Genomic DNA, 49,471 nt, shown 5'->3' with positions numbered 1-49,471 from the left:
AGGCCCGTCCGCAAGGACGGGCCTTCTTCTTTGTACGTGCGGCACCACCCACCCCGGCCCGCGTGCCTGCGAGAGTAGGTCATCGCCAGGGCCTTTATCCAAAACCCCGTAGCTCACGCTGCAGGGTTTTCTTTGGGCTAAACTAAATGGTCGACTTAATAAACGACTAAATAATCTGACCCAGTGTCCGGATAGTCGCAGGCAAAATCATTCTTTGCCAGAGGCCTGTTTGCGCGCAGGTTTGCAGCCAAGGTGCGCCCGCGGCCTATGGGATTCCCGTGGGAACTGTGGTCCGTATGCCGGGTCGCAGACCGAAGAATCAACCCACGGCGCGTAGTGTCACGACAAGTACATCCCGATACGCCGGTCGCGTTGGATCCAGCGGCGTAACGGCGGTGACACCGTGGAACACCCGGTTGTCGTCGACCAGGGCGGCGTCGAGTGGTGCGGCCAGCGTGAAGCTGCCAAGCAAGGAGCCGTCGGCGGCATGGATGGTGGTGGTACCGCTGGCGATGTTCTGACGGTCGATCAGCAGGACCAGCACGTAATCGACGCCATCGCGGTGGATGCCTTCTGGCGTCGGCTCGCCAGGTTGTCCGGCGCGGGCTTCGATGCGGAACTGATGGACTTCGATACGCCATTGGTCCACGCCCGGCGCGAGTTCGCCGAAGAAGTCGCGAGTGAAGGCAAGGATGGTCCGCAAACTGACGCTGGCGGCGACATCCGGCGTCAGTGGCTCGAACCAGCGCTCGATGTCGCCCTGCAGTGGGTTGTAGTCGAGGCTCTGGTAATGCGGCTGGTGCGGTTCGTGCCGGATTGGCCCGCTGGCCGCTGCAGCGAACACGCCATGGCGTCGGCGTCGATGACGGCCGGTTTGCGCGAGGTACGTGTCTGGCGCCAACGTATCCCAGCTTGCGGCGAAGGCGGGCCAATCGCCGAGCGCGCCGGGTGCGAACAGCGAACGCATCGTCGCCGCCTCGGCAAAGCAGAAACCGTCGCGACCTAATGCCGCGACTAGCGGCGCGATGCCAACCGGTTCGCTCATGTTGTTTGCCGACTGCTTCGTGTCACGCAGTGGCCCCGATGCGTAGCGCGGCCTGTACCAACAGCAGCAGCACGCAGACGAAGGCGCCGAACCAAGCCAGGCTGCGCAACGGTGGCTTGTTGCCGATGTAGAGGAGGCCATGCAGCACGCGGAGCACGACGAAGATGATCGCCAGAAGCGCGATGCGCTCGGCGTTCACCCCGGCAAGTTGTGCAAGCACCACGCCTGCCGCGAACGGTGCAAACGCCTCGAATGCATTGAGCTGCGCGCCATTGGCGAAGTGCACCCGCGGGTTTTCCTGACGTGCGATCCAGCCGCGCGGGTCGCGATTGCTGTAGCGCTCGCCGCTGCTCTTGGCGATCATGACCCAGGCATACGGCAGCAGTGCGGCGATCAACACGCACCAGTAGGCGGTGGACAACGTCAGCATGATGCTTCCCCAATGATTGGCGGCGACAGCCTAGCCGGAAAATACGAACGGCGCCTGCGGACGCCGTTCCTTGTGCAATGACGAAGCAGGTTACGGTTTGGCGGTTGCCTTGAGGGAGGCTTCACGCGCAGCGCGGAACGGGTTGCCCTGATACCAGTTTGGCCACTGTTCGCCATCGGCAAGCGTCAGGCCGACGCTGTAAAGCGTCTCCAGATCCTGCAGCACGCCTTCGAGATTCCAGTTCGGATCGAATTCATCGGCCGGCTTGTGATAGCGGTTGGCGGTGTACTCCTCGCTGGCCTTGCGACCGGCTTCGACGCCGCCAACGGCCAAGTCTTCGCCGCCTTCGGCGTACAGCGCTGGCACGCCGGCCTTGGCGAAATTGAAATGATCGGAGCGAAAGTAGAAGCCGCTCTCCGGCGTGGCCTCCGCGTGCAGTACGCGGCCTTGTCCGTCGGTGATCGCCTTGAGGATGTCTTCCAGCTCGGAACTGCCGAGGCCTGTCACGACCATGTCTTTCGACTTGCCATAAGTCGACATCGCATCGATGTTGATCACAGCGACAGTCTTGTTCAGTGGCACGCTCGGATGGGCGACATAGTACTTGGAGCCAAGCAGTCCGGACTCCTCAAGCGTCACGGCAAGGAACAGCACCGAACGCATCGGCTGCGCGGACTTCACGAACTTCTCAGCGATCTCGAGGATGCCGGCGACGCCGGTCGCGTTGTCGATCGCGCCGTTGTAGATGTTGTCGCCTGGCTCGCCATCGTGCTTGCCCAGGTGGTCCCAGTGGGCCATGTACACGATCGCCTCATCCGGTTTTGCACTACCCGGTAGCAATGCCATCACGTTGCGCGACGACTTCTCGGCGATCTTGCTGTTGAGCGTGGTCGTGGCCTTGGCCTTGAGCGGCACCGGCTTGAAACCGCGCTGGTTGGCGGCCTTGCGCAGTGCATCGAGATCGAGCCCGGCGTCGGCAAACAACGCGTTCGCAGCTTCCCCGGTGATCCAGCCCTGGATCGGCAAGCGGGGCGCGGGGTCATCGGCGGCGCGCAGGTCGAACTGCTCGCCCGACCAGGAGTTCTTCACTACATCCCAGCCGTAGGACGCGCCTTCGGTGTCATGGATGATCAGCGCGGCAGCCGCACCCTTACGCGCGGCCTCCTCGAACTTGTAGGTCCAGCGGCCGTAATAGGTCATGCGACGGCCTTCGAACAGCGACTCGTCCTTGGCGTGGAAGCCAGGATCGTTGACCAGCATCACCACCGTCTTGCCCTTGACGTTGAGGCCAGCGTAATCGTTCCACTGCTGCTCCGGCGCATCGACGCCATAACCGACGAACACCAGCTCGCTGTCCTTGATACCGACGCTCGGCTGGCCGGTCCGCGTGCCGATCACCATGTCGGTGCCGAACTTCAACGCGTGCGACTTGCCGGCGACATCGAGGTCAAGCACGGTGGATGCGTCCGCCGTGGTCTGGGTCATCGGCACCGTCTGGAAATAGCTGTCGCCGTTGCCCGGCTTCAAGCCGAGGCGCTTGAACTGCGCTTCGAGGTAGGCGACGGTTTTTTCTTCACCGGCACTGCCGGGAGCACGGCCTTCGAACTCATCCGACGCGAGTGTCTTGACGTGTGCGGCGAAATCGGCGGCGGCGATTTCGGGTGCGAAATCGTGGGTGGAAGCCGGCGCAATCGCAGGTGCTGGCGTCGTCACGGCCGGTGCTTCCACCGGGGCGCGGTTGCAGGCGGCTAATGCAATGACGCCAGCGAAGCAGAGCAAGGGTCGGAGCGACATCCGGAGTTCCTCGGTTCAGGAACCCCGGATTCTAAACAAGTGCGATCCAGGACGAATACGCAATCAATCCTTCGGCGCGCGATCGCCGTCGTAGCGCACCGCGGTGGCGCCGCTGACCTTGCCGATCTTCGCCGTGCGATGCACGTACAGGGTGACTTCGCGTTCGAACACCAACGGACCGTCGACCTGCGCGTTCGCGCCGATCACGATGCGCGGCGGCTTGCGTTTGCCGATCTGGATCCACTGCGTGCCCGGCTTTTCGACGTGGATGCCGCCCTGGACGTGCGAACCGGCGCCGACGGTGATGTCGCCGTTGACGGTTTCGATGCCGCCGCCGAGATCGCTGTCGACCAGGCCGATCGCGCCGTTGACGGTTTCGACGTTACGGGCAATGCGACTGCCCCGATCGACGAAGACACTGCCATTGACGGTTTCAACGCCACCATCGATCTGTGCCTGGGTGCCGACACGGATGCTGCCGTTGACCGTGCTCAGCGACTGCGCTTGCACGTTGTCGGCAGCATGAATGCTGCCGTTCACGGTTTCGGCGTTTTCGATGCGGGCATTGGCCTCGACGCGGATGCTGCCGTTGACCGTTTCCAGGTCGCCGTAAGTCTGACTGGCTTCGGCGGTGATGCTGCCGTTGATCTTGTCGATGTCCTGGCCAGCGAAAGCCGGTGCGATGGCGAAGGCGACAGCAGTGGCTAGAACGAGGCGAATGCGCGACATGGCGAGGTTCCTATTGGGATCGAACGATGGGCTCGATGGATGGATGCCTTGCGGGCGACGAAGGTTTAGTTCCTGATAAACCGGGCCGACAAACCCAGTTTCCGCCCCTTCGCTACAATCCACACCTGTCCGAAGTCACTAGTGCATATTGCCAAGGAGCCCTCGTCGTGCCAGCAGCCAGTTCGCGTACCAAGCCGGTGGTATTGCTGATCCTTGATGGCTGGGGCCATCGCGACGATCCCGCCGACAACGCGCTGGCGCAGGCGCGGATTCCGAACTGGCACCGGCTGTGGACCGATGCGCCGCATACGCTGATCCACACCGAAGGCCGCCACGTCGGCTTGCCGGACGGGCAGATGGGCAATTCCGAGGTCGGCCACATGAACCTCGGCGCCGGCCGCATCGTCTACCAGGACCTGACCCGCATCGATGCGGCGATCGAAGACGGCAGTTTTTTCGCCAACGCCGAATTGCGTGCGGCCTGTGCCGCGGCGAAAGCGAACAACGGCACGCTGCACGTGATGGGGCTGCTATCGCCGGGCGGCGTGCACAGCCACGAGACGCATATCTTCGCCATGCTGGAGCTGGCGCAGCGCGAAGGGGTGGCGAAGGTGGCGGTGCATGCCTTCCTCGATGGTCGCGATATGCCGCCACGTTCGGCCGAACCCAGCCTCGCCGCGTTGCAGGCGAAATGTGCCGAGCTTGGCAACGCCCGCATCGCGAGTGTCAGCGGGCGCTACTATGCAATGGATCGTGACAACCGCTGGGATCGCCAGCAGCGCGCCTGGGACGCGATCGTCGAGGCGCGCAGTACGCAGGCCAGCGAAGATGCATTGAGCGCGTTGCACGAAGCTTACGCACGCGGCGAGAACGATGAATTCGTTGCCCCGACCGTCCTTGCCGGCAGCATCCCGATGCGCGATGGCGATGCGGCGGTGTTCATGAACTTCCGCGCCGATCGCGCACGCCAGTTGACCGCGGCGTTCGTCGCTCCGGACTTTTCCGGCTTCGCTGCGCGGCGACCGCAGCTGTCACGCTTCGTCTGCCTGACCGAATACGACGCCAAGCTGCCGGCACCGGTTGCGTTCGCACCGGACGACCTGCGCCACACCATCGGCGAATTGCTCGCCGAACAGGGCCTGACGCAGCTGCGCATCGCCGAGACCGAGAAGTACGCGCACGTCACCTTCTTCTTCAGCGGCGGGCGCGAGGATCCGTATCCAGGCGAACAACGCATCCTCGTGCCGAGCCCGAAGGTCGCGACCTACGATCTGCAGCCGGAAATGAGCTGTCCGGAAGTGACCGCGAAGCTGGTCGATGCGATCGGCAGCGGCGCGTTCGACGTGGTGGTGTGCAATATCGCCAATCCCGACATGGTCGGGCATACCGGCAACATTGCCGCCGCGATCCAGGCCGCGGAAGCGGTCGACATCGCGATCGGCGCGATCGAGTCCGCGGTGCGACATGCAGGCGGCGCGTTGTTGATCACCGCCGACCACGGCAACCTGGAACTGATGCGTGATGCCGTCACCGGCCAGCCGCATACCGCGCACACCGTGGGACCGGTGCCGTTCGTCTATGTCGGCACGCGGGCCACAACGTTGCGCGCTGGCGGCGCGCTGCGCGATGTCGCGCCGACCATGCTCGACCTGCTCGGCCTGCCGCAACCGGCCGAGATGAGCGGCAGCAGCCTGTTCGCACCGGCTTGATGCGGACCGCCGCCGTACTGCTCGCCTTCTTGTTGCTCGCTGCCGCGGGCACCGTGGGTGCGCAAAGCAGTCGCGAGGCGGAGAAGAAGCTCGAGCGCGTCCGTACCGAGCTGAAGAACGTTGCCGCGGAGAGACGCAGGCTGGAAGGCCAGCGCGGCGAGGCCTCGCGCCAGTTGCGTGAGGCCGACGAGCAAGTCGGTCGCAGTAGCCGTGTCCTGCGCGACACCGCGCGCGCGCTCAGCCGCGAGCAAAAGGCGCTGGCGGAATTGCAGCAGCGCCGCGAAACGTTGCAGTCGAGCCTTGCCGGCAAGCGCGAAGAGCTGGCGAAGCTCCTGCGCGCGGCGTACATGGTCGGCGGCGATGCGCCGTTGAAGGTGCTGCTGGCGCAGGATCGCGTCGCCGATGCGCAACGCATGATCACCTACCATCGGTACCTGCAACGCGACCGTGCGCAGCGCATTCAGGCGCTCAACGCCGAATTGCAGCAGCTCGATACGCTCGAGCAGGAGATCACTGCCAAGCGCAGGGAGCTCGATGTCACCCAGCGCAATCAGCGTGCACAACTGGCCCAGCTCGAACGTGCGCGCCGCGAACGCGTCAGCCTGGTCGCCCAACTCGAGCAACGTTACGAAGACCGCGCCGATCGCGAAAAAGCCCTGGGCCGCGACGCCAAGGCGCTGCAACAGTTGCTCGCGAAACTGCGTGCCGCCGCGGCGAAAGCGGCAGCGCAACGCGCAGCCAGCAAGCCAAAAGCGGGCAGTGCCACATCAAGCACGCCGTTGCGCAAGGCGATCGTATCGGGGCCACCGCTGCAGGTCGGTGGCTTGAGTTGGCCCTTGTCGGGGGCGTTGCTTGCCGGCTACGGCGGCACCCTGCCGGACGGACGCAGCAGTGAAGGCGTACTGATCGGCGCCGCTGCGGGCAGCACGGTCAAAGCCGTCGCCGACGGCCGCGTAGTGTTCTCCGACTGGATGAACGGCTATGGCCTGATCCTGATCGTCGATCACGGCAACGGCTACATGAGCCTGTACGCGCACAACGACGCGCTGTTGCGCGACGCCGGCGATGCGGTCAAGCGTGGCGATCCGGTCGCCAGTGTCGGCAACTCCGGAGGCCAGGGCCGGCCGGCGCTGTATTTCGAACTGCGCCGCAACGGCCAGCCAGTGAATCCCAACAGCTGGCTGCAGAAGAGATGAACCGGTCGCGCGCGCACAACGCGCCGTTAACGCAAGCTCCAACCACGCCCGCATAATCCTTGCGAACCCGCGGCGCCGCACGCGGTCGTATCCCGTCTCGTCTGTCGGAGTTGTCGCATGCGTCTGTTCCCGCTGTTCGCAATCGTCTTGTCGCTGGCCTGCGTTCCGGCGCTCGCGCAGGAGAAGACCAGCACGGTCGCTTCCAGCGACGATCCCGACGCAGCCGAAAGCGCGGCGTCGAAGGTGCCGCTGGATGAAATCCGCCGTTTCGTCATGCTCTACACCGTGGTGAAGGAAGCCTACGTCGATCCGGTCGACGACAAGAAGCTGATGCAGGCAGCCGTGCGCGGCCTGTTGCAGGACCTCGATCCGCACAGCGCCTATCTGGCCAAGCGCGATGCCGAGCAATTCGACGAGCAGATCCGCGGTGCCTACGACGGCGTCGGCATCGAACTGATGCACATGCCGGACGGCACGCTGAAAATCATCGCGCCCATCGACGACACTCCTGCCGCACGCGGCGGGATCAAGGCCGGCGACGTGATCACGGCCATCGACGGCAAACCCATTCGTAACGATGCCAGCGATGTCGAAGCCGGTTCCAGTCCGCTGCGCGGCGCCGCAGGCACCAAGGTGGTGTTGACCATCGTGCGTGAAGGTAAACCCAAGCCATTCGACGTGCCGCTCGTGCGCGAAACCATCCGCGTCGCCAGCGTGCGCTCACGCCTGCTCGAGCCTGGCTACGGCTACGTCCGCATCAGCACCTTCCAGGCCGACACCGCTGCCGACTTCGCCCGCGCGCTCGAGCAACTGCAGGCGAGCGGCAAGTTGCGCGGACTGGTGATCGATCTGCGCAGCAATCCAGGTGGATTGTTGACCACGGCCGTGCAGATCGCCGACGAACTGCTCGATCGCGGCCAGATCGTCAGCATCCGCGGTCGTGTTGCCAGCAGCGATGCCGAATTCGGCGCAACCCCGGGCGATCGCCTCGATGGCGCGCCAGTGGTGTTGCTGGTCGACGCCGGTTCCGCCAGCGCCGCAGAAGTCCTGGCCGGCGCTTTGCACGACAACGGTCGCGCGCGCGTGGTCGGCAGCCGCACCTTCGGCAAGGGCTCGGTGCAGACACCGCTTCCGCTGGACAACGGCGATTCGGTCAAGATCACCACTGCGCGTTATTTCACCCCGAGTGGCAAGTCCATCCAGGCCCGCGGTATCGAGCCGGACGTCGTGCTGCATCCCGAAAAAGATGCCACCAACGGCGGTCGCGCCGACTACACGGAAGCCATGCTGCCAGGCCACCTGCGCGGTGACGATGAGGGCGTGGCCGGCGCCAATGCCGGCGAAGTGCTGGAAGGCGATGCGCCGATTGCCGCGGCACTCGCGGAATTGAAGAAGCCGGTCGCCGTGGCGCCGAAAGTCGTACCGAAAGGCTGAGCACGGTGATCGTCCGCACCTGGCACGGCTGGACTGCGCCGCAGGACGCCGATGCCTACCAACGCCTGTTGCTGGAAGAAATCTTCGCCGGCATCGCGGCGCGCAAGATCGCCGGCTATCGCGGCATCGAGTTGCTGCGGCGCGACGCTGGCGATGAGGTCGAATTCGTCACGGTGATGCGTTTCGACGGCTTGGAGGCCGTGCGTGCGTTCGCCGGCGCGGATCATGAAGCCGCGGTGGTACCGCCTGCGGCGCGGGCCTTGCTCAAGCGATTCGACGCGCGATCAACGCATTACCAACAGATTGCCGATGCGTAGGGTGGGCTTCAGCCCACCACCGTCTTCATCGACAGGTGCCGGCATAGTGGGCTGAAGCCCACCCTACGATCGCGGCTTCGCCGGCAACGGGAATGGCGTCACCACTTTCTCGCCCGTTTCGGCATCGCGGATCGCCGACTGGCCTTTCTTCTCGACCTCCTCGATGCGGAGGATGCTCTGCATCGGCAGGTGCAGTACACGGGTGTTGCCGAACTCGTCGCGCAAGCGTTCCTCGGTAGGATCGACCACGACGCCGGCGTGCACGTCGAAGACCAGTTCGCCGACTTCGGTAAACCCCCACAACGAGCTGCTGGCGATGTGCCGGGCATACAGCTCGTAGACCTTGCCGTGGTTGAGGAAGGTGACTTTGTAGAGCGTCTTGGCCATGGCGCGATTATAGGAGCAGGGTCGTAGTCGTACTTGGTGGCTGGAATGAAAAACCTCAAGCCGCGTCCGTTACCCACCATGAACCGCCGGTCGACTCAAAATCCGCGCTTCCGTCGCATCCGTCGCGCGATGGCTGCCCGCGCGAGCAAGGCATAGGCGCCGCCAAAGGCAAAGCCGGCCAGGTGCGCCGACCAGGCCACCGCGCCGAAGGCGGGGCCGATGAACGCGAACACGACTTGCAACAGTGCCCAGATGCCGATGAGCAACGATGCCGGTGCACGTACGAATTCGAGGAACAGGCCCAGCGGCAACACCACGCCCAGCTTCGCGCGCGGGAACAGCGCGAGATACGCACCGATCACCGCCGACACCGCGCCGCTCGCGCCGATGATCACGCGATCCGGCGCGCCGATGCTCAACGCAGCGGCGAGATTGGAGACCGCGCCGCCGAGCACGAACAGCAACAGGAACCGCCACGGTCCCATCGCGCGTTCCGCCGGCAGGCCGAAGATCAGCAGGAAGACGAGGTTGCCGAGCAGATGCGCCCAATCGGCGTGCAGGAACAGCGCGGTGAACAGGCGCAGCGCACGACCATCCTGCAACGCGATCAGCCAGGTATCGGGCGAAGCGAGTCCGCCGGAGACCGCACCCCAGGCCAGCAGCAATTCACGCTGGGTCGCATTCGTGCGCGTCGTGGCCCAGATGAACGCCACCCACAGCAGCGTGAACAACAGCGGCGTCGCCCAGCGCAGGGATGGCTTCTGGCGTGAAGGCAGGGAAACAAACATGCGCCGCATCCTACGACACGCGCACTGTCGCAGCGGATGCGTGCTGGGTATATTGCATACGGTGTCGTACGCCGGGAGGGGCTTGTATCTGCAGGCACCGGCTACCCGCTGGCGCAGGTCGCGCAGAGACGACCATCCCACCGTTACGGAGAAAGTAAGAATGCAGAACGCACACAACCTCACCCGAATTTCCGCACTGGCGCTGGGTATTGCAGGTGCGCTGGCGTTTGGCCAGGTCCAGGCTTCGGGTTTCCAGCTGCGCGAACAGAGCGTCAAGAGCCTCGGCCGCTCGGGTGCAGGCGTCGCAGTCAGCGACAAGGATGCGTCCGTCGTGTCCCTCAATCCCGCTGCCATGGTCAACGTCGACAAGAGCACCATCCAGGCCGACGTCACCGTCATCGATCTGGACGCTGAATTCACCGGCAGCGGCCAGGTACTCCCCGGCACGCCGCTCGCACGTCCGGTCACCGGCGGCAATGGCGGCGATCCGGGCGACAACACCGCCGTCCCGAATATCGCCGCAGTCTTCCCGATGCATGGCGGGCTGGAAGGCATGGTCCTCGGCGCCAGTATCGGCGCGCCGTTCGGCTTGAAGACCGAATACGAGCCGGGCTGGGTGGGTCGCTACAAGGCCTTGACCTCGGACGTGAAGACCGTCGACCTGACCCTGTCGGTCGCCTTCCAGATGTCGGATGGCGTTTCGCTCGGTTTTGGCCTGATCTATGAACGCGCCGAAGCCACGCTCAGCAAGGCGGTCGACTTCGGCCTCGTTGCCTGCAGCAACGCCCCGGGCGGCCCGGCCAATTGTTCTCCACTGGCACCGTTCCCGATCAAACCGCAGAGCGCGGACGGCACGTTCACCGTCGACGGCGACAGTAGCGGCATCGGCTACGTCATCGGCGGGCAGATCGCACCCAACGACAAGCTGGCCATCGGCGTCAGCTACCGGTCGGAGATCGACCATGACATTGAAGGCGACATCAACTTCGAAAAGCCCGCTTTTGTCGCGGCTAGCCCGACGTTGTCGGCGGTCTTCGCCAATGGTCCGGGCGGCGCGCAGCTGACCACCCCGAGCATCACCACCGTCAGCCTGCGTTATGGTTTCACCGACGACTTCCGGGTGCTGGCGACCTACCAGCAGACCGGTTGGGAATCGCTGGACAAGGTCGAGATCACTCGATCGAACGGAACCCTGGTCGGCAGCGAGCCGTTCAACTGGGAAGACACATCGTTCTATTCGATCGGCGTCGAATACGACTTCAGCGATGCCTTCACGGTGCGTGGCGGTTTCGGCCAGGATGAGACGCCGACCAACGACAAGGACCGCACGCCGCGCCTTCCGGACAACGACCGCATGCTGTATTCGTTGGGCATGACGTGGAATGTGTCCGACAGCTTCAGCGTCGACGCCGCCTACCAGCGCATCACCATCGACGATACGACCGTCAATCTCGTGTCGGACGGTTCGAGTCTGCAGGGCACGTACGACGGTTCGGCCGACCTGCTGGGTATCTCGGCGCAGTACCGCTTCTAAGCGACACGCAGTTCGAAGCAATAAAAAAAGCCCCGCATCCGCGGGGCTTTTTTTGATTGAGCGGAGCTTATTCGCCGAGCGTCAGCAGCGAAGCGTTGCCGCCGGCAGCGGTCGTGTTGACCGTGACCGTTTTCTCGGTGGCGAAGCGCGGCAGGTAGTGCGGGCCGCCGGCCTTGGGGCCGGTGCCACTCAAGCCCTGGCCGCCGAATGGTTGCACGCCGACCACAGCGCCGATCTGGTTGCGGTTCACGTAGCAGTTGCCGACGTTCACCCGCGCCACGATGCGGTCGATGGTTTCGTCGATGCGCGAATGGATGCCGAGGGTGAGGCCGTAGCCGGTGGCGTTGATCGCGTCGATCACTTTGTCGAGTTCGTCGCCCTTCCAACGCACCACGTGCAGTGCCGGGCCGAACACTTCCTTGTGCAGGCGATCGATGGAATCGATCTCCCACGCGCGTGGGGGGAAGAAGCTGCCATTCGCGATGCTCGCGTCGCTGCTGGCTTGCGCGATTGGCTGCTTCGCTTCCTTGGCCATGCGCGCGGCGTGGGCTTCCAGCATCTCCAGCGCGTCGTTGTCGATCACCGGGCCGACGTCGGTCGAGAGCAAGCCCGGGTCGCCGACTTTCAACTCGGCCATCGCACCGGCGAGCATTGAGATGGTCTTGTCGGCGATGTCGTCCTGCACGAACAGCACGCGCGCGGCCGAGCAACGCTGTCCGGCGGAAGTAAATGCCGACGACAATGCGTCCTTCACCAGCTGTTCCGGCAATGCCGAAGAATCGGCGATCAGCGCATTCTGGCCGCCGGTCTCGGCGATCAGCACGCCGATCGCCGCGTCGCGCGCGGCGAGCGAACGATTGATCGCACGCGCGGTGTCGGTAGAGCCGGTGAAGGCGACGCCGGCGACGCGCGGATCCTTAGTCAACGCCGCGCCGACGGTCGCACCATCGCCAGGTAGGAACTGCAGCACCGCTTCCGGCACGCCGGCTTCGTGCAGCAGCTTCACCGCGGCGCAGCCGATCAGGTTGGTCTGTTCCGCCGGCTTGGCGATCACGCTGTTGCCGGCAGCGAGGGCAGCGGCGATTTGTCCTGCGAAGATCGCCAGCGGGAAATTCCACGGGCTGATGCAGACGAACACGCCGCGGCCTTGCAGCAGCAGCGTATTGGATTCGCCGGTCGGACCCGGCAGCGTTTCGGGCGCGAACAGCTTGCGTGCCTGCCCGGCGTAGTAGCGCAGGAAATCGACCGCTTCGCGTACTTCGGCGACACCATCGGGGATGGTCTTGCCGGCTTCCTTGGTGCACAGCGCGATGTATTGCGGCATGCGCTGTTCGAGAAGGTTCGCCGCGTGTTCGAGGATCGCGGCGCGCGAGGCGGCCGGGGTGCGATCCCAGCCGGGTTGTGCAGCGACGGCGTTTTTCAGTGCTTGCTCGACCACGGCACTGTCGGCGGCCTGCCACTGACCGACGGTTTCACGGCGGTCGGCGGGATTGGTGACGGCGATGTTCGCACCAGAAATTGTCGCGCCCGGCACCAGCGGCGCGGCGCGCCAGTCGGTGACGGCGGCGTTGACCTGTTGGGCGAGGGCTTGCAGTTGTACGTCGTTGGCGAGGTTGGCGCCCATGGAATTGTCTCGGTCGCGGCTTTGGTCAAGCGTGGATTGGCTGCGGTACAGATCGCGCGGCAGCGGGATGCGGGGATGCGGAATCGAAGCGAATGCGGCGACGGTTTCGACCGGGTCGCGGATCAGGTCGTCGATCGCCACGTTCTCGTCGGTGATGCGGTTGACGAAGCTGGAATTGGCGCCGTTCTCGAGCAGGCGCCGCACCAGGTACGGCAGCAGGTCCTCGTGCGAACCGACCGGCGCGTACACGCGGCACGCCACGTTCAAACGATTGGCCGGGATGACTTCGGCGTACAGGTCGTCACCCATGCCGTGCAGCTTCTGGAACTCAAAATGCTTGTTGTCAGCATGACGATTGCCGGCGAGGCGATGCACCGCGGCGATGGTGTGCGCGTTGTGCGTGGCAAACATCGGGTAGATCGCATCGGTCGCATTGAGCAGGCGTCGTGCATTCGCCAGGTACGACACATCGGTGTTCGGCTTGCGCGTGAACACCGGATAGCCGGCCTGGCCTTCGACCTGCGCGCGCTTGATTTCGCTATCCCAGTACGCGCCCTTGACCAGGCGCACCGGGACCTTGCGACCGAGGCGGCGCGCCATATCGGCGATGAAATCGATCACGAACGGCGCGCGCTTCTGGTAAGCCTGCACGACGATGCCGAAGCCGTTCCAGCCTTGGAGCGTCGGGCTCGAGAGGACTTGTTCGATCAGGTCGAGCGAGAGTTCGAGCCGGTCGGTTTCCTCGGCGTCGATAGTCAGGCCGATGCCGTAGCCCTTCGCGAGTTGCGACAGTTCCAGCAGCCATGGACCGAGTTCGGCGAACACGCGCTCGCGCTTGGCGTGCTCGTAGCGCGGATGCAGTGCCGACAATTTCACCGAGATCGACGGTGCTGCGAACACATCGCTGAAGGGACCGGTCTTGCCGATGGAGTGAATGGCTTGGCGATACGCGTCCAAGTAACGCTGTGCGTCCTTGGTCGTGAGCGCGCCTTCGCCGAGCATGTCGAACGAGTAACGGTAATTCGCGTTGTCGCCCTTGCGGGAACGTGCCAGCGCCTCGTCGATGGTGCGGCCCATGACGAACTGGTGGCCCATGATCCGCATCGCCTGGCGCACCGCGAGCCGGATCACCGGTTCGCCGACGCGGCCGATCAGGCGCTTGAAGGCGTTGTGGACGTCGCGCTTGGTTTCGTCGGCGAGGTTGACCAGGTGGCCGGTCAGCATCAGGCCCCAGGTCGAGGCGTTGACCAGCACCGAGTCGGACTGGCCCATGTGCCGCTTCCAGTCGGCCTCGCCGAGCTTGTCGCGGATCAGCTTGTCGGCGGTGTCCTGGTCGGGGATGCGCAGCAGCGCCTCGGCCACGCACATCAGCAGCACTCCTTCCTCGCTGCCGAGGTCGTACTGGCGCATGAAGGCCTCGATCGCGCCCTGGTCGGCGGCACGGGCGCGCACGCGCTGGACCAGGTCGGCCGCGGTGGCCTGGATCGCCTGGCGGTCGGCGTCGGGTTGGCGCGCATGTTCCAGCAGCTCGCGGACGTGTTCAGTCTCGTCGCGGACCCAGGCGGCGGTGATGGCAGCGCGCAAGGCCGGCGGCGCGGACGGGAGTTCAGGCGAGAGGATGTCGGTCACTGTGTTTGGGTGGCTATTTAGAAACAGGCTGCAGAACCGGCAATTCTAGCCGCAGTGCGGTTTTTGGGCAGGTGGCGGGGGATTCGGGAGCGATTCGGCTTGCCCGAAAAGCACCGCGGAAGCTAACATTCACGGGTTTTCGCGGCCGGTGATCGGGCCCGCGGCTTCTCGAACAATGTCCTTTTCGAATACAGCATGGGCGGTTCGGCCAGACGGTCGAGCCGACACGATGGGGTCCTGGCGACAATGAATCTAGCGCGTGCGAAGCAATGGGCACTGGGCGCGGCGGCTTTGCTGCCGGCGTGGGCATGGGCGCAACCGGCCGATCCCAAGCCGTGGCAGCTCAACATGGGCAAGGGCGTCACCCATTCCTCGCAGATGGCGTGGGAAGCGCACATGGTGGCGCTGTGGGTGTGCGTGGTGATCGGCGTGATCGTGTTCGGCGCGATGGCCTACGCCATGTTCAAGTTCCGCCATTCCAAGGGCGCGGTCGCTGATACCAAGTTCACCCATAGCACCAAGCTCGAGATCGTCTGGACCCTGGTCCCGGTGGTGCTGCTGGTGGCGATGGCATGGCCGGCCACGGCCAAGCTGATCGCGATGTACGACACCCGCAATGCGGCGATGACCGTCAAGGTCACCGGCTACCAGTGGATGTGGAAGTACGAATACCTCGGCGAAGGCGTGAGCTACACCAGCCGTCTCGACCGCAACAGCGACGCGATCCGCCAGAGCCACGAAGTGCCGAGCTACGCCAACGAAGCGCAGCGTCACTACCTGCTTGACGTCGACAACGTGCTGGTCCTGCCGACCGATACCAAGATCCGCTTCGTCATCACCGCCGACGACGTGATCCACGCGTGGTGGGTGCCGGCGCTGGGCTGGAAGCAGGACGCGATCCCGGGCATCGTCAACGAGGCCTGGACCGACATCAAGGAGCCGGGCATCTACCGCGGCCAGTGCGCCGAGCTGTGCGGCAAGGACCACGGCTTCATGCCGATCGTGGTCAAGGCGGTGCCGAAGGCCGAATACCAGCAATGGCTGGCGGCCGAAAAGGCCAAGCGTGCACCGGCGGCTCCGGCTGCTGCGCCGGCGCCTGCCCCCGCCGCGCCGGTGGAAGCTGCGCCGGCGGAAGAAACCGCTCCGGCCAGCACCGAAGCCCCGAACACCGACGCCGCGACCGCACCTGCGGTCGCCGGCTGATCACACGCACTTTCTGAGGTAGGCCATGGCCACGCACCCCGAAGCTTTCGACTCCGCCGGTCACGGCGCGTACGACGCGCATGCGCACGAGCACAAGCAGAGCTTTGTCGATCGTTGGTTCTTCTCGACCAACCACAAGGACATCGGCACGCTGTACCTGATCTTCAGCTTCGTCATGTTCATCATCGGCGCGGCGATGTCGGTGGTCATCCGTGCCGAGTTGATGACCCCTGGTCTGCAGTGGGTCGATCCCGAACACTTCAATCAGATGACCACCATGCATGCGCTGGTGATGATCTTCGGCGGCGTGATGCCGGCCTTCGTCGGCCTCGCCAACTGGATGGTGCCGTTGCAGATCGGCGCGCCGGACATGGCGCTGCCGCGCATGAACAACTGGTCGTTCTGGATCCTGCCGTTCGCCTTCACCCTGCTGCTGTTGACGTTCTTCCTGCCGGGTGGCGCGCCTGCCGGCGGCTGGACGCTGTATCCACCGCTGTCGCTGCAGGGCGGCGCCAACCTGTCCTTCGCGATCTTCGCCATCCACATGATGGGCATCAGCTCGATCATGGGCGCGATCAACATCATCGCCACCATCCTCAACATGCGCGCCCCGGGCGTCGACCTGTTGAAGATGCCGATCTTCTGCTGGACCTGGCTGATCACCGCGTTCCTGCTGATCGCGGTGATGCCGGTGCTGGCCGGTGCGGTGACCATGCTGCTCACCGACAAGTTCTTCATGACCAGCTTCTTCACGGCGGCCGGCGGTGGCGACCCGGTGATGTTCCAGCACATCTTCTGGTTCTTCGGGCATCCCGAGGTCTACATCATGATCCTGCCGGCGTTCGGCGTGGCGTCGGAAATCATCCCGACCTTCAGCCGCAAGCCGCTGTTCGGTTACCAGGCGATGGTGTACGCGACCGCGTCGATCGCGTTCCTGTCGTTCATCGTGTGGGCGCACCACATGTTCACCGTCGGCATGCCGCTCGGTGGCGAGATCTACTTCATGTTCGCGACGATGCTGATCGCGGTGCCGACCGGCGTGAAGGTGTTCAACTGGGTCACCACCATGTGGCGCGGTTCGATCAGCTTCGAGCCGCCGATGCTGTGGGCGATCTCGTTCGTGATCCTGTTCACCATCGGTGGTTTCTCCGGGTTGATGCTCGCCATCGTCCCGGCCGACTTCCAGTACCACGACACCTATTTCGTCGTCGCGCACTTCCACTACGTGCTGGTGACTGGTGCGTTGTTCGGCATCATCGCCGGCGTCTACTACTGGTGGCCGAAGTGGACCGGGCGCATGTACAACCTGGGCTGGGCCACGTTCCATTTCTGGTGGACGATGATCTTCGTCAACCTGCTGTTCTTCCCGCAGCACTTCCTCGGCCTGGCCGGCATGCCGCGCCGCATCCCGGATTACAACGTGGTGTTCGCCGACTGGAACCTGATCAGCTCGATCGGTGCGTTCGGCATGTTCCTCACGCCGTTCATGATGGGCTTCATCCTGTGGCGCTCGCTGAGCAGCGGCGCGAAGGCCGAGGCACGTGCCTGGCCGAGCGCGCGTGGCCTGGAGTGGACGGTGCCGTCGCCGGCCCCGCACCACACCTTCACCACGCCGCCGGTGATCAAGGATGGCGACCTCGCCCACGGGGATTTCGCCCACATGGACTTCGACTGAGCTGCCTGAGCGCCAGTGATGTCTGAGCCGATGACGCCGATGACCGAAGCGCAGATCGCCGCACGCCGCGCGCGTGCGCGTCGCACTGCGTGGATCGTCGGTGCGATCGCGGTCGCGGTCTATGTCGGCTTCATCCTCTCCGGGGTGTTGTCGCGATGAGCGGCAAGGCGCCCACCGCAGGCCTGGGAAAGATGATCGGCGTGGCCCTGGTCGCGTTCGCGTTCACCTTCGCGCTGGTGCCGCTGTACCGGATCGCCTGCGAGAAGGTGTTCGGCGTGCGTCTCGAGCAAGGCGCAGCGGCGACCGTGGCGACTGCCGCGAAGAACGCGCGCACGATCACCGTGCAGTTCGATGGCGGCGTGAATTCCAAGTTGCCGTGGGAATTCGAGCCGCAACAACTGACGCTGCAGGTGCGTCCCGGCGAGCAGTACGAAGCGACCTACTTCGCGCGTAACACCAGCGATCGCGCGATCGTCGGCAGCGCCGTGCCCTCGGTGGCACCGGCGCGCGCGTCGGGTTACTTCAACAAGACCGAATGCTTCTGCTTCACCGCGCAGACGCTCGCCGCCGGCGAAGGCCGGGCGATGCCGGTGCGTTTCATCGTCGATCCGGACCTGCCGGCTGACGTCAAGACCATTACCTTGTCGTACACCTTCTTCAAGAACGAAGCCCAGACCGCGCAGTTGAACGCGCCGAAGGCTTCGTCCGATCTGCCGCGCGCGGCACCCTGATCATCCCGAATTAGCAACAGAAACTGGAAGACCCATCATGGCGCACAGCTCCGACGCTCACGCTTCCCACGACGCCAACGTCTATTACGTGCCGCACGGCAGCCGCTGGCCGGTGTTCGCCTCGGTCGCGCTGTTCACGACCATGGTTGGTTTTGCCAGCTGGCTCAACGAAGTCAGCTGGGGCCGCACCGTGTTCTTCGTCGGCCTGGCCGGGCTCGCGACGATCCTGTTCTGGTGGTTTCGCGACGTGATCCGCGAGTCGCTGCGCGGCTACTACAACAAGCAGGTCGACACCTCGTTCCGCATGGGCATGGTGTGGTTCATCTTCTCCGAGGTGATGTTCTTCGCCGCGTTCTTCGGTGCGCTGTTTTACGCACGCCAGTACGCGTTGCCGTGGCTCAACGGCGAAGGCGACGGCATCGCCACCCATGCCCTGCTGTGGCCGAACTTCGCCGGCGGCTGGCCGAGCAACGGCCCGGGCGCGATCGGCGGCAGCTACCTGAGCATGCCGGCCTGGGGCCTGCCGCTACTCAACACATTGATCCTGCTGTCGTCGGGCGTCACTGTCACGATCGCCCACCACGCGCTCAGGGCCGGGCACCGCAAGCAGCTGCTGATCTTCCTCGGCGCGACGGTCGGGCTCGGCGCGCTGTTCCTGTACTTCCAGGGCACTGAGTACATCGAGGCCTACAAGGAACTGAACCTGACCCTCGGCTCGGGCATCTACGGCTCGACCTTCTTCATGCTCACCGGCTTCCACGGCGCGCACGTGACCCTGGGCACGATCATGCTGGCGATCATCTGGTTGCGCTGCGCGCGCGGCCACTTCAGCAAGGACGACCACTTCGCGTTCGAAGCAGTGGCCTGGTACTGGCACTTCGTCGACGTGGTGTGGCTGGGATTGTTTATGTTCGTCTACGTGTTGTAACGGCGAACGCACATCGAACCAAAGCGGGCCGGCAATGCCGGCCCGTTGCATCTGCGAAGAATGGATGCGTTTATGGTGCGCGGCCGATGCCGTGCGGCGTGATCCAGCCCATGTAGATCGCCAGGATGACGATCAGGATCAGCGCGACGGACAGCGCGATGCGACGGGTCAGCGCGTTGACGGTGCGCTTGGTCTGGCCCTTGTCGACGAGCATGTAATAGAGGCCGGCGCCGAGGTTCCACAAAATGACGATCAGGAAGGCGACGATCAGCAGGGTTTTCAGCGAGTCGTTCATGGCGCCGCTCCTAACAGGGCTGCTCCTAACAGGGATGACCAGGCCGCGGCACGCCCGCGCAATGGCGGCATTATCGCGCCAATGCGGGTGGCCAGCGTGAGCCGTCGCCGCAATCTGCTCGTCGGTTGGCCCTTGGCTGCATTGGCGATCGTTGCATTCGTCAGCCTGGGCGTGTGGCAATCGCGGCGTGCGGTCGAGAAGCAGGCGATGCTCGACGCTGCAGCGCAGGTGCTGGCACAACGCCAGCCAGTCCCGCTGTTGCAGGCGAGCGACCCAGGTCGTGCGCGCAGTTACGACTGGACCGTCGGCACCGGCAGTTTCTCCCGCGCACAACCGTTGCTGCTCGACAACCAGATGCGCGGCGGCCGCCCCGGCGTGCGCGTGTACCGGGTCTTCTATCCGGATGCGCCGTTGCCCTACACGTTGGTGGGCGATGCACTGTTGATCGACATGGGCTGGTTGCCGCTGGCCGGTGACCGCACGCTGCCCAAGGTCGGCTTTCCGGTTTCGAACCGCATCGAAGTGCGCGGCTTGCTGGCGCCGCCGCCATCGACGGGCCTCGCACTCGGCGCCGGCATCGTGCGCCAGGAAGATGCCTGGCTGCTCACGCGCATCGACCTCGCCGCGATCGGGCAGGTCGTCAATGGCACCCGTCGATTGACGCTGGCACCACGCGTGTTGCGGCTCGATCCGAGCATGCCGCTCGGCTTCGAACGCGATCTCGACGTATTGCCGAATACGCTGCCGCCGGAGCGACATCGCGCGTATGCGTGGCAGTGGTTCGCGCTGGCGCTGGCGGTGCTGGCCACCGCGTTGATCCTTACCTTCCGCAAGCCCAAGCCATGAACCATCCAGTCGATACCAAAACCCGCAATCGCAACCGCGGCATGCTGATCGCCTTGTTCGCGCTGTTCTTCGGCGCGATGTTCGTGGCCGGCGTGCTGCGTTTCTCTGGTTGGCGGCCAGCCGGGATGAAGAACCACGGCGAATTGCTGCAGCCGCCAGGCGATTTGCGCGCGCTGGTGCCGAAGTTGGCCGATGGCCGCGAGTACCGTTGGAACCCCGCCGAACGCACCTGGCGCATCGCCGCGATGCCGCGCGACTGCGATGGCGACCAAGCCGCAGTCTGTGAACAGTTGCTCACCCACCTCGACACCGTCCGGCAGTTGATGGGCAAGGACACCGATCGCGTGCACCTGCTGTGGGTCGGCGCTTTGCCCGCGACCGGCCCGCGGCCGTCGGCATTGCGCGTTCTGCAGCCAAGCAACGAATTGCGCGTTGGCTTGCCGCGATCCGACGACCCGCGCGGCGCGGTGGTCTATGTGCTCGACCCGAACGGCTTCGTGGTTCTGCGCTACCCTCCCGGCTTCGATCCAAGTGGGTTGCGCAGCGACTTGGCCCGCCTGCTGAAGATCAATTGAGCCTATGAGCGCCCCGAATCGATCGATCCGTTACAAGCACTTCCACCGCATCGCTTGGCTCGCGGTCGCGTTGGCCTTGGGCGTGATCGTGTTCGGCGCCTTCGTGCGTCTGTCCAACGCCGGCCTCAGTTGCCCGGATTGGCCGACCTGCTACGGCCAAGCCGCGTGGCCGAGCGTGGCGCAGGACGCGGTCGATCATGCCGCGACCGCGATCCGACCAGTCGAACCGCACAAGGCCTGGCGCGAACAGGTCCACCGCCATCTCGCGGCGACGCTCGGCGTACTGGTGCTGGTGCTTGCGTTGCTGGCTGCGCGCAAGCGGCGTTTCGGCGTCGCGCAGATCGCGGTAGCTGCCATCTTGGTCGGCACATCGATTCCGGTGTATATGCAGGGTCAATATGCAGTGGCGGCTGCGCTCGCTGCTGCCGGTGAAGCGATGTTGCTCATCGCGGCCTTCCGCTGGTCGAACCTCGATCTCGCCCGCGCCGCTGCGATCACGCTGGCGGTGATCGTGTTCCAGGCACTGCTCGGCATGTGGACGGTGACCTGGTTGCTCAAACCCGTCGTGGTGATGGGACACCTGCTCGGCGGCCTGCTGACGTTCTCGTTGCTGACCTGGATGGCCTGGCGTGCGACCGACCTGCCGATCCGCCTTGCCGAAGTCGGCAAGCTACGCATCCTTGTGTTGGTCGGACTGGTATTGCTCGGCGTGCAGATCGCGCTCGGCGGTTGGACCAGCGCCAATTACGCCGCGCTCGCTTGCGGAACTGATTTTCCGAAATGCGTCGATCAGTGGTGGCCGGCGCACGATTTCCGCGAAGCCTTCGTGCTGTGGCGCGGCATCGGCGTCGATTACGAAGGCGGCGTGCTCGACGGCGAAGCGCGCATTGCGATCCAGCTCGCACACCGGATGATGGCGGTGGTGGTCTTCGGCCACTTGCTTGCAGTTGGCATCCGCCTGCTGCGTACGCCTGGCATGCGTGGTTGGGGTTCGCTACTGACGATGCTGCTGCTTGCGCAAGTCACGCTCGGCATCCTCAACGTCAAGCTCGCGCTGCCGCTGCCGGTCGCGGTCGCGCATAACGCGGGCGCGGCACTGTTGTTGTTCGTTTTGGTGTCGTTGCTGGCGCGCCTGCGCGCGCCCGGGGCATGAGCAACGCGATGCGATCGAAGTTGCAACCAGCTCCTATCAAGCAGTATTGGGCGCTGACCAAGCCGCGCGTGGTCGCGCTGATCGTGTTCACCGCGCTGGTCGGCATGTTCCTCGCCGTGCCGGGCCTGCCGCCGTTGCGCGAGTCGGTCTTCGGCTTGCTCGGTATCTGGCTTGCCGCCGCGTCGGCCGCCGCGATCAACCACGTGCTCGACCAGCGCATCGATGCTCTGATGGCGCGCACGCATGACCGTCCGTTGCCGACCGGCGGCCTCACTACGCGCCAGGCGCTGCTATTCGCGCTCACGCTCGGTGCGTTGTCGATGGCGATCCTGGTCGTGCTGGTCAACCCGCTCACCGCGGCGCTGACGTTCGCGTCGCTGATCGGTTACGCCATCGTCTACACCGGCTACCTCAAGCGCGCGACGCCGCAGAACATCGTGATCGGCGGCATCGCCGGCGCCGCGCCGCCGCTGCTCGGCTGGGCGGCGGTTACCGGCATGCAAGGCCAATGGGACTGGCCGCATGCGCTGTTGCTGGTCCTGATCATCTTCGTGTGGACGCCGCCGCACTTCTGGGCGTTGGCGATCTTCCGCCGCGAGGATTACGCGAAAGCGATGGTGCCGATGCTACCGGTCACCCATGGCGTCACGTACACACGCTGGCAGATCCTGCTCTACACCGTGTTGCTCGTGGTGGCGACGATGCTGCCGCGGCTGGTCGAGATGAGCGGCAACTTCTACCTGGGCGGCGCACTGGTACTCGGTGCGGTGTTCCTGTGGCACGCATGGAAGCTCATGGATCCGCCCGACGAGTTCTACGCCATGCGCGTGTTCAACTATTCGATCGTCTACCTGATGGCGCTGTTCGCTTTCCTGCTGCTGGATCACTGGCTGCTGCCGTGGTTACGGCCGGTAGCGCCTTTCGGGCTCCAGCCGTTGCAGTAACTGCCCGGCGGGAAGCTCAGTTGGTTCGGTAGCGCAGTTGCAGGCGCAGGCTCGTGAGCGGATCGCGTTCACGAGGGGCATCCAGTTCGCGTCTCACCGTCAGCGGAACGTGCAGGACCTCCATGCCCAGGCTCCAGTGCGTGCCGAGTTCGCGACTGGTGCCGAGCACGAAAAAAGGCAGTGTGTCGCGAGCCGTCAGGTGCGAACGATCGTGTACGTCGTAGGTGAGCGCATCGACCTGGACTTCGAGTTCGGTACGCGCCACGCCGAGGCCGGCATGCCAATGCCAGATGCCGCTCGTCCATGCCGATGTCAGATCGACGCCGTAGTAATTCAGGGCGATGCGATCGTCCGAGGGCGCCTGGCATCCATAGAGGTTCCGCGTGCTGTCCGTGACACCCGCGATGTCATCCGGACAAGTGATGTCGCCCCGGACCTGGCCATGCTGGCCGAAGGCGCGCGCCGACAAGGTGTAGCCGCCACGCGCGAAGACGCGCCGGCCAATGGCAAGGGCGACCAGATCGTGGGGCCGCGCGCCGTCGATCGACAGCGGTGGCGTGTAGCCGACTTCGGCGATCCAGCCGGCGGGCAGCCCCAGCCACAAGCGCAGTCGCCCGATGACCGGCGACTTGTTCAGGTCTTCGTTCTTGAATCCGTTGAAGCCGACGCGTCGTTGTGCATCGCTCAGGCGGGGGATGTGGCCCAGCTCGACCGCGACTCCCCAGCGTCCCGGCGACAACGCCGGGCTTTCCCCGAACGAGGTCATGAGACTCGTGGCGGCAAAATAATTCATTGCCCAAGCCTCGGGCCGCTCCGGAGCCAGGAGTTCATCCGCTTGGAACACCGCCTGAGCGCCGGCAGTACCACTACCGCAGAGCAGTAAAGGGAGCAGTAGGAGATAGGTAAGGCCGCGCATGTCGCTGTTCCCCGCCGGCGAGGCCTGATCCTACGCCGTCGTTCCGAGGAGCCACAACCACCGCCATTGATCGCCAGGATTGAACCTCCGGCGCCCCGCGCGACATATACCAATGCCGCGGTCCGGGGACAGCCGTCCTTGGCCGCGGAGTTTGCGTGCACAGCAGATTGGTTACCATCGACCGCGCTGGTGTCCCTTGCGCGGCAGCTTCATGTGCAGCAGCAACCAAGGCGTGTCTTCCTCAGGCTTACGGAGAAGTCCCATGGGAGTCAGATCGTCGGCCGTCGTGCTCCTGACGTTGCTTTCGGCGACGGCATCCGCCGCGAACCACGTCGTGACTGCGCAGTCCAACTTCACCTTCTCGCCGAGCACCCTCACGATCGATGCCGGCGATACGGTCACGTTCCAGAACGGCGGCGGCGTCCACAACGTGGTTTCCGACCCCGGCTCGGTGACCATGTTCCGTTGTGCCAACGGTTGCGATGGCGCTGGGGGAAACGGCAATCTCAGCGGTGCAGCCTGGTCGGCAACCGTCACCTTCCCGACTGCGGGAACGATTGGCTATTTCTGTGAGTCCCATGGCGCTGCCGGCGGTGGCGGGATGGCGGGCACGATCACCGTCAATGCGGTCGCGATGCCGACGCTTTCGGTCTCCGACGCCACCGTGACCGAGGGGAATAGCGGCACCAAGCAGGCCACCTTCACGATCAGTCTGTCACAAGCCTCAGGTTCTGCGGTGACCTTCAACATCGCCACCGCCAACGGTACCGCCACCGCGGGTAGCGACTATGTCGCGAGTAGCCTGACCGGGCAGTCCATCGCTGCGGGAATGACCAGCAAGACGTTCAACGTAACGATCAACGGCGACACAGTTCCGGAGCCGAACGAAACCTTCAACGTGACCGTGTCCAATGTCGTTGGCGCTACTGTGGTGGACAGCACCGGGGTGGGTACCATCCTCAACGACGACACCACGTCGCGCAGCGATTTCAACGGCGACGACAAGTCCGACATCCTGTGGCGCAATGGCACCTCGGGTGCCAACGTGATCTGGCGCTCAGCCAACTCCGCTACTCCGCAAGGCGTCACGGGCGTCACCAACCTGGCCTGGATCGTGGCGGGCGTCGGCGACTTCAATCTCGACCAGAAGGCGGACATCCTCTGGCGCAACAGCAGCAGTGGGGCCAACGTGATCTGGCGGTCGGCCAACTCCAGTACCCAGCAAAGCGTCACGGGCGTGACGAACCTGGCATGGGTCGTGGCAGGGGTCGACGACTTCAATGCCGATGGCAAGGCGGACATCCTCTGGCGCAACGGCAGCACCGGCGCGAACGTGATCTGGCGGTCCGGCTTCAATACGACGCCGCAGGCGGTTTCCACCCTTGGCACGACGTGGATCGTGGCGGGCGTGGGCGATTTCAATGGAGACAAGAAGGCGGACATCGCCTGGCGGAACACGTCGACCGGCGCCAACACCCTCTGGCTCTCGGCGAATTCAGCCACGGCGCAGAATCTGACCGCAGTCACCAATCAGCAAACGAAGGTCGCTGGCGTGGGCGATTTCAACGGCGATGGCAAGGCCGACATCCTGTGGCGCAACGGCAGTACTGGTGCAAACGTGATCTGGCGTTCCGCCAACTCAGCCACGCCCCAGGCGGTGGCCACCCTCGCCACGGCCTGGATCGCGCCCGCGATCGGTGACTACAACGGCGACAACAAGGCCGACATCATCTGGCGCAATACGTCGACCGGCGCCAATGCTGTTTGGTACTCGGCGAACTTCGCCACGGCGCAGAGCCTCACGACGGTCAACCTGCAATGGAAGATCGTGCCATAGCCAGCAACTGATCCTCCGCAATCGCAGCGTTGCGATTGCGGAGGTCAGGGTGGCGCCTACTTCGTGTCGCCCAGCAGGTGCTGCTGCCAGAACAGGATGGACGCGGCGCCGTAGTAATCGTTGTTGCTCTTCTTGGCGAAGCCGTGGCCTTCGTCGGCATACAGCAGGTACCACACTGGTTGGCCATTCGCGCGTACGGCTTTCACGATCTGTTCGGCCTCGGTGTAGGGCACGCGTGGATCGTTCTTGCCCTGGGCAACGAATAGCGGCGAACGGATCTTGCCGGCGTTGTTGAGCGGCGAGATCTCCTCGAACACAGCTTTCATCGCTGGATCGCGTTCGTCGCCGTATTCGACGCGGCGCAGGTCGCGGCGGTAGCTTTCGGTGTTGTTGAGGAAAGTGCCGAAGTGCGAGATGCCGACGATGTCGATGCCGGCACGGATGCTGTCGCTGTAGTGCGTCAGGGAGGCCAGCACCATGTAGCCGCCGTAGCTTCCACCCTGCACGCCGACGCGTGAAGCATCGAGCCCGGGCTGTTTGGCGATCCAGTCGAGCAATGCGCCGATGTCCTTGACCGAGTCTTCGCGCTTGTCTGCGTTGTCGAGGGTCAGGTAGGTCTTGCCGTAACCGCTGGAGCCGCGCACGTTCGGCACCAGCACGGCGACACCGAGCTCGTTGACGAGGAACTGGGTGCCCGCGCTGAAGCTCGGCAATGCCTGCGATTCTGGACCACCGTGGATGTTGATGATCACCGGCAGCTTCTTGCCCGCTGGCACGTTGGCGGGACGGTAATAGAACGCCGGGATCGTGCGTGGCTTGCTGTCGATCGTGTCGAAGGTTTCGAAACGCACCAACGTCGGTGCGACGAACTTGCTGGAATCCAGGCCGCCGACTTCGCTGCGCGTCCAGCGGGTGAGCTTCGCGTCGGCGAGATCGATCACGTAGGCATCGCTGGGTGAAGTCGCGGTATTCAGCGTCAACGCCAGGCGCCTACTATCCGCCGAGAAATTCAGGCCGCCGAGCAGGCCGATCGGCAGCTCCGGCAGCTTGATCGGCTTGTGGTCAGCCAGGGACAACACATGCAGTTTGTCGATGCCTTCTTCATTGGTGGTGTAGGCGAGGTACTTGCCATCCTCGGAGATTTCCAGGTCGCCCACGTCCCAGGGTGTGTCTCCCGTCAACAGCTTGAATTCACCGCTGTCCGGGTTGTGGTAACGCAGCGTCTGGAACTCGCGCGGCTTGCCGTCGAAAGGTTCGTCGGAAACGAAGTAGACGGCCTTGCCGTCTGGCGCGAATTTGAAGCCACCGAATGCGGCCTTGCCGCCATCGACCGGGAACAGTTCCAGCTTGCCCGTCGCCAGGTCGACCACGCCGGGATAGCTCTCGTTCGCCGACACGAACTTCATCACCAGCAGTCGCTTGCCGTCCGGTGAGAAATCCATCGCGCCCCAGCTGCCGCCTTCAGTGACCAGCGGCTTGCTGGTCTTGGTCGCGACATCCATCAACCAGATGTCGGTATCGGTGCCGTTGCGCGCGGTGCTGCGGAAAGCGAGTTGCTTGCCGTCGTCGGAAAACAGCGCGCCGTTGTTCTGGGTACGCTTGCCGTCGGTGAGCAGGGTGGTTTCGCGGCTGCCGAAATCGAACCAGTACAACTGCGAGAACTCATCGCCGCCCTTGTCCTTGCCGAACACGAAACCGTTGCGCTGCGACTGGGTCGGCGCCGTGGTCAGGCCGCTGACCGGTTCCGGATAGAACGTGAGCTGCTCGCGCATGCCCAGTGGCTGGCAGACGCGGTGCGCCTGCGCGGTTTCGGCGAAGCGCGTGCTGATCAGCAGGCAGCCGTCCTGGGTCCAGCCGGCGACGCCGGCGCCGCGGGTGTTCTGGTAGCGGTTGAGCTTCTCGATCAGCTCGGCCGGGATCGCCGGGATGTTTTCGCTGACGCGGTTGCCCACTTCTTCGCGTTGTACAGGTGTTTGCGCGGTGACAGGCAGGGTGCAGGCGACGGTAAGGGCCGCAACCAGCAGTCGGTGTGCGTGACGCATCGGTGTTCTCCCCGGAACAGGAGCGTCGAGCTTAGCGCGCCGGCCGCCGCGGGCGCCGGCCGGAAGTCATGTCCGGACGAAACGGGTTTGCAACAGCGCGCGCATCTCGTCCTTGTCGCGGTCGTCGAGGCTGCCGGACTCGCGCTGCTTGGCCTGCAGTTCGTCGATCCGCTGCTGCACGGTCTGCTTCTCGAGTTGCGCCATGGCCCCAAGGAACTCATTGCGCCATGCCGCTTCCTCGCCGGGCAGTGATTGCATGGCGAGTTTCTGCAGCGCCGCGGCTTCATCTCGGTCGCCGAAGTGTTCCAGCAGCCCGCCGGTGGTGATCTCCGGGCGTTCACGCACCAGGGCCACGATTTCGGCAAGCAACTCGACGCCTGGTTGGCGCAGCCCGGCGAACAAATAGGGCGGCTCCAGCGACAAGGCCAGCGCCGGTTGGTGCAGCAACCGCACGATCGCGCTGCGCACCATGCTTTGCCGCGGCGCATGCGTCGGCGCGGATGAACGCGCCCGTTGCACCGGCACGTGCGTCTCCGGCGTGCTCGCACGCGCGCCGACGCCGGTGAGTTCGGTCAGCCGCTGCTGCATCAGGTCGCCGAAAGCGCCATCGGGAATCTGTGCCAACAATGGTTTGCAGCGTTCGGCCAATCGCGCCTTGCCATCGAGCGTGCCGAGGTTGACGTCCTTGGCGAGTTCGGCGAAGAAGAATTCCGACAGTGGCGTGGATTGTTGCAAGCGCGCGTTGAAGCTGTCGGCACCATCCTTGCGCACGATGGTGTCGGGATCTTCGCCTTCGGGCAGGAACAGGAAGAACGCCTGGCGCCCGTCCTTCATGCGCGGCAACACCGATTCCAATGCCTTCCACGCAGCGCCACGGCCGGCGCGGTCGCCATCGAAGCAGAAGTACACATCAGGCGCATTGCGGAACAGCAGCTCGGCATGGTCCGGCGTGGTCGCGGTGCCGAGCGTGGCCACCGCCTGCGTCACGCCGTATTGCGCAAGGGCGACCACATCCATGTAGCCCTCGACCACGACGACACGTTCTAGCTTGCTGTTGGCCTGCTTTGCCTGCCACAGCCCATACAGCTCGCGACCCTTATGGAACAGCGCGGTTTCGGGCGAGTTGAGGTACTTGGGCGAATCCTCCGGATCGAGCACGCGTCCGCCGAACGCGATCACGCGGCCGCGGCGATCGTGGATCGGGAACATCAGCCGATCGCGGAACTTGTCGTAGACGTGGCCCTTGTCGTTCTTCGAGAACAGGCCGGCGCGCTCGAGCAGGTTCATCCGCCGCGGATCGGTGCCCAATGCATCCTTCAGCGCACTGAATCCATCCGGTGCGTAACCGACCATGTAGCGCGCGACGATGTCGTCATCGATGTTGCGCCTGGCGACGTAGGCACGCGCCTTGTCGCTGCCGGCTAGATGCTTCTGGAAGAACTTCGCTGCCGCTTCGAGCGCGCCGTAGATGTCGCGGGTATCACTGTCTTCGTTGCGCACGCGCGTATCGCGCGGCACTTCCATGCCGGCGCGCTTCGCCAGCTCCTCGACCGCATCGAGGAACTCGAGCCGGTCGTAGTTCATCAGGAACGAGATCGCGGTGCCGTGCGCACCGCAACCGAAGCAGTGATAGAACTGTTTGGTCGGCGACACCGTGAACGACGCCGAACGCTCGTCGTGGAACGGGCAACGCGCCGCATACTCCTTGCCCTGCCGCTTCAGCGGGACACGCGTCCCCACCACCTCGACGATATCCGTCCGGGCGAGCAGGTCGTCGATGAAGGCGTCGGGGATGCGGGCCATGAATCGCTAGGATGCCACGCGGTCCATATCACTGTAGGAGCGGCTTTAGCCGCGAGCTTTTTCCGGTCTCATGCGTAGCTCAAACAGCTCGCGGCTAAAGCCGCTCCTACAAAAGCTTCAGCCAGCCAGCCGCTGCTTCACCAGCGCCGACACCTGGCCCATGTCGGCCTGGCCGGCGAGCTTGGGCTTGAGCACGCCCATCAGCTTGCCCATGTCGGCGGGCCCGGTGGCGCCGGTCTCCTTGATGGCAGCGTCGATCGCGGCCAGCACTTCGGCTTCGCCGAGTTTGGCCGGCAGGTAGGTCTCGATCACGCCCAGCTCGTAACGCTCGACCGCGGCCAGGTCTTCGCGCGCGGCGGCTTCGTACTGGCTGATCGAGTCCTTGCGCTGCTTGACCATTTTCTCCAGCACGGCCAGCACCACGGCATCGGTGATCTCGATGCGCTCATCGACCTCGCGCTGCTTGAGCGCGGCGTTGATCAGGCGGATGACGCCGAGGCGATCCTTCTCGCCAGCCTTCATCGCGGTCTTCATGTCTTCGGTGAGTTGGGTCTTGAGGCTCATGCAATCTCTCCGGGTCGGGCGCGCTTCAAAAAAGCGCGCGCTTCAAATGGCATCTTCAGAAACACAAAAAGCCGGCAACGCTTGCGCGCGGCCGGCTTTGTGACAAGCGAAAGCTGCCTCAGTACAGGCGCTGGCGCTTGGTGACGTCGCGCGAGCTGCGGCGCGCCTGACGCTTCACCGCGGCGGCGGCCTTGCGCTTGCGCTCCTGGGTCGGCTTCTCGTAGAACTCGCGCTTGCGGGTTTCGGCGAGGACACCGGCCTTCTCGCAGGTGCGCTTGAAACGGCGCAGGGCAAACTCGAAGGGTTCGTTTTCGCGGACTTTGACGCTCGGCATACGCTATCTCGGTTCAGGGACTGGCCCGGGCAGACCGGGCGAGCCGCGTATGATACCGGCCCACCTTCCCATGGCGCAACCGCAGGGCCGTTGTCCGCCCCGTCAGGCGCCCCAATCTCCCGTCCCATGCGCGTCCTAGGCATCGAAACCTCCTGCGACGAAACCGGCGTCGCCGTCTACGACACCGCCCGCCCCGGGCCGGAAGGGCTGCGCGCGCATGCCATCTACAGCCAGATCGCCCTGCATGCCGAATACGGCGGGGTGGTGCCGGAGCTGGCCAGCCGCGACCACGTGCGCAAGCTGCTGCCCCTGATCCGGCAGACCCTGGCCGAGGCCGGGCTGACGACAGCCGATCTGGACGGCGTGGCCTACACGGCCGGACCGGGGCTGGTCGGGGCCCTGCTGGTGGGCGCCGGCGTGGCGCGATCGCTGGCCTGGGCGCTGGACCTGCCGGCAATCGGCGTCCACCACATGGAAGGCCACCTGCTGGCGCCGTTGCTGGAGGATCCGGACCTGAAGCCGCCGTTCGTGGCGCTGCTGGTCTCCGGCGGCCATACCCAGCTGGTCGAAGTCGATGCGATCGGCCAATACCGCCTGCTTGGCGAAACCTTGGACGACGCCGCCGGCGAAGCTTTCGACAAGACTGCCAAGCTGATGGGCCTGCCATATCCCGGCGGGCCGCAGCTGGCGGCGATCGCCGAGACCGGTCGCCCCGGCGCGTACAAGTTCGCGCGGCCGATGACCGATCGCCCCGGCCTCGACTTCAGCTTCAGTGGCCTGAAGACCCAGGTGCTGCTGGCCTGGCGCAACAGCGATCAATCCGAAGCCACCCGCGCCGACATCGCGCGCGGGTTCGAGGACGCGGTGGTCGACACCTTGGCGATCAAGTGCGAACGCGCGCTGGATGCGGCGCGATGCAACACCCTCGTCGTCGCTGGCGGCGTCGGCGCCAATAAACGCCTGCGCGAGAAGCTGGCTGCCATCGCCACGAAGCGCGGCGGTCGCGTCTGTTTCCCGCGTCCTGCGTTGTGCACCGACAATGGCGCAATGATCGCCTTCGCCGGCGCACTGCGGTTGCAGGCCGGGGAGCGCGAAGGCGCCGCGGTGACGGTGCTGCCGCGTTGGGATATGGCATCGTTGCCGACGGTGGGCTCTGGTAGGAGCGGCTTATAGCCGCGAGCTCTTGATTCCACCGGCGCAGGCTTACAAAAGCTCGCGGCTATAAGCCGCTCCTACAGGAATGTGGATTCGTTTCATGGACAAAGTCTTCATCGAAGGCCTCGAAATCGAGGCGCTGATCGGCATCTACGACTGGGAGCGACGCATCCGCCAGTCGCTCGTGTTCGATGTCGAGATGGCGTTCGACAACCGCAAGCCGGCCGCGAGCGACGCCATCGAGGACACGTTGAATTACAAGGACGTCAGCAAGCGCCTGATCGACTTCGTGTCGCAATCGGATTTCGGCCTGGTGGAAACGCTCGCCGAGCGTTGCGCAGCGTTGATCCTCGACGAATTCGGTGTGCAGGAGGTTCGCTTGAAACTGAGCAAGCCCGGCGCCGTGCGTGGCGCTCGTGCGGTCGGCGTGATCATCGAACGCAGCCGTAGCTGATGGCCAAGGCCTATCTCAGCCTCGGCAGCAATCTCGATGCCGAAGCCAACCTGCGTTCGGCGATAGCCGCGTTGCGCGAACGTTTCGGCGATGTGGCCTTGTCGCCGATCTACCGCACAAAGTCGGTCGGCTTCGACGGCGCGGACTTCCTCAACGCTGCCGCGATCATCGACACCGACCTCGATCCACTCGCATTGAACGATTGGCTCCATGCGCTGGAAGACGCGCACGGGCGCGATCGCAGCGGTCCACGCTACAGCGACCGCACCCTCGACATCGACGTCGTGCTCTTCGACGACCGCGTACTCGCAGGCCCGGGCAACTTGCGCATTCCGCGGCCGGAGCTCAAGCATGCATTCGTCCTCAGGCCGCTGGCTGACATCGCCGCGGATACGATTGTGCCCGGCACGGGGAGGACACTGGCGCAGTTGTGGGCGGCGCATCCTGATCGCGATCTTGCGCTGGAGACGATTGCGCTCTGACCCTCCTGGCCTGCGTGCTTGTGATGGCGAAGATTAAGCCCGAAGATTCGCGGCACCATCCGGGGAGGAATGCGACATGTTCGACAAATTTTCGCGTAGCTGGGAGCTGGTGAAGGCGAGCGCGGCGGTGCTGCGTTCGGACAAGGAGCTGATGCTGTTCCCGGTCATCTCCACGATCGCCACCCTGGTCGTCCTGGCGACATTCGCGATTCCCACGTTCGCGTTCCGCCTCTTCGAAGGCGGCGTCGGCGCGTTCGGCGTGGTCTGGGCGTTCCTGTTCTACTTCTGCCAGTACAGCGTGATCATCTTCTTCAATTGCGCACTGGTCGGTGCAGCGATGATCCGGCTCGACGGCGGCGACCCGACGCTCAAGGACGGCTTCGATGCCGCCAAGTCGCGGATCGGACCGATCCTCGGCTACGCCGCGATTGCGGCGACCGTTGGCGTGATCCTGCAGTCGTTGAAGAACCGCGACAACAACTTCATCGTGCGCATGATCGGCAGCGGCCTCGGCGTGGCGTGGACGCTGGCGACGTTCTTGGTGGTGCCGGTGCTCGTCAGCCAGGACGTTGGCCCAATCGATGCGCTCAAGAAGAGCGTGGGCCTGCTCAAGCGCACCTGGGGCGAGAACGCGATCGGCAACGTCGGCATCGGCCTGGCGTTCGGCTTGATCATGTTTGCCGTGATCCTGGCCGGCATGGCGCTCGCTTTCGCCATGGCGCAGATCTCGAGCGTTCTCGCGATTGCGGTTGCGGTGGTGTTCGTGATCGCCGTGCTGCTGTTGGGCGTGTACCAGGCCGCGTTGAGCGGCATCTACTCGGCCGCGCTGTACCGCTATGCGACCGACCACAAGGTGCCGGCTGGGTTCGAGGGTGCGCAGCTCGAGCATGCTTTCGCGGCGAAGTAAGGGCACCTGCATGATGTTGGAACGCCGGGCCTCGTGCCCGGCGTTTTTTTGGCTCGCTTAGCCTTCGAGCATGCGCCCGCCGTCGACGCGGATCACCTGCCCGGTGGTGTAACGCGCATCGCGCAACAGCCAACGCACGGCTTCCGCGATTTCCTCCGGCGTGCCGATGCGGCCGAGCGGGGTGCGCGCCAGCATCGCGGCTTTCGCCGCTTCGTCCTTGCCGTCTTCGGGCCACAGGATGGCGCCAGGCGCGACCGCGTTGACGCGCACGTCGGGCGCCAGTTCCAGCGCCAGGGCACGGGTCATGTGGACCAATGCGGCCTTGCTCATGCCGTAGACCGCGTGCTCGCGCAGCGGCCGTTCGGCATAGATGTCGGCGAGGTTGACGATGGCGCCACGGCTTGCGCGCAAGTGCGGCGCCGCCGCCTGGGCGAGGAAGTACGGTGCGCGCACGTTGGCGGCGAAGAGCGCGTCCCATTGCGCCGGCGTGGTCGTGCCGAAGGTGGTCGGCAGGAACGTCGATGCATTGTTGACCAGAGCATCAAGGCGGCCGTAGCGGCCGACGGCGTGCGCGATGAGTTCGGGCAGGCGGTCGAAGTCGGCGAGTTCTGCCTGCAGGGTCAGCACGCTGTTCGGCCGTGCGGCGTTCAATTCATCCGCGAGCGCCTGCATCGCTGCGGCCGAGCCGCGGTAGTGCAGAGCGAGGTCGTAACCGTCGGCGTGCAGGCGGCGCGCGATCGCCGCGCCGATGCGGCGGGCAGCGCCGGTGACGACGGCGACGGGACGGGATTCAGTCATCGCGACACTCCGTGTACGGCTATGCTGCGCATTGTTGCCGCATTCCTGCCCGCATGTCCCACTTGCCTGCCCCCGACCCCGATGCGCTGGCGCACAGCGAACGCCTGCGCGCGCTGATCCAGGAACAGATCTTCGCCCACGGTGGCGCGATTCCGTTTTCGCGTTTCATGGAGTTGTGCCTGTACGCGCCCGGCCTTGGTTACTACAGCGCCGGTGCGACCAAGTTCGGCGACAGCGGCGATTTCGTCACTGCGCCGGAGCTGGGCCCGCTGTTCGCCGCCTGCATCGCCGACAGCGTGGCGCCGGTCCTGCGCGAGCTGGGGCCGCAGGCCGACTTCATCGAACTCGGTGGGGGCAGCGGTGCTTTCGCCGAAGTCGCACTGAAGAAGTTGCTCGCGCTGGATGCACTGCCGGCGCGCTACGCCATCCTCGAACCCAGCGCCGACTTGCGCGAACGCCAGCGTGAGCGCCTGCGCGAACACCTGAACCCGCTGCTGTTCGATCTGGTCGAATGGCTGGACACGCCGCCGCAGCAAGCCTGGAACGGGGTGTTGTTCGCAAACGAAGTGATCGATGCATTGCCGACGCCGCGCTTCGCGATCCGCGATGGCGAAGTGTTCGAAGAGCACGTCGCGCTCGATGGCGAGGGTCGCTTCCAGCGCGTCGATCGTCCCGCGGATGCCTTGCTCGCCGCGGCGGTACGTCATGTCGAACGCCAGCTCGAAGCGCCATTCGCAGAAGGCTATCGCTCCGAGTTGCTGCCGCAGTTGCCGTACTGGCTGCAGGCGGTGATCGGCGGCCTGCAAAACGGTGCGCTGCTGTTCATCGACTATGGTTACGCGCGCGGCGAGTACTACCAACCACAACGCAGCGACGGCACCTTGCGCGCGTTCCGCCGGCATCAACTGGTTGCGGACGTCTACGCGCATCCCGGCCTGCAGGATCTGACCGCGTCGGTGGATTTCACCGCGCTTGCCGAAGCGGGCACCCATGCCGGGTTCGACTTCGCCGGTTACTGCACGCAGGCCAGCTTCCTGATCGGCAACGGCTTGCAGCAGAACCTGGCCGCAGCCGAAGCGAAGGCGCACGACGAAGCCGCGCGCTACAAGCTGCGACAGGAAGCCAAGCGCCTGACGCTGCCCGGCGAGATGGGCGAGCGCTTCCAGGTGATGGGCTTCGCTCGCGAGATCGAATTCGCCCACGCCTTCGTCGCCGGCGACCTGAGTTGGCGGCTGTGATCGGCATGACTGTGATCGGTCTCTCCGCAGTGAAGCCGTTGCGTCGGCCGTGTTTCTGGTTGCGCTTGTGGTGGCTGGCGATCGCGGTCGTGATCGTGGTGTCGCTGGTGCCACCTCCGCCACTGCCGGGCTCGCCACCAGGCAGCGACAAGGTCGCGCACTTCCTCGCCTACTTCGCGCTCGCGGCGAGCGCGGTGCAGTTGTTCTCCACGCGCGCGACGCTGCTGCGAGCTGGGGTCGGTCTGGTGCTGCTCGGCATCGCCCTCGAAGGCGCGCAATACCTGCTGACCAGCTCGCGGATGATGGATCCAGCGGATGCGTTGGCGAACACGCTTGGCGTGCTGGCGGGAATGGCAGTCGCGCGAACGCCGCTGCGCGACCTGCTGCTGCGCTTCGACCAGTGAGTTGCCGGCGGTTGCACGCGAAGTACCGGATTCCCTGCTGTTTGTTGCAGCGCAGCGACGCGCATCGGCATTTAGGTGATGGCAGTCACGCTGAAAACGTTTACGCAGAAGGCAACTTGCGCGTTCGTTAAAAATTAGTGACGCTCGCCCCTCAGGGCTCGGACAGGGGGAGCCCGTTCCCACCATTTTCAAGGATCAAGTCATGCTTGCTTTTACGCGCAATCGTCTTGCCATTGCCGTGGTCGCCACGTTGGCTGCCGCCGCTTCCATGCCTGTGCTTGCGCAGGACACCACGACTGCGCCGGCCGGTCAGGACGCCAAGGAGCTTGATACCGTCACCGTCATCGGTTCCCGCGTCCAGGGCCGCACCGCCGAGCAGACCGCTGCACCCGTCGACATCATCGGCCAAGAAGAACTGGCCAACACCGGCGCAATGGAAGTCGGCCAGGCCCTGCAGTTGCTGGAGCCAAGCTTCAACTTCTCGCGCACCACGGTCAGCGATGGCACCGACATCCTGCGTCCGGCCACCTTGCGTGCGCTCGGTCCCGACCAGGTGCTGGTGCTCGTCAACGGCAAGCGCCGCCACCAGCAGGCGCTGGTCAACGTGCAGCAGACCATCGCGCGCGGTTCGGCCGGTACCGACATCAATGCGATTCCGGTGTCGGCGATCGAACGCATCGAAGTGCTGCGCGATGGCGCCGCGGCGCAATACGGTTCCGATGCCATTGCCGGCGTGATCAACATCATCCTCAAGAACCAGACCGACCATACCGACGTCTCGCTGATGGCCGGCGAGACCTACGAGGGCGACGGCCGCGTGCTGCATGGTGCGGTCAACACCGGCTTCAAGCTCGGTGATGGCGGCTTCATCAATCTCAGCGCCGAATACCGCGACCGCGGCGAAACCAACCGGGCCGGCCTTGCCACCACCAACCTGCTCGGCTGGTACGACCAGGCCGAGTTCGATGCAGGCCGGCGCGACGTCAAGCTGCACCTCGGCGACGCCGATGCGAAGGATGCCTACCTCTGGATGAACGGCGAACTGCCGCTTGGCGGTGGCGAGCTGTACTGGTTCGGCGGCTTGTCCAAGCGCGAAGGCAGCTCGTTCGGCTTCTATCGCGGCCCGCACGACAACCGCACGGTGCCGGCGCTATATCCGGATGGCTTCCTGCCGAACATCGTGACCACGGTGGAAGACGCATCGCTTGCGGTGGGTTACCGCGCCCAGCTCAACGACACCTGGGACTGGGACCTGTCGATCAACCACGGCCGCAACGAGTTCGGTTTCGAGGAACACAACACCGTCAACGTGAGCTGGTGGTATGAGCCGCGTCCGGGTGGCGGCATCTATGGCGAGTCGCCGACCGAAGCCGACACCGGCACGTTGAAGTTCGACCAGACCACGGTCAACTTCGATTTGCGCGGACAGGTGGAGGGTTTCAACGACAACCTGCTGTATCTCGCCACCGGCTTGGAATGGCGCCGGGACAACTACGGCATCGTGGCCGGCGACCCGGTGTCCTACACCTATGGCCGCACCAACGATCCGAGCGTCGTGATCAACGGCCAGGCTGGCGCCACCGCACCCTCGGGCACCCAGGGCTTCCCGGGCTATACCCCGGCCACCGAGGTCGATGAAGGCCGCACCAGCTGGGCGGCGTACTTCGACGCGGAATCCAACATCACCGAAAAGTTCCTGCTCGGTGCCGCGGTGCGTTACGAGGACTACTCCGACTTCGGCAACACCACCACCGGCAAGCTGTCTGCACGCTTCGACGCCAGCGAAGTCTTCGCCGTCCGCGCCACGGTGTCGACCGGCTTCCGCGCCCCGGGCGTGCAGCAGGCGTTCTATAGCCAGGTGTCGACCAACCTCAACGCCGGTGTGCTGACCGAAGTGCTGACCGCACGCAACAACAGCGCCATCGCCCATGCCCTCGGCATCCCGGCATTGAAGGAGGAAACCTCCCTCAACAAGTCGATCGGCATCGTCTTCAAGCCGATCCCGAATTTCACGCTCACCGCCGACCTCTTCCGCATCGATATCAAGGACCGGTTGGTGTACTCGGAAGGCGTGACGCCCGAAACCACCGGCACGAACGGCCTGCCGTGCGACGCCACCAACAGCAACTGCCCGATTGCCGCTGCGCTGGCGCCGTTCCGCGCGGGCGTGGTGCAGTTCTTCACCAATGCGATCGACACCAGCACCACCGGCCTGGACATCGTGGCGAACGCGAACCACGAGCTCGCAAGCGGCGGCAAGCTCAACCTGACCGCGCTGCTGCACTGGAACAAGACCGAAGTGACCGATGTCCATTCCGAATCGGCGATCATCCCGGAAGCGTTGCTGTTCGGACGCACCCAGGAAGTTCTCGTCGAGGAAGGGCAGCCGCGCGAACACCACGTGCTGCAGGCGATGTACACCAAGGGCAAGTGGGACGTCACCGTGCGCGAGAATTACTTCGGTGAGGTGGCGGGTCAGGGCTTCAGCCCGTACACGCAGTGGGACGGCAAGTGGCTGGCCGACCTCGCCATCGGTTACAAGTTCAGCGACACGGTGAAGCTGACCGTCGGCGGCAACAACATCTTCGACGTCTATCCGACCAAGTGGGATGAAAACGTGGGCTTTCCCTTCCCGCAGCTCGGCTTCACCTACGGTTGGGAAACGCTGCCCTTCGGCATGAACGGCGGCAGCTACTACGCCAGGGTCGACTTCCGCTTCTAAGCAGTACCGATTGCCAGAACGCCGGGCGGCTGCGAAGCCGTCCGGCGTTTTTTATTGCGCGGTTCGCGCGCGCGCGGTGGCGATCGCGGCGATGCGTGCACGCGCCAAGGCCTCGCCCAGTGCCGGGCCTTCCAATCCTTCGCGTGCGACATCCGCGCCACGCACCGCCAATGCCGCAGCGTGCAGGCGCAGCAATTCCGGGCCCTGCGGGTACTCGCAATCGCTGAGGCCGGCGCGGCCGCGTTTGTCGGCCTCGCACACCAGTACGAGTTGTGCGATGCGTGCCGGCTGGCGGAAACCATCGCAGCGCGCCAGCAATTCATGCACGGTACGGTCGCGCAATTCGAACAGGCGATGCACGTTGAGGTGTTCGCGGCAGGCGATCTCGGCGAGTTGGCGATGCGCCGCCGGCACTTTCAGCCGCTCGCACAACGCGCGCAGCGGCGCCACGCCCGCGCTCTCGTGGCCGACATGCCGGGGGAGGACGTCTGGCGGCGTCAGCGCCTTGCCGAGGTCGTGGGTCAGTGCGGCAAAACCGATCAGGTCGTCGCCCGGCGCCAGCCGCGCGGCCATGTCGCAGACCAGCTCGATATGCACACCGGTGTCGACTTCCGGATGGTATTCGGCGCGTTGCGGCACGCCGTACAACGCATCGACTTCCGGCAGCACCACCGCGAGCGCGCCGCAGGCATGCAGCGTGCGCAGGAATGCGGCCGGGGCCGGCGACGCCAGTGCGCGCACCAGCTCCTGCCAGACACGTTCCGGAACCAGGTCGGCGAGTTCGCCGGTGGCTACCATCTCGCGCATCAGCACCTGCGTTTCCGGCGCGATGCTGAAACCCAATGGTGCGAAGCGCGCCATGAAGCGCGCTGCACGCAACACCCGCAGCGGGTCTTCGCTGAAAGCGGGGCCGACGTGGCGCAGCACGCGGCGTTCGATGTCATGCGCGCCGCCGTAGGGATCGACCAGGTTGCCGTCGGCATCCTCCGCGATCGCATTGATGGTGAAATCGCGGCGCTGCAGGTCTTCCTCCAGCGTCACCGCCGGGTCGGCATCGACCACGAAACCGCGGTAACCGCGCCCGGATTTGCGTTCGGTGCGCGCGAGTGCGTATTCCTCTCCAGTCTGCGGATGCAGGAACACCGGGAAATCCCGGCCGACCGGCTTGAACCCGCGCGCCAGCATCGCGTCCTGGCTTTCGCCAACGACAACGTAATCGCGATCTCCGCTGGGCAAACCGAGCAGGCGGTCGCGCACCGCGCCGCCGACGAGATAAGTCTTCATGCGATGCCGAGGATACGCGGCAACTGCGGGGGGATCGGTGTCGGCGCGATACCCAGCCTGGGCAGACCGTTATCGGCGCTGACCGAATCAAGCTGCAGCGAGCGCCAGTTGTCGCGGCTGATCGGCTTGCCCGGCAGGTGTTCGCCGACTTCAGCCTGCAATCTTCCCAGCGCTCGCGGCAACGGCAGCACCAGGCGTCTGCGGCCACGTGCAGCCGCGGTCATGCGGACGATTTCCGCGAGGGTCATGACATCCGGCCCGACCAGGTCGTAACGCTGTCCGATCGTGCCGGCATCGTTCAACGCGTGCGCGTAGGCCTCGGCGACATCGCCGACCCACACCGGCTGGAAACGCGCTTCGGCGCGGCCGATCGGCAGCACCGGCGCGTAGCGCAGCAGGGCATCGAAGCGGCAGAACAAGCCGTCGCCGGGACCCGCGATCAACGAAGGCCGGAACAACGTCCAGTCCAGGTTCGAATCGCGCGTGCGCTGTTCGGCACGCCCACGCGCCTGCAGGTAGTGGCTGTCGCCTTCTCCAGCGCGCAGCGCGCTCATCTGCAGCAGGCGACGCACCCCAACGGCGTGCATCGCTGCGATCACGTGTTCGGTGAGGGCCACGAACACACGCTCGAACTCGCGGCCATCGTCGCCGTGCTCGTTGAGGATGCCGGTGAGGTTGACCACCGCATCGGTGCCGGCGAAGGCCGCGCGCAGGAACGCAGGGTCGTAGACGTCGCCTTCGCGCACCTCGACATCGGGTGGCAACTTGTCGCGCCTGGCGGCATCCAGGACGCGGCTGAGGATGGTGACGCGACGACCCTCATGGCGCAGGCGCGCGGCGAGGTGGCGGCCTACGAAGCCGCTACCGCCGAGGATCACGACATTCCGCACGTCCATGCGCGGAGTGTACGTCGACACGCTTCAGCGGCGTGTCGACGCCGCCGGTGCGGTGGCCGGAGCCGGTGGTTCGACCAGCGGGCAGGCGAATTTCTTGCGCGGAGCATCGGTACGGCCACGCATGCGGTCCGAGAGCGGCAACGCGTCGCCGTTCAAGCGCCAGTCGTAGATCACGCTGAAGGCGAGCACGCGGGCGACGTACTCGCGCGTTTCCTTGTAGCTGATCGTCTCGATCCAGAAATCCGGATCCATGCCCGGACGCTGCGATTGCCATCTCGCCAATGGCGCCGGCCCAGCGTTGTAGCCGGCGATGGCGAAATACGGCTGCCCGCCGTAGGTATCGAGCAATTGCCGCAGGTACGCACTACCGAGGACGATGTTGGTATCGGCGTCGTACAGGCTTTCGGCGCCGCCCCAGGCGAGGCCGAGGCGACGGGCGACCGTCATGCCGGTGCCCGGCACCACCTGCATCAGGCCGAGCGCGTTGGCATGCGAACGTGCGCGCGGATCGAACACGCTTTCGGCGCGGATTTCCGCGGCGATCCAGGCTGGGTCGAGGCGGTTGCGCGCGGCTTCGCGGCGGATGGTGGCGTCGTGGTGCAGCGGGAAGCGCAGCGTGTACAGGCGCAGCTCGTCCGGTTGCTTGCCGAGCGCGAACACGGCGCGATCGAACCAGCCGTTGTCCTGCGCGACGGCGACGGCGAGACGGCGTTGCGTGTCGTCGAAGCGCGACAGGGCGTCTTCCCATTCGCGTTGCGCCCAGCCCCTGCGGTCGAGCTGGTACAGCGCCACCGCGCGCACGATCGCCGGATCGCGCGCAATCGTTCCCTTCATCGCAGGCGGGTCCGCCGGTTGCCATGGACACAGCGCGTACGTCGCACCGATGCGATCGGCGGCGAGGAAGCCGTGGAACTCGGCCTTGCGCGCGGCGTCGCGATATAGCGCCTGCGCGCCGGTCTGGTCGCCGGTGAGTTCGCTCAGCCGCGCTTCGAAGTATTTCCAGCGCGAATCGTTGCGTTGCTTGTCGCCCATCTTGCGGATGGCTGCAAGCGCGGCGCGCCAGTCGGAACGCGCCATGGCTTCGCGTGCGCGCCACTCGTGCAGCCTCTCGTCATAGGCCACTTCGGGAACTGCGTTCAGGCGCCGCGCGGATTCCGGTTCGTACGAGGCCACGGTCCACAACGCCGCTTGGTACAGCACGCGGTTGCGATCCTCCGGGGTGAAACCGAGTGCGCTTGCGTACTTCTCCAGTTGGGCTTCAGCAGCCATCGGCACCGATTTCGCCAGCCGCGCCAGGCCATGCGACGCGATGCGGCGGCTGCGTTCGGTCTTCGGCCAGGTCAGCGCGCGCTCGTGCACGGCTTCGAAGAAGGCGGCGTAGTCGTTGGCGAGCGCGAAGTCGTCGCTGGGCAGTCCACGCGCTGCGCTGCGCATCACCGCCGGTTGCCATTCCGCCGCGGCCTTCTCGATCCGCTCCCAACGCAGCGCCGGCGGCAGCCCGCCTTTCGCCGCGAGAAGTGCGAACGGCGCATCGCAGGTCGACGGCAAGGCTTTGCCGGTGCTGCGCCACAACGCCTGCGCATCGCTCACCCATTGCGCATCGGCGGCGCCGGTGGCCTGGCGCGCATCGAGTTCGGCGCAGCGCAACGAGTCGCTATCGATCGACGACGACCATGCGGCGCGGAACGCAGGCCAGTCCTGCCGTCGCGACAACGCGGCCAGCCAGATCTCGCGGAACGCTTCGACCACGGCCTGGCCGCGGTAGCGGGCAAGGAAGGCTTGCGCCTGGGTGTTCGAGAGGATGTCGATGTCGCGGCGCAGTGCGGCGTACTCGATCCAGCCGTACAGCGGGTGGCGGGCAAGCGCGGCGTATTGCGCGGCATCGAAGTTGCCGCGTTCGGCGGCTTCGATTGCCGCACGTACCTGCTCGCGCTGCGGGTCCGCGGTTTGCGCGTGCGCGGGCGCGATGAATGCGCTGATAAAAAGCAGGATGAGGATGCGCGGCAACATGCGTCGGACTATAGCCAAGGATTTGTGAACGGAGCTTTCGCTTCTATTTCCCCTCGCGCGCAAACACGCAGGAAGGAGAACAATCAACGCAGCGCCACTTCCGGCACATCCAGTTCGAGGGCCAACGCCAGATGGTCCGATTGCGCGGCCGGAATCGCGCGCAGGCCTTCGCAACGCAGACCCGGCGTCACCAGGATGTGGTCGATCGCGCGCTGCGGCCGCCAGCTGGGAAAGGTGGGCACCGCACAGCTCGGCGGTTGTAGTTGCGTGCGTTGGTACAGCAACTGCATTTCCGGGCGATCCGGTGCGCAATTGAAGTCGCCCATCAGTACCGCGTGCGGATGCGCGTGCAGCAGTTCGGCGATGAACGCCAGCTGCGACTTGCGCGATTGTGCGCCGAGCGACAGATGCACGACGGCGACATTCAGCGCCGTGTCGCCATCGCCGAAACGTGCTAGCAACACACCGCGGCCTTTGACCCGGCCGGGCAGCGGATGATCGTGCACTTCGACCGGTTCCAGTTTCGACAGCAGGCCGTTGGCGCTGGACGCGACGCCGCCGATGCTGCGATTCGGCTGGTGGCTCCAGTAGGCGAAGCCTCCGCGCTGGGCGAGGTAGTGGGTCTGGTTGGTGAAACCCGAGCGCAGGCTGCCCGGGTCGCTTTCATTGAGGCCGACGATGTCGTGCTGGCCGGCCAGGTGCGCGATCGCGTCGAGGCTGCCGCGCTTGTTGCCGGTCGGCAGCACGTGCGACCAGCTGCGGGTCGCATAGTCGCTGTAGCGGCGCGTGCTGGAGCCGGCCTGGATGTTGGCGCTGAGCAGCTTGAGCCGGCGCGTGGTCATTCGACCAGCTTACTGCCGCGCCGCGCGCTCCTGCGCGACCAGGGCATCGGCAATGCGCAGCTTGTCCTCCCAGCCTTTGCCTTCCACGCGGTACTTGCCGTTGACGACGATGGTCGGCGTGCTACCGACGCCGCTGCGAATCATGAACTGCTTGCCACGATTGATCTTGGCGTCGATGGCGAAGCTGTTCATGGTGCTGAGGAAGGATTTGGGATCAGCGCCGTATTGAGCATAGAACTTGGCGATCGCCGCCTCGTCCGGCTTGTCGCCTTCGCCAGGCAGGCTCTGCTGCACGTGGATCGCGCGGATCACCGCGTCATGGCTCTTGCCGACCAGGCCCAGCGATTCGGCCACGTAAAACGCCTTCGCATAAGGAATCCATTCCGGCCCGAACGGCGCCGGCACATAGGTGAAGCGCACATCGGCCGGCAACTTGGCTTCCCATGCACTGACCACCGGATGGAACGCGGCGCAGGCGGGACAGACGTAGCCGAAGACTTCGACGACTTCGACCTTGCCTTCGAGCGGACGGTACGGCTGGCCACCCTTGATCTCGACGTAATCGACGCCCGGTACGAGGCCGGACGGTGGCGTCGTGGCGACGGGCGCGGCCGGTGCCGGCTCCGAAGCGGCCTGCTCGGTAGCAGCAGGCTCAGCAGCAGGCTCGGTAGCCGGAGCATCTTCCGCCGGGGCCGTCACGGCGGGCGCGTCTGCGCTCGGCGCTTCGGCGGCGGCCGGCGCGTCTGACGCCGGTGCAGCCGCCGGGACTGGTTCGTTCTGGGCGGTGCAGGCCGCCATCAACAGCAGGGCGAGCAAGGGCAGGGCGAGGCGCTTGGTCATGATCGGGAATCCTTGGCGGTTCGACTCGGTAGTGAAGTACGGATCAGCGCTTGGATCAGCGCTTGCCGCGCAGCATGGCGATCAACTGGCTGGCGACGCGCAGCTGCTCATCGTAGTTGCGTCCGGTGACGCGGTATTTGCCGTTGATGATCAGGGTCGGCGTGCCTTCGAGGCCGCTGCGGATGGCGAAATCCTTCGCCTTCACCAGCTTGGCACCGACGACGAAGCCCTGCATCGAGGCCTTCATCTTCGCTGCATCCAGACCGAGCTTGCCGTAGAACGCGGCGATCTGGTCGATGCTCGCATTCCTCGGCAGGGTTTCTTCGACATGGATGGCATTGAACAACGCGTGGTGGGTCTTGTTCAGTGCGCCGGCCATGTCCGCGGCGAAGTAGGCGCGCGCGAACGGATCGTTGCTGTCGAACGCCGCCGGCACGTAGGTGAAACGCACGTTTGCCGGGAGCTTGGCCTTCCACGCATCCACCTTGGGCTGGAAGTCGGCGCAGTGGTGACACCAGTAGGCAAAGACTTCGACGACTTCGATCTTGCCCTTGAGGGGCTGGTACGGCGTGCCGTCCGGGATCTCGACGTAGTCGATGCCCGCCACCAGCGGCCGGGAGTCCGGCGGTTGCGCTGCATTCGCCGCCAGTGGCAGCAACAGGGCGAGAAGGAGGAAGGCGATGCGTTTGGTCATCCACGGCTCCAGGTAAAAGCGGGCTCCAGGTAAAAAAACGCCGGCCGTCATAGTGTCGGCCGGCGTACTGATCAAGGTTGTGAAAACACCGTTCTAGTCGGACCCGGCGCCGCTGGCGAAGTTCCGTTACTTCGCGGCGACGGCTTCGTCGGCACGGGCGTGCAGGCCTTGCAGGTAGGTGCCCAGCGCCTGGATTTCCTCGTCGCTGAGTTGCTTGGCGACCGCCGCCATGACGTTGAACAGCTTCGGATCGCGTGCGGTGGTGGTGCCGGCGCGGTATTCCTGCAGGCGGCGGGCGACGTAGGCCGACTCCTGGCCCGCGACGCGCGGGTAGGCCGGGCCCGGATTGCCCGCACCGGCAGGGCCGTGGCAGGCCATGCAGGCCGGGATGCCGCGCGCGGCATCGCCGCTGCGGAACAGTCGCTGGCCGACTTCGAAGAACCGCATGTCCTTGTTGGGGCCGCTTGCGATCACGCTGTCGTCGGCGACGCCGGCGCCGGGCTTCTGCGTGGCGAAATAGGCGCCGACGTCGCGCATGTCCTGCGCGCTCAGCGCATCGGCGAAGGGCTTCATCAGCGCGGCCAGGCCAGTGCTGCGCTCGCCGCTCTTGAACAGGGCCAGCTGGTTGGCGATGTAGCGCTCCGGCATGCCCGCGATGCGCGGGGCGTTCTGCTGCATGGCATTGCCGTCGAGGCCGTGGCAGGCGGCGCAGGCACCCGCCTTGGTCGCGCCGGCCTTCGCGTCGCCCCAGGTGGCCTTGGCTTCGACCAGCGGAACGGCCTGCACGGGCGCGTTCTCCGGCACCGGGGTGACGGTGGTCTGGGCGAAGGCAGCCGCGGCGACCGCGAGAGCGGCGATGCCGACATAGCCAAGGACGCGAGCGTGGCGCATGCAGAACTCCGGAACCTGGAACACAGCTTGAAAGGAGCGGGGACGCCGGACGGCGGCCGCAGAGGGGCGGAATTATCGACGCCGCGCCGGGGGACGGTCAAACCGACAGTCGCTCCGGCGGGGCGGGCACAGGGCCGTGCGATGCTATCGGCATGGCCATCCCCAATCCCCTCGCCCGCGCCAAATATCTGTTGGCCGCGCACAACTTCCGCCAGCTGCCCCCCGACGGCGGCTTCGAGGTCGCCTTCGCTGGCCGCTCCAACGCCGGCAAATCCAGTGCGCTCAATGCCCTGTGCCAGCAGAACGCGCTGGCCCGCGTCTCCAAGACCCCCGGCCGCACCCAGCAACTGGTGTTCTTCGACATCCCGCCGCACACGGACAAATACCTGGTCGACCTGCCCGGCTACGGCTACGCCAAGGTCCCGCACGACCTGCAGGCGCACTGGCAGGCCTTCCTCGACGGCTACTTCAGCACCCGCGACGCGCTCAAGGGTCTGGTCGTGGTGATGGACATCCGCCACCCGCTCAAGGACTACGACCGGCAGATGCTCGGCTACGCGGTGACACGCGGCCTGCCCGCGCATGCATTGCTGACCAAGGCCGACAAGCTCGGCCGCGGACAGCAGGCGCAGGCGCTGCAGGCGGTGCGCAAGGACTTGTCGAGCGCGTTCGGCGATACCGTGAGCGTGCAGACGTTCTCAGGGGAGTCGAAGCAGGGGGTCGACGAAGCACGGGCCGTCGTTGGTGGTTGGCTCGGTCTTTGAGGTCGTCATCCCAACGACGGAGTGGCTTGCTCTGCCAGCGGCTATTCCGCGCTGGCCAGGGGTTCGGTTCGTTCGATTTCGCCGATTGCGTCAAAGAACTGTCGCGTGTCCAAAACGCTGTCCTTGTTGGTGTCGAGGTCGGCGGTGATGGGGCGTGCATCTTTAAAAACCACGCGTTTGATGACCTTGCCCGCGGCATCGAGCCACTCCTCGCTATAGATCACACCGGAAATGGCAGCTGCCTTGTAGTCGACGTCGCCATCACCATCCTCGTCGGTTTCCAGGGTCAGCCATTGACCGTGCAGGTATTCAGCCCTCGATTCCATCCTGCCGTCGAAATCGTCATCGCTCTCTCCACGGGAGATCACGCCATCCCGGCCGTAGTAGCTGATGGCGTCCACCTTGCTGTCCTTGTTCCGATCCAGCTCGATTCGTTCGAACATGTTCCCCGCATAGAACATGCGTTCGTCGAGTTCGCCATCCCCGTTGTAATCGATGCCGTTCTCGGTGAAGGGCGTGCGCAGTGCCGCCCAGACCAAACCCCCGCCCAGGGCAGCGCCCAGTGCAAAGGCGATCAACGTGCCCATCCATCGGCGCTTGTGTGTTGGCTCATCCGGTGGCTGCATTGATGCGGCCTCTACCCTATCGATTTCTTCGGGGTCGCTTTGTTCCCAGCCAAGAACGACTTCACGGGCACGCTTCACATCCTGTTCCGCAACGCAAACATGCATCAGACCGCTGACAGGCAGATCGCCGAGCGCCCCTTGCAAATGCTCGCCACGGATGTATGACGGAATGCCGGCTTGCTCGAGCAGGTTCTTGACCAGATAGGCATCGGTTGCATTGGCAGCTTGATAAACCGGGAACATCACGGGTCCTTGGGAACGTATCGTCGTTTGGTCCAGTCTATCCATGGAACCCCGGGTTTCGTCGCGCCTTGGCCTCGGACTCCCCCGGCAACGGCGCAGCAATCGCCGTTGCCGGAACAGAACACAGAAGCAGCAAAGGTGCGGCGAATCGGTTTGTGGGCGAAGGCTATAGTTCGTGGTCTTGCGATGTAGGGGCCGCGCCCCGATATCGGTCATCCCTGCAGTGAGCGATCCCGATGTCGAGTCCGAGCAACGTCGCCGAATCCCCGATCACCGATCGTCGCGAGCTGGTCGAATACATCGCCAGCGGCAACAAGCCGAAAGACGCCTGGCGCATCGGTACCGAACACGAGAAGTTCGGCTTCCGCCTCGACGACCTGCGTCCGCCGACGTTCGACGGCGAGCGCGGCATCGAAGCGCTGCTCACCGGCCTGACCCGCTTCGGCTGGGAGAAAGTCGAGGAGCACGGTCGCACCATCGCGCTGCTGAAGGATGGCGCCTCGGTCACGCTGGAACCTGCCGGTCAGCTCGAGCTCTCCGGCGCGCCGCTGGAGAACATCCACGAGACCTGCCGCGAAACCAACGCCCACCTCGCCGAGGTCAAGACGGTCGCGCAGGAATTGCAGCTCGGTTTTCTCGGCATGGGCTTCCAGCCGAAATGGCGCCGCGACGAGATGCCGTGGATGCCGAAAGGCCGCTACAAGATCATGCGCGAGTACATGCCCAAGCGCGGCGATCTCGGTCTGGACATGATGACGCGCACGTGCACGGTGCAGGTCAACCTCGACTTCGCCAGTGAAGCGGACATGGTGAAGAAGTTCCGCGTATCGCTGGCGCTGCAGCCGATCGCGACGGCACTGTTCGCCGATTCGCCGTTCACCGAAGGCAAGCCGAACGGATACCTGTCGTACCGCTCGCACATCTGGACCGATACCGATCCGGATCGCACCGGCATGCTCGACTTCGTGTTCGAGGACGGGTTCGGATTCGAGCGTTACGTCGATTACCTGCTCGATGTGCCGATGTATTTCAGCTATCGCAATGGCGAATACATCGATCTATCGGGCAAGTCCTTCCGCAGGTTCATGGACGGCAAGCTCGAGGCATTGCCCGGCGCGCTGCCGACGCTGCGCGACTGGTCCGACCACATGACCACCGCGTTCCCGGAAGTGCGGTTGAAGAAGTATCTCGAAATGCGCGGCGCCGACGGTGGCCCGTGGAACCGGCTGTGCGCGCTGCCGGCGTTCTGGGTCGGCCTGCTTTACGACGACGTGGCACTCGATGCGGCGTGGGACCTGGTCAAGGATTTCAGCAATGCCGAGCGCCATGCGCTGCGCGACGGCGTGCCGAAGCATGCCTTGAAGCTGCCGTTCCGAAACGGCAATTTGCGCGACCTTGCGCTGGAAGCACTGAAGATCTCCGCCGCCGGCCTGCAACGGCGTGCGCGCAAGAATGCCAACGGTGCCGACGAAAGCATCTTCCTGGCGCCGCTGATCGATTTCGCCGAGGCGAACGAGACTCCGGCCGAGCGCAAGCTCGCGCTGTTCCATGGTGAATGGGGTGGCGATATCGACCACGTCTTCGCCGAGTTCGCCTACTAGTTTTTGCTTGCCGAGGCCTGTTAACGCTCTCCGAGCAGGTCGCGTTGCTCCTCAGAGGCCGCCAGGTGGTGTTGCGCGACGCAGTTGCCTTGCTGATTGCAAGGTCAAGGCGCGCGGCGCCGCCTGGTGGCCTCTGAGGAGCAACCCGGAGGGCCGGG

Annotated in this window: 46 protein-coding genes and 2 pseudogenes; 26 read left to right on the top strand and 22 right to left on the bottom strand. The window is 65.0% G+C overall.

Annotated elements, in window-relative coordinates:
- Positions 1-319: 319 nt before the first annotated feature.
- The 4 genes from MO486_RS15940 to MO486_RS15925 all read right to left on the bottom strand — a co-directional run bounded on the left by MO486_RS15940 (position 320) and on the right by MO486_RS15925 (position 3,998).
- Positions 320-967 carry a 2OG-Fe dioxygenase family protein gene (locus tag MO486_RS15940; RefSeq protein WP_242910267.1) on the bottom strand — a complete coding sequence of 216 codons (648 nt, stop codon included), beginning with the start codon at positions 965-967 and terminating at the stop codon, positions 320-322.
- Positions 968-1,067: 100 nt separating this feature from the next.
- Positions 1,068-1,475, bottom strand: a complete 408-nt coding sequence (locus MO486_RS15935) for an MAPEG family protein (protein WP_242910252.1) — start codon at positions 1,473-1,475, stop codon at positions 1,068-1,070.
- A gap of 90 nt (positions 1,476-1,565) precedes the next feature.
- Complete coding sequence (locus tag MO486_RS15930) at positions 1,566-3,269, bottom strand: M28 family metallopeptidase (RefSeq protein WP_242910249.1); 1,704 nt, start codon at positions 3,267-3,269, stop codon at positions 1,566-1,568.
- A 63-nt stretch (positions 3,270-3,332) separates the two neighbouring features.
- On the bottom strand, positions 3,333-3,998 hold the full coding sequence (locus tag MO486_RS15925; RefSeq protein WP_242910247.1) for a hypothetical protein: 666 nt from the start codon (positions 3,996-3,998) through the stop codon (positions 3,333-3,335).
- A gap of 167 nt (positions 3,999-4,165) precedes the next feature.
- On the opposite strand from MO486_RS15925, the gene gpmI reads away from it, so the two are divergent.
- The 4 genes from gpmI to MO486_RS15905 all read left to right on the top strand — a co-directional run bounded on the left by gpmI (position 4,166) and on the right by MO486_RS15905 (position 8,654).
- A complete protein-coding gene (gene gpmI, locus MO486_RS15920) occupies positions 4,166-5,707 on the top strand; it encodes a 2,3-bisphosphoglycerate-independent phosphoglycerate mutase (RefSeq protein WP_242910226.1) in 1,542 nt (513 codons plus the stop codon).
- Positions 5,707-6,903, top strand: a complete 1,197-nt coding sequence (locus tag MO486_RS15915; protein ID WP_242910223.1) for a peptidoglycan DD-metalloendopeptidase family protein — start codon at positions 5,707-5,709, stop codon at positions 6,901-6,903. The genes gpmI and MO486_RS15915 overlap by 1 nt, the downstream gene beginning before the upstream one ends.
- Positions 6,904-7,020: 117 nt before the next feature.
- Positions 7,021-8,337 (top strand): S41 family peptidase, encoded by a 1,317-nt coding sequence (locus tag MO486_RS15910; protein WP_242910221.1) that lies wholly within the window; start codon positions 7,021-7,023, stop codon positions 8,335-8,337.
- 5 nt (positions 8,338-8,342) lie between these two features.
- Positions 8,343-8,654, top strand: coding sequence for a hypothetical protein (locus tag MO486_RS15905; protein WP_242910219.1), 312 nt, complete (start codon positions 8,343-8,345; stop codon positions 8,652-8,654).
- A gap of 63 nt (positions 8,655-8,717) precedes the next feature.
- On the opposite strand, the gene MO486_RS15900 is transcribed toward MO486_RS15905, so the two are convergent.
- Together MO486_RS15900 and MO486_RS15895 are read right to left on the bottom strand one after the other, a co-directional pair.
- Positions 8,718-9,041 carry a DUF1820 family protein gene (locus MO486_RS15900; RefSeq protein WP_242910217.1) on the bottom strand — a complete coding sequence of 108 codons (324 nt, stop codon included), beginning with the start codon at positions 9,039-9,041 and terminating at the stop codon, positions 8,718-8,720.
- Positions 9,042-9,136: 95 nt separating this feature from the next.
- The gene (locus MO486_RS15895; RefSeq protein ID WP_242910215.1) at positions 9,137-9,829 is read right to left on the bottom strand and encodes a rhomboid family intramembrane serine protease; all 693 of its coding nucleotides are present in this window, start codon (positions 9,827-9,829) and stop codon (positions 9,137-9,139) included.
- Between the two features lie 160 nt (positions 9,830-9,989).
- On the opposite strand from MO486_RS15895, the gene MO486_RS15890 reads away from it, so the two are divergent.
- A complete protein-coding gene (locus MO486_RS15890) occupies positions 9,990-11,363 on the top strand; it encodes a porin (RefSeq protein ID WP_242910213.1) in 1,374 nt (457 codons plus the stop codon).
- Positions 11,364-11,430: 67 nt separating this feature from the next.
- Here the strand turns inward: MO486_RS15890 and putA are convergent, their stop codons facing one another.
- A complete protein-coding gene (putA, locus tag MO486_RS15885) occupies positions 11,431-14,607 on the bottom strand; it encodes a bifunctional proline dehydrogenase/L-glutamate gamma-semialdehyde dehydrogenase PutA (protein WP_242910262.1) in 3,177 nt (1,058 codons plus the stop codon).
- A 255-nt stretch (positions 14,608-14,862) separates the two neighbouring features.
- Here putA and coxB point away from each other — a divergent pair, with 255 nt between their 5' ends.
- Genes coxB through MO486_RS15860 form a run of 5 tightly spaced genes read left to right on the top strand, consistent with a single transcriptional unit; the run spans position 14,863 to position 19,153 of the window.
- A complete protein-coding gene (gene coxB / locus MO486_RS15880) occupies positions 14,863-15,819 on the top strand; it encodes a cytochrome c oxidase subunit II (RefSeq protein ID WP_242910210.1) in 957 nt (318 codons plus the stop codon).
- Positions 15,820-15,844: 25 nt separating this feature from the next.
- Positions 15,845-17,494 carry a cytochrome c oxidase subunit I gene (gene ctaD / locus MO486_RS15875; protein ID WP_242910208.1) on the top strand — a complete coding sequence of 550 codons (1,650 nt, stop codon included), beginning with the start codon at positions 15,845-15,847 and terminating at the stop codon, positions 17,492-17,494.
- An 18-nt stretch (positions 17,495-17,512) separates the two neighbouring features.
- A complete protein-coding gene (locus MO486_RS15870; RefSeq protein WP_242910206.1) occupies positions 17,513-17,653 on the top strand; it encodes a hypothetical protein in 141 nt (46 codons plus the stop codon).
- Positions 17,650-18,225 carry a cytochrome c oxidase assembly protein gene (locus MO486_RS15865; protein WP_242910204.1) on the top strand — a complete coding sequence of 192 codons (576 nt, stop codon included), beginning with the start codon at positions 17,650-17,652 and terminating at the stop codon, positions 18,223-18,225. Before MO486_RS15870 ends, MO486_RS15865 begins: the two co-directional genes overlap by 4 nt.
- A 37-nt stretch (positions 18,226-18,262) precedes the next feature.
- Positions 18,263-19,153, top strand: coding sequence for a cytochrome c oxidase subunit 3 (locus tag MO486_RS15860; RefSeq protein ID WP_242910202.1), 891 nt, complete (start codon positions 18,263-18,265; stop codon positions 19,151-19,153).
- 70 nt (positions 19,154-19,223) lie between these two features.
- On the opposite strand, the gene MO486_RS15855 is transcribed toward MO486_RS15860, so the two are convergent.
- Positions 19,224-19,448, bottom strand: a complete 225-nt coding sequence (locus MO486_RS15855) for a twin transmembrane helix small protein (RefSeq protein ID WP_242910200.1) — start codon at positions 19,446-19,448, stop codon at positions 19,224-19,226.
- Positions 19,449-19,544: 96 nt separating this feature from the next.
- Between MO486_RS15855 and MO486_RS15850 the strand changes: the two genes are divergently transcribed.
- From MO486_RS15850 to MO486_RS15835, 4 genes are read left to right on the top strand one after another with little or no spacing between them, the layout of a single operon-like run.
- Entirely contained in the window at positions 19,545-20,294 is a 750-nt protein-coding gene (locus tag MO486_RS15850; protein ID WP_345779221.1) for an SURF1 family protein, read from the top strand.
- On the top strand, positions 20,291-20,869 hold the full coding sequence (locus MO486_RS15845) for a hypothetical protein (RefSeq protein WP_242910196.1): 579 nt from the start codon (positions 20,291-20,293) through the stop codon (positions 20,867-20,869). Before MO486_RS15850 ends, MO486_RS15845 begins: the two co-directional genes overlap by 4 nt.
- Positions 20,870-20,873: 4 nt before the next feature.
- Complete coding sequence (locus MO486_RS15840; RefSeq protein ID WP_242910194.1) at positions 20,874-22,022, top strand: COX15/CtaA family protein; 1,149 nt, start codon at positions 20,874-20,876, stop codon at positions 22,020-22,022.
- An 8-nt stretch (positions 22,023-22,030) separates the two neighbouring features.
- Positions 22,031-22,966, top strand: a complete 936-nt coding sequence (locus MO486_RS15835; protein WP_242910192.1) for a heme o synthase — start codon at positions 22,031-22,033, stop codon at positions 22,964-22,966.
- A gap of 16 nt (positions 22,967-22,982) precedes the next feature.
- Here the strand turns inward: MO486_RS15835 and MO486_RS15830 are convergent, their stop codons facing one another.
- Positions 22,983-23,732 carry a hypothetical protein gene (locus MO486_RS15830; protein ID WP_242910190.1) on the bottom strand — a complete coding sequence of 250 codons (750 nt, stop codon included), beginning with the start codon at positions 23,730-23,732 and terminating at the stop codon, positions 22,983-22,985.
- Between the two features lie 262 nt (positions 23,733-23,994).
- Between MO486_RS15830 and MO486_RS15825 the strand changes: the two are divergent.
- The 3 genes and pseudogenes from MO486_RS15825 to MO486_RS15815 all read left to right on the top strand — a co-directional run.
- Positions 23,995-24,495: pseudogene (locus MO486_RS15825) on the top strand (plastocyanin/azurin family copper-binding protein); the annotation flags it as partial.
- A 21-nt stretch (positions 24,496-24,516) separates the two neighbouring features.
- Positions 24,517-24,852 (top strand): annotated as a pseudogene (locus MO486_RS15820) (Calx-beta domain-containing protein); the annotation flags it as partial.
- A complete protein-coding gene (locus tag MO486_RS15815; RefSeq protein ID WP_242910254.1) occupies positions 24,829-25,719 on the top strand; it encodes a VCBS repeat-containing protein in 891 nt (296 codons plus the stop codon). The pseudogene MO486_RS15820 and the gene MO486_RS15815, both read left to right, overlap by 24 nt.
- A 56-nt stretch (positions 25,720-25,775) precedes the next feature.
- Here MO486_RS15815 and MO486_RS15810 read toward each other — a convergent pair whose 3' ends face one another.
- The 4 genes from MO486_RS15810 to rpsU form a co-directional block, all read right to left on the bottom strand.
- A complete protein-coding gene (locus MO486_RS15810; protein ID WP_242910188.1) occupies positions 25,776-27,761 on the bottom strand; it encodes a S9 family peptidase in 1,986 nt (661 codons plus the stop codon).
- 66 nt (positions 27,762-27,827) lie between these two features.
- Positions 27,828-29,564: a DNA primase gene (gene dnaG, locus MO486_RS15805; protein ID WP_242910186.1), complete on the bottom strand. Its 1,737-nt coding sequence runs from the start codon at positions 29,562-29,564 to the stop codon at positions 27,828-27,830.
- A gap of 117 nt (positions 29,565-29,681) precedes the next feature.
- Positions 29,682-30,128, bottom strand: coding sequence for a GatB/YqeY domain-containing protein (locus MO486_RS15800; protein WP_242910178.1), 447 nt, complete (start codon positions 30,126-30,128; stop codon positions 29,682-29,684).
- 118 nt (positions 30,129-30,246) lie between these two features.
- The gene (rpsU, locus tag MO486_RS15795; RefSeq protein WP_056134345.1) at positions 30,247-30,462 is read right to left on the bottom strand and encodes a 30S ribosomal protein S21; all 216 of its coding nucleotides are present in this window, start codon (positions 30,460-30,462) and stop codon (positions 30,247-30,249) included.
- 126 nt (positions 30,463-30,588) lie between these two features.
- Here rpsU and tsaD point away from each other — a divergent pair, with 126 nt between their 5' ends.
- From tsaD to MO486_RS15775, 4 genes are all read left to right on the top strand, one after another.
- Positions 30,589-31,635 (top strand): tRNA (adenosine(37)-N6)-threonylcarbamoyltransferase complex transferase subunit TsaD, encoded by a 1,047-nt coding sequence (tsaD, locus tag MO486_RS15790; RefSeq protein ID WP_242910176.1) that lies wholly within the window; start codon positions 30,589-30,591, stop codon positions 31,633-31,635.
- 82 nt (positions 31,636-31,717) lie between these two features.
- Entirely contained in the window at positions 31,718-32,071 is a 354-nt protein-coding gene (gene folB / locus MO486_RS15785; protein ID WP_242910174.1) for a dihydroneopterin aldolase, read from the top strand.
- A complete protein-coding gene (gene folK / locus MO486_RS15780; RefSeq protein WP_242910172.1) occupies positions 32,071-32,553 on the top strand; it encodes a 2-amino-4-hydroxy-6-hydroxymethyldihydropteridine diphosphokinase in 483 nt (160 codons plus the stop codon). The genes folB and folK overlap by 1 nt, the downstream gene beginning before the upstream one ends.
- A gap of 76 nt (positions 32,554-32,629) precedes the next feature.
- The gene (locus MO486_RS15775; RefSeq protein WP_242910170.1) at positions 32,630-33,460 is read left to right on the top strand and encodes a DUF6159 family protein; all 831 of its coding nucleotides are present in this window, start codon (positions 32,630-32,632) and stop codon (positions 33,458-33,460) included.
- Between the two features lie 57 nt (positions 33,461-33,517).
- Here the strand turns inward: MO486_RS15775 and MO486_RS15770 are convergent, their stop codons facing one another.
- Entirely contained in the window at positions 33,518-34,258 is a 741-nt protein-coding gene (locus MO486_RS15770) for a pteridine reductase (RefSeq protein WP_242910168.1), read from the bottom strand.
- 53 nt (positions 34,259-34,311) lie between these two features.
- On the opposite strand from MO486_RS15770, the gene MO486_RS15765 reads away from it, so the two are divergent.
- From MO486_RS15765 to MO486_RS15755, 3 genes are all read left to right on the top strand, one after another.
- Positions 34,312-35,496, top strand: coding sequence for an SAM-dependent methyltransferase (locus MO486_RS15765; protein WP_242910166.1), 1,185 nt, complete (start codon positions 34,312-34,314; stop codon positions 35,494-35,496).
- A 5-nt stretch (positions 35,497-35,501) separates the two neighbouring features.
- Positions 35,502-35,900, top strand: coding sequence for a VanZ family protein (locus MO486_RS15760; RefSeq protein ID WP_242910164.1), 399 nt, complete (start codon positions 35,502-35,504; stop codon positions 35,898-35,900).
- Between the two features lie 202 nt (positions 35,901-36,102).
- A complete protein-coding gene (locus MO486_RS15755) occupies positions 36,103-38,622 on the top strand; it encodes a TonB-dependent receptor (protein WP_242910155.1) in 2,520 nt (839 codons plus the stop codon).
- A gap of 51 nt (positions 38,623-38,673) precedes the next feature.
- On the opposite strand, the gene MO486_RS15750 is transcribed toward MO486_RS15755, so the two are convergent.
- The 7 genes from MO486_RS15750 to MO486_RS15720 all read right to left on the bottom strand — a co-directional run bounded on the left by MO486_RS15750 (position 38,674) and on the right by MO486_RS15720 (position 46,079).
- Positions 38,674-39,906 carry a multifunctional CCA addition/repair protein gene (locus tag MO486_RS15750; RefSeq protein WP_242910153.1) on the bottom strand — a complete coding sequence of 411 codons (1,233 nt, stop codon included), beginning with the start codon at positions 39,904-39,906 and terminating at the stop codon, positions 38,674-38,676.
- Positions 39,903-40,802, bottom strand: a complete 900-nt coding sequence (locus MO486_RS15745) for a complex I NDUFA9 subunit family protein (protein ID WP_242910151.1) — start codon at positions 40,800-40,802, stop codon at positions 39,903-39,905. The genes MO486_RS15750 and MO486_RS15745 overlap by 4 nt, the downstream gene beginning before the upstream one ends.
- A 24-nt stretch (positions 40,803-40,826) precedes the next feature.
- The gene (locus MO486_RS15740; RefSeq protein WP_242910149.1) at positions 40,827-42,812 is read right to left on the bottom strand and encodes a lytic transglycosylase domain-containing protein; all 1,986 of its coding nucleotides are present in this window, start codon (positions 42,810-42,812) and stop codon (positions 40,827-40,829) included.
- A gap of 83 nt (positions 42,813-42,895) precedes the next feature.
- Positions 42,896-43,654: an endonuclease/exonuclease/phosphatase family protein gene (locus tag MO486_RS15735; RefSeq protein ID WP_242910142.1), complete on the bottom strand. Its 759-nt coding sequence runs from the start codon at positions 43,652-43,654 to the stop codon at positions 42,896-42,898.
- A gap of 9 nt (positions 43,655-43,663) precedes the next feature.
- A complete protein-coding gene (locus MO486_RS15730; RefSeq protein ID WP_242910134.1) occupies positions 43,664-44,494 on the bottom strand; it encodes a thiol:disulfide interchange protein DsbA/DsbL in 831 nt (276 codons plus the stop codon).
- Positions 44,495-44,549: 55 nt separating this feature from the next.
- The gene (locus tag MO486_RS15725) at positions 44,550-45,188 is read right to left on the bottom strand and encodes a thiol:disulfide interchange protein DsbA/DsbL (RefSeq protein WP_242910132.1); all 639 of its coding nucleotides are present in this window, start codon (positions 45,186-45,188) and stop codon (positions 44,550-44,552) included.
- A gap of 126 nt (positions 45,189-45,314) precedes the next feature.
- The gene (locus MO486_RS15720; protein ID WP_242910130.1) at positions 45,315-46,079 is read right to left on the bottom strand and encodes a c-type cytochrome; all 765 of its coding nucleotides are present in this window, start codon (positions 46,077-46,079) and stop codon (positions 45,315-45,317) included.
- Positions 46,080-46,231: 152 nt separating this feature from the next.
- Between MO486_RS15720 and yihA the strand changes: the two genes are divergently transcribed.
- The gene (gene yihA, locus MO486_RS15715) at positions 46,232-46,843 is read left to right on the top strand and encodes a ribosome biogenesis GTP-binding protein YihA/YsxC (protein WP_242910106.1); all 612 of its coding nucleotides are present in this window, start codon (positions 46,232-46,234) and stop codon (positions 46,841-46,843) included.
- 41 nt (positions 46,844-46,884) lie between these two features.
- Here yihA and MO486_RS15710 read toward each other — a convergent pair whose 3' ends face one another.
- Positions 46,885-47,712: a DUF2007 domain-containing protein gene (locus tag MO486_RS15710; RefSeq protein WP_242910094.1), complete on the bottom strand. Its 828-nt coding sequence runs from the start codon at positions 47,710-47,712 to the stop codon at positions 46,885-46,887.
- A gap of 236 nt (positions 47,713-47,948) precedes the next feature.
- Here MO486_RS15710 and MO486_RS15705 point away from each other — a divergent pair, with 236 nt between their 5' ends.
- Positions 47,949-49,313, top strand: coding sequence for a glutamate--cysteine ligase (locus MO486_RS15705; protein WP_242910078.1), 1,365 nt, complete (start codon positions 47,949-47,951; stop codon positions 49,311-49,313).
- Positions 49,314-49,471: the final 158 nt, after the last annotated feature.

Origin of the sequence: Lysobacter sp. CFH 32150 (genome assembly GCF_022758295.1) — a bacterium.
Classification (GTDB): Bacteria; Pseudomonadota; Gammaproteobacteria; order Xanthomonadales; family Xanthomonadaceae; genus CFH-32150.
This window is presented reverse-complemented; position numbering and strand designations above follow the sequence as displayed.

Excerpts from the sequence above, each read along its gene's own strand:
- MO486_RS15940 (WP_242910267.1), bottom strand. The coding sequence starts at position 967 with ATGCGTTCGCTGTTCGCACCCGGCGCGCTCGGCGATTGGCCCGCCTTC.
- MO486_RS15935 (WP_242910252.1), bottom strand. The coding sequence starts at position 1,475 with ATGCTGACGTTGTCCACCGCCTACTGGTGCGTGTTGATCGCCGCACTG.
- MO486_RS15930 (WP_242910249.1), bottom strand. The coding sequence starts at position 3,269 with ATGTCGCTCCGACCCTTGCTCTGCTTCGCTGGCGTCATTGCATTAGCC.
- MO486_RS15925 (WP_242910247.1), bottom strand. The coding sequence starts at position 3,998 with ATGTCGCGCATTCGCCTCGTTCTAGCCACTGCTGTCGCCTTCGCCATC.
- MO486_RS15915 (WP_242910223.1), top strand. The coding sequence starts at position 5,707 with ATGCGGACCGCCGCCGTACTGCTCGCCTTCTTGTTGCTCGCTGCCGCG.
- MO486_RS15910 (WP_242910221.1), top strand. The coding sequence starts at position 7,021 with ATGCGTCTGTTCCCGCTGTTCGCAATCGTCTTGTCGCTGGCCTGCGTT.
- MO486_RS15900 (WP_242910217.1), bottom strand. The coding sequence starts at position 9,041 with ATGGCCAAGACGCTCTACAAAGTCACCTTCCTCAACCACGGCAAGGTC.
- MO486_RS15895 (WP_242910215.1), bottom strand. The coding sequence starts at position 9,829 with ATGTTTGTTTCCCTGCCTTCACGCCAGAAGCCATCCCTGCGCTGGGCG.
- MO486_RS15890 (WP_242910213.1), top strand. The coding sequence starts at position 9,990 with ATGCAGAACGCACACAACCTCACCCGAATTTCCGCACTGGCGCTGGGT.
- coxB (WP_242910210.1), top strand. The coding sequence starts at position 14,863 with ATGAATCTAGCGCGTGCGAAGCAATGGGCACTGGGCGCGGCGGCTTTG.
- ctaD (WP_242910208.1), top strand. The coding sequence starts at position 15,845 with ATGGCCACGCACCCCGAAGCTTTCGACTCCGCCGGTCACGGCGCGTAC.
- MO486_RS15870 (WP_242910206.1), top strand. The coding sequence starts at position 17,513 with ATGTCTGAGCCGATGACGCCGATGACCGAAGCGCAGATCGCCGCACGC.
- MO486_RS15865 (WP_242910204.1), top strand. The coding sequence starts at position 17,650 with ATGAGCGGCAAGGCGCCCACCGCAGGCCTGGGAAAGATGATCGGCGTG.
- MO486_RS15860 (WP_242910202.1), top strand. The coding sequence starts at position 18,263 with ATGGCGCACAGCTCCGACGCTCACGCTTCCCACGACGCCAACGTCTAT.
- MO486_RS15855 (WP_242910200.1), bottom strand. The coding sequence starts at position 19,448 with ATGAACGACTCGCTGAAAACCCTGCTGATCGTCGCCTTCCTGATCGTC.
- MO486_RS15845 (WP_242910196.1), top strand. The coding sequence starts at position 20,291 with ATGAACCATCCAGTCGATACCAAAACCCGCAATCGCAACCGCGGCATG.
- MO486_RS15840 (WP_242910194.1), top strand. The coding sequence starts at position 20,874 with ATGAGCGCCCCGAATCGATCGATCCGTTACAAGCACTTCCACCGCATC.
- MO486_RS15835 (WP_242910192.1), top strand. The coding sequence starts at position 22,031 with ATGCGATCGAAGTTGCAACCAGCTCCTATCAAGCAGTATTGGGCGCTG.
- MO486_RS15830 (WP_242910190.1), bottom strand. The coding sequence starts at position 23,732 with ATGACCTCGTTCGGGGAAAGCCCGGCGTTGTCGCCGGGACGCTGGGGA.
- MO486_RS15810 (WP_242910188.1), bottom strand. The coding sequence starts at position 27,761 with ATGCGTCACGCACACCGACTGCTGGTTGCGGCCCTTACCGTCGCCTGC.
- dnaG (WP_242910186.1), bottom strand. The coding sequence starts at position 29,564 with ATGGCCCGCATCCCCGACGCCTTCATCGACGACCTGCTCGCCCGGACG.
- MO486_RS15800 (WP_242910178.1), bottom strand. The coding sequence starts at position 30,128 with ATGAGCCTCAAGACCCAACTCACCGAAGACATGAAGACCGCGATGAAG.
- rpsU (WP_056134345.1), bottom strand. The coding sequence starts at position 30,462 with ATGCCGAGCGTCAAAGTCCGCGAAAACGAACCCTTCGAGTTTGCCCTG.
- tsaD (WP_242910176.1), top strand. The coding sequence starts at position 30,589 with ATGCGCGTCCTAGGCATCGAAACCTCCTGCGACGAAACCGGCGTCGCC.
- folB (WP_242910174.1), top strand. The coding sequence starts at position 31,718 with ATGGACAAAGTCTTCATCGAAGGCCTCGAAATCGAGGCGCTGATCGGC.
- folK (WP_242910172.1), top strand. The coding sequence starts at position 32,071 with ATGGCCAAGGCCTATCTCAGCCTCGGCAGCAATCTCGATGCCGAAGCC.
- MO486_RS15775 (WP_242910170.1), top strand. The coding sequence starts at position 32,630 with ATGTTCGACAAATTTTCGCGTAGCTGGGAGCTGGTGAAGGCGAGCGCG.
- MO486_RS15770 (WP_242910168.1), bottom strand. The coding sequence starts at position 34,258 with ATGACTGAATCCCGTCCCGTCGCCGTCGTCACCGGCGCTGCCCGCCGC.
- MO486_RS15765 (WP_242910166.1), top strand. The coding sequence starts at position 34,312 with ATGTCCCACTTGCCTGCCCCCGACCCCGATGCGCTGGCGCACAGCGAA.
- MO486_RS15760 (WP_242910164.1), top strand. The coding sequence starts at position 35,502 with ATGACTGTGATCGGTCTCTCCGCAGTGAAGCCGTTGCGTCGGCCGTGT.
- MO486_RS15755 (WP_242910155.1), top strand. The coding sequence starts at position 36,103 with ATGCTTGCTTTTACGCGCAATCGTCTTGCCATTGCCGTGGTCGCCACG.
- MO486_RS15750 (WP_242910153.1), bottom strand. The coding sequence starts at position 39,906 with ATGAAGACTTATCTCGTCGGCGGCGCGGTGCGCGACCGCCTGCTCGGT.
- MO486_RS15745 (WP_242910151.1), bottom strand. The coding sequence starts at position 40,802 with ATGGACGTGCGGAATGTCGTGATCCTCGGCGGTAGCGGCTTCGTAGGC.
- MO486_RS15740 (WP_242910149.1), bottom strand. The coding sequence starts at position 42,812 with ATGTTGCCGCGCATCCTCATCCTGCTTTTTATCAGCGCATTCATCGCG.
- MO486_RS15735 (WP_242910142.1), bottom strand. The coding sequence starts at position 43,654 with ATGACCACGCGCCGGCTCAAGCTGCTCAGCGCCAACATCCAGGCCGGC.
- MO486_RS15730 (WP_242910134.1), bottom strand. The coding sequence starts at position 44,494 with ATGACCAAGCGCCTCGCCCTGCCCTTGCTCGCCCTGCTGTTGATGGCG.
- MO486_RS15725 (WP_242910132.1), bottom strand. The coding sequence starts at position 45,188 with ATGACCAAACGCATCGCCTTCCTCCTTCTCGCCCTGTTGCTGCCACTG.
- MO486_RS15720 (WP_242910130.1), bottom strand. The coding sequence starts at position 46,079 with ATGCGCCACGCTCGCGTCCTTGGCTATGTCGGCATCGCCGCTCTCGCG.
- yihA (WP_242910106.1), top strand. The coding sequence starts at position 46,232 with ATGGCCATCCCCAATCCCCTCGCCCGCGCCAAATATCTGTTGGCCGCG.
- MO486_RS15710 (WP_242910094.1), bottom strand. The coding sequence starts at position 47,712 with ATGTTCCCGGTTTATCAAGCTGCCAATGCAACCGATGCCTATCTGGTC.
- MO486_RS15705 (WP_242910078.1), top strand. The coding sequence starts at position 47,949 with ATGTCGAGTCCGAGCAACGTCGCCGAATCCCCGATCACCGATCGTCGC.